59 protein-coding genes and 1 tRNA gene (1 of these 60 running past the window's edge) are annotated in these 53,228 nt (G+C 55.8%); 28 read left to right on the forward strand and 32 right to left on the reverse strand.

The features are described from left to right. The 21 genes from H8Z83_RS04135 to H8Z83_RS04235 all read left to right on the forward strand — a co-directional run. Positions 1 to 274 carry the 3' portion of a hypothetical protein gene (locus H8Z83_RS04135; RefSeq protein ID WP_187013854.1) on the forward strand. Its footprint begins 29 nt before the window's first position, so 274 of the gene's 303 nt are visible here — the last part of the coding sequence; its start codon lies beyond the left edge, outside the window; the stop codon is at positions 272 to 274. Positions 275 to 469: 195 nt separating this feature from the next. After that, positions 470 to 778 (forward strand): hypothetical protein, encoded by a 309-nt coding sequence (locus H8Z83_RS04140; protein ID WP_187013855.1) that lies wholly within the window; start codon positions 470 to 472, stop codon positions 776 to 778. A gap of 44 nt (positions 779 to 822) precedes the next feature. Beyond that, entirely contained in the window at positions 823 to 1,644 is an 822-nt protein-coding gene (locus H8Z83_RS04145; RefSeq protein ID WP_187013856.1) for a DNA-methyltransferase, read from the forward strand. Next, positions 1,556 to 2,104, forward strand: a complete 549-nt coding sequence (locus H8Z83_RS04150; protein WP_187013857.1) for a hypothetical protein — start codon at positions 1,556 to 1,558, stop codon at positions 2,102 to 2,104. Before H8Z83_RS04145 ends, H8Z83_RS04150 begins: the two co-directional genes overlap by 89 nt. A gap of 122 nt (positions 2,105 to 2,226) precedes the next feature. Further along, the gene (locus H8Z83_RS04155; protein WP_187013858.1) at positions 2,227 to 2,679 is read left to right on the forward strand and encodes a hypothetical protein; all 453 of its coding nucleotides are present in this window, start codon (positions 2,227 to 2,229) and stop codon (positions 2,677 to 2,679) included. Between the two features lie 3 nt (positions 2,680 to 2,682). Further along, positions 2,683 to 3,423, forward strand: coding sequence for a hypothetical protein (locus tag H8Z83_RS04160; RefSeq protein ID WP_187013859.1), 741 nt, complete (start codon positions 2,683 to 2,685; stop codon positions 3,421 to 3,423). 2 nt (positions 3,424 to 3,425) lie between these two features. Further along, complete coding sequence (locus H8Z83_RS04165; RefSeq protein WP_187013860.1) at positions 3,426 to 4,286, forward strand: tRNA(His) guanylyltransferase Thg1 family protein; 861 nt, start codon at positions 3,426 to 3,428, stop codon at positions 4,284 to 4,286. Positions 4,287 to 4,299: 13 nt separating this feature from the next. Beyond that, complete coding sequence (locus H8Z83_RS04170; RefSeq protein ID WP_187013861.1) at positions 4,300 to 4,614, forward strand: hypothetical protein; 315 nt, start codon at positions 4,300 to 4,302, stop codon at positions 4,612 to 4,614. 17 nt (positions 4,615 to 4,631) lie between these two features. Beyond that, positions 4,632 to 5,597, forward strand: a complete 966-nt coding sequence (locus H8Z83_RS04175) for a radical SAM protein (RefSeq protein WP_187013862.1) — start codon at positions 4,632 to 4,634, stop codon at positions 5,595 to 5,597. A 4-nt stretch (positions 5,598 to 5,601) separates the two neighbouring features. Beyond that, positions 5,602 to 6,435 carry a hypothetical protein gene (locus tag H8Z83_RS04180; RefSeq protein WP_187013863.1) on the forward strand — a complete coding sequence of 278 codons (834 nt, stop codon included), beginning with the start codon at positions 5,602 to 5,604 and terminating at the stop codon, positions 6,433 to 6,435. Positions 6,436 to 6,484: 49 nt separating this feature from the next. After that, the gene (locus tag H8Z83_RS04185; protein ID WP_187013864.1) at positions 6,485 to 6,787 is read left to right on the forward strand and encodes a hypothetical protein; all 303 of its coding nucleotides are present in this window, start codon (positions 6,485 to 6,487) and stop codon (positions 6,785 to 6,787) included. Further along, a complete protein-coding gene (locus H8Z83_RS04190; RefSeq protein ID WP_187013865.1) occupies positions 6,780 to 7,358 on the forward strand; it encodes a phiTE_072 family protein in 579 nt (192 codons plus the stop codon). Before H8Z83_RS04185 ends, H8Z83_RS04190 begins: the two co-directional genes overlap by 8 nt. A 1-nt stretch (position 7,359) precedes the next feature. Then, on the forward strand, positions 7,360 to 7,614 hold the full coding sequence (locus H8Z83_RS04195; RefSeq protein ID WP_187013866.1) for a hypothetical protein: 255 nt from the start codon (positions 7,360 to 7,362) through the stop codon (positions 7,612 to 7,614). Between the two features lies 1 nt (position 7,615). Further along, positions 7,616 to 7,792: a hypothetical protein gene (locus H8Z83_RS04200; protein WP_187013867.1), complete on the forward strand. Its 177-nt coding sequence runs from the start codon at positions 7,616 to 7,618 to the stop codon at positions 7,790 to 7,792. A gap of 14 nt (positions 7,793 to 7,806) precedes the next feature. Beyond that, a complete protein-coding gene (locus tag H8Z83_RS04205) occupies positions 7,807 to 8,148 on the forward strand; it encodes a hypothetical protein (RefSeq protein WP_187013868.1) in 342 nt (113 codons plus the stop codon). Positions 8,149 to 8,150: 2 nt separating this feature from the next. Further along, positions 8,151 to 8,354, forward strand: coding sequence for a hypothetical protein (locus tag H8Z83_RS04210; protein ID WP_187013869.1), 204 nt, complete (start codon positions 8,151 to 8,153; stop codon positions 8,352 to 8,354). Between the two features lie 11 nt (positions 8,355 to 8,365). Further along, positions 8,366 to 8,578 (forward strand): hypothetical protein, encoded by a 213-nt coding sequence (locus tag H8Z83_RS04215; RefSeq protein WP_187013870.1) that lies wholly within the window; start codon positions 8,366 to 8,368, stop codon positions 8,576 to 8,578. Next, positions 8,578 to 8,988 carry a hypothetical protein gene (locus tag H8Z83_RS04220; protein ID WP_187013871.1) on the forward strand — a complete coding sequence of 137 codons (411 nt, stop codon included), beginning with the start codon at positions 8,578 to 8,580 and terminating at the stop codon, positions 8,986 to 8,988. Before H8Z83_RS04215 ends, H8Z83_RS04220 begins: the two co-directional genes overlap by 1 nt. Then, positions 8,988 to 9,164 (forward strand): hypothetical protein, encoded by a 177-nt coding sequence (locus H8Z83_RS04225; RefSeq protein WP_187013872.1) that lies wholly within the window; start codon positions 8,988 to 8,990, stop codon positions 9,162 to 9,164. Before H8Z83_RS04220 ends, H8Z83_RS04225 begins: the two co-directional genes overlap by 1 nt. Positions 9,165 to 9,348: 184 nt before the next feature. Next, positions 9,349 to 9,771: a hypothetical protein gene (locus H8Z83_RS04230; protein WP_187013873.1), complete on the forward strand. Its 423-nt coding sequence runs from the start codon at positions 9,349 to 9,351 to the stop codon at positions 9,769 to 9,771. A gap of 292 nt (positions 9,772 to 10,063) precedes the next feature. Beyond that, positions 10,064 to 10,369, forward strand: coding sequence for a Lar family restriction alleviation protein (locus tag H8Z83_RS04235; protein ID WP_187013874.1), 306 nt, complete (start codon positions 10,064 to 10,066; stop codon positions 10,367 to 10,369). 60 nt (positions 10,370 to 10,429) lie between these two features. Here H8Z83_RS04235 and H8Z83_RS04240 read toward each other — a convergent pair whose 3' ends face one another. Then, positions 10,430 to 10,642 carry a helix-turn-helix domain-containing protein gene (locus H8Z83_RS04240; protein WP_187013875.1) on the reverse strand — a complete coding sequence of 71 codons (213 nt, stop codon included), beginning with the start codon at positions 10,640 to 10,642 and terminating at the stop codon, positions 10,430 to 10,432. A gap of 167 nt (positions 10,643 to 10,809) precedes the next feature. Between H8Z83_RS04240 and H8Z83_RS04245 the strand changes: the two genes are divergently transcribed. Further along, the gene (locus H8Z83_RS04245) at positions 10,810 to 12,084 is read left to right on the forward strand and encodes a site-specific integrase (protein WP_187013876.1); all 1,275 of its coding nucleotides are present in this window, start codon (positions 10,810 to 10,812) and stop codon (positions 12,082 to 12,084) included. A 205-nt stretch (positions 12,085 to 12,289) separates the two neighbouring features. On the opposite strand, the gene H8Z83_RS04250 is transcribed toward H8Z83_RS04245, so the two are convergent. From H8Z83_RS04250 to H8Z83_RS04300, 11 genes are all read right to left on the reverse strand, one after another. Further along, complete coding sequence (locus H8Z83_RS04250; RefSeq protein WP_187013877.1) at positions 12,290 to 12,646, reverse strand: hypothetical protein; 357 nt, start codon at positions 12,644 to 12,646, stop codon at positions 12,290 to 12,292. 229 nt (positions 12,647 to 12,875) lie between these two features. Then, positions 12,876 to 13,367 carry a type III toxin-antitoxin system ToxN/AbiQ family toxin gene (locus tag H8Z83_RS04255; RefSeq protein WP_187013878.1) on the reverse strand — a complete coding sequence of 164 codons (492 nt, stop codon included), beginning with the start codon at positions 13,365 to 13,367 and terminating at the stop codon, positions 12,876 to 12,878. Positions 13,368 to 13,951: 584 nt separating this feature from the next. Next, on the reverse strand, positions 13,952 to 15,457 hold the full coding sequence (lysS, locus tag H8Z83_RS04260) for a lysine--tRNA ligase (RefSeq protein WP_187013879.1): 1,506 nt from the start codon (positions 15,455 to 15,457) through the stop codon (positions 13,952 to 13,954). Positions 15,458 to 15,469: 12 nt separating this feature from the next. Then, on the reverse strand, positions 15,470 to 15,937 hold the full coding sequence (gene greA / locus H8Z83_RS04265; protein WP_187013880.1) for a transcription elongation factor GreA: 468 nt from the start codon (positions 15,935 to 15,937) through the stop codon (positions 15,470 to 15,472). A gap of 85 nt (positions 15,938 to 16,022) precedes the next feature. After that, positions 16,023 to 16,790: a hypothetical protein gene (locus H8Z83_RS04270; protein WP_187013881.1), complete on the reverse strand. Its 768-nt coding sequence runs from the start codon at positions 16,788 to 16,790 to the stop codon at positions 16,023 to 16,025. A gap of 63 nt (positions 16,791 to 16,853) precedes the next feature. Beyond that, positions 16,854 to 17,018: a hypothetical protein gene (locus tag H8Z83_RS04275; RefSeq protein WP_187013882.1), complete on the reverse strand. Its 165-nt coding sequence runs from the start codon at positions 17,016 to 17,018 to the stop codon at positions 16,854 to 16,856. 15 nt (positions 17,019 to 17,033) lie between these two features. Beyond that, positions 17,034 to 18,281, reverse strand: a complete 1,248-nt coding sequence (locus tag H8Z83_RS04280; RefSeq protein WP_187013883.1) for a murein hydrolase activator EnvC family protein — start codon at positions 18,279 to 18,281, stop codon at positions 17,034 to 17,036. Between the two features lie 12 nt (positions 18,282 to 18,293). Further along, positions 18,294 to 19,181 (reverse strand): permease-like cell division protein FtsX, encoded by an 888-nt coding sequence (gene ftsX, locus H8Z83_RS04285; RefSeq protein WP_187013884.1) that lies wholly within the window; start codon positions 19,179 to 19,181, stop codon positions 18,294 to 18,296. After that, entirely contained in the window at positions 19,174 to 19,866 is a 693-nt protein-coding gene (ftsE, locus tag H8Z83_RS04290; protein ID WP_187013885.1) for a cell division ATP-binding protein FtsE, read from the reverse strand. Before ftsE ends, ftsX begins: the two co-directional genes overlap by 8 nt. Positions 19,867 to 20,323: 457 nt before the next feature. Continuing rightward, the gene (locus H8Z83_RS04295) at positions 20,324 to 21,415 is read right to left on the reverse strand and encodes a PucR family transcriptional regulator (protein ID WP_187013886.1); all 1,092 of its coding nucleotides are present in this window, start codon (positions 21,413 to 21,415) and stop codon (positions 20,324 to 20,326) included. Positions 21,416 to 21,507: 92 nt separating this feature from the next. After that, positions 21,508 to 22,317, reverse strand: coding sequence for a pseudouridine synthase (locus H8Z83_RS04300; RefSeq protein ID WP_187013887.1), 810 nt, complete (start codon positions 22,315 to 22,317; stop codon positions 21,508 to 21,510). An 84-nt stretch (positions 22,318 to 22,401) separates the two neighbouring features. Here H8Z83_RS04300 and H8Z83_RS04305 point away from each other — a divergent pair, with 84 nt between their 5' ends. Next, a complete protein-coding gene (locus H8Z83_RS04305; protein ID WP_187013888.1) occupies positions 22,402 to 22,881 on the forward strand; it encodes a DUF4830 domain-containing protein in 480 nt (159 codons plus the stop codon). A gap of 228 nt (positions 22,882 to 23,109) precedes the next feature. Here H8Z83_RS04305 and tuf read toward each other — a convergent pair whose 3' ends face one another. The 8 genes from tuf to H8Z83_RS04345 form a co-directional block, all read right to left on the reverse strand. Continuing rightward, a complete protein-coding gene (tuf, locus tag H8Z83_RS04310) occupies positions 23,110 to 24,312 on the reverse strand; it encodes an elongation factor Tu (protein ID WP_187013889.1) in 1,203 nt (400 codons plus the stop codon). 108 nt (positions 24,313 to 24,420) lie between these two features. Then, positions 24,421 to 26,526, reverse strand: a complete 2,106-nt coding sequence (gene fusA, locus H8Z83_RS04315; RefSeq protein ID WP_187013890.1) for an elongation factor G — start codon at positions 26,524 to 26,526, stop codon at positions 24,421 to 24,423. An 18-nt stretch (positions 26,527 to 26,544) separates the two neighbouring features. After that, positions 26,545 to 27,015: a 30S ribosomal protein S7 gene (gene rpsG, locus H8Z83_RS04320; protein WP_187013891.1), complete on the reverse strand. Its 471-nt coding sequence runs from the start codon at positions 27,013 to 27,015 to the stop codon at positions 26,545 to 26,547. A gap of 131 nt (positions 27,016 to 27,146) precedes the next feature. Beyond that, complete coding sequence (gene rpsL, locus H8Z83_RS04325; RefSeq protein WP_187013892.1) at positions 27,147 to 27,563, reverse strand: 30S ribosomal protein S12; 417 nt, start codon at positions 27,561 to 27,563, stop codon at positions 27,147 to 27,149. A 94-nt stretch (positions 27,564 to 27,657) separates the two neighbouring features. After that, on the reverse strand, positions 27,658 to 27,894 hold the full coding sequence (locus H8Z83_RS04330; protein ID WP_187013893.1) for a L7Ae/L30e/S12e/Gadd45 family ribosomal protein: 237 nt from the start codon (positions 27,892 to 27,894) through the stop codon (positions 27,658 to 27,660). A 269-nt stretch (positions 27,895 to 28,163) separates the two neighbouring features. After that, positions 28,164 to 31,943, reverse strand: a complete 3,780-nt coding sequence (rpoC, locus tag H8Z83_RS04335) for a DNA-directed RNA polymerase subunit beta' (protein WP_187013894.1) — start codon at positions 31,941 to 31,943, stop codon at positions 28,164 to 28,166. 65 nt (positions 31,944 to 32,008) lie between these two features. Further along, positions 32,009 to 35,710, reverse strand: a complete 3,702-nt coding sequence (gene rpoB / locus H8Z83_RS04340; RefSeq protein ID WP_187013895.1) for a DNA-directed RNA polymerase subunit beta — start codon at positions 35,708 to 35,710, stop codon at positions 32,009 to 32,011. A 586-nt stretch (positions 35,711 to 36,296) separates the two neighbouring features. Next, entirely contained in the window at positions 36,297 to 36,476 is a 180-nt protein-coding gene (locus H8Z83_RS04345; RefSeq protein WP_187013896.1) for a hypothetical protein, read from the reverse strand. Positions 36,477 to 36,761: 285 nt separating this feature from the next. On the opposite strand from H8Z83_RS04345, the gene H8Z83_RS04350 reads away from it, so the two are divergent. From H8Z83_RS04350 to obgE, 4 genes are all read left to right on the forward strand, one after another. Further along, positions 36,762 to 37,778: a PfkB family carbohydrate kinase gene (locus H8Z83_RS04350; RefSeq protein ID WP_243184714.1), complete on the forward strand. Its 1,017-nt coding sequence runs from the start codon at positions 36,762 to 36,764 to the stop codon at positions 37,776 to 37,778. Positions 37,779 to 37,940: 162 nt separating this feature from the next. Next, complete coding sequence (locus tag H8Z83_RS04355) at positions 37,941 to 38,957, forward strand: XdhC family protein (protein WP_187013897.1); 1,017 nt, start codon at positions 37,941 to 37,943, stop codon at positions 38,955 to 38,957. Positions 38,958 to 38,991: 34 nt separating this feature from the next. Then, positions 38,992 to 39,783 (forward strand): selenium-dependent molybdenum cofactor biosynthesis protein YqeB, encoded by a 792-nt coding sequence (yqeB, locus tag H8Z83_RS04360; RefSeq protein WP_187013898.1) that lies wholly within the window; start codon positions 38,992 to 38,994, stop codon positions 39,781 to 39,783. Between the two features lie 92 nt (positions 39,784 to 39,875). Beyond that, positions 39,876 to 41,162: a GTPase ObgE gene (obgE, locus tag H8Z83_RS04365; RefSeq protein ID WP_187013899.1), complete on the forward strand. Its 1,287-nt coding sequence runs from the start codon at positions 39,876 to 39,878 to the stop codon at positions 41,160 to 41,162. 139 nt (positions 41,163 to 41,301) lie between these two features. Here the strand turns inward: obgE and H8Z83_RS04370 are convergent, their stop codons facing one another. The 10 genes from H8Z83_RS04370 to H8Z83_RS04415 form a co-directional block, all read right to left on the reverse strand. Then, positions 41,302 to 42,015: a V-type ATP synthase subunit D gene (locus H8Z83_RS04370; protein WP_187013900.1), complete on the reverse strand. Its 714-nt coding sequence runs from the start codon at positions 42,013 to 42,015 to the stop codon at positions 41,302 to 41,304. 13 nt (positions 42,016 to 42,028) lie between these two features. Further along, a complete protein-coding gene (locus tag H8Z83_RS04375) occupies positions 42,029 to 43,417 on the reverse strand; it encodes a V-type ATP synthase subunit B (protein WP_187013901.1) in 1,389 nt (462 codons plus the stop codon). Then, positions 43,414 to 45,186 (reverse strand): V-type ATP synthase subunit A, encoded by a 1,773-nt coding sequence (locus H8Z83_RS04380; RefSeq protein WP_187013902.1) that lies wholly within the window; start codon positions 45,184 to 45,186, stop codon positions 43,414 to 43,416. The genes H8Z83_RS04375 and H8Z83_RS04380 overlap by 4 nt, the downstream gene beginning before the upstream one ends. A gap of 242 nt (positions 45,187 to 45,428) precedes the next feature. Beyond that, positions 45,429 to 45,746: a V-type ATP synthase subunit F gene (locus H8Z83_RS04385; RefSeq protein ID WP_187013903.1), complete on the reverse strand. Its 318-nt coding sequence runs from the start codon at positions 45,744 to 45,746 to the stop codon at positions 45,429 to 45,431. 12 nt (positions 45,747 to 45,758) lie between these two features. Beyond that, entirely contained in the window at positions 45,759 to 46,763 is a 1,005-nt protein-coding gene (locus H8Z83_RS04390; RefSeq protein ID WP_187013904.1) for a V-type ATPase subunit, read from the reverse strand. 14 nt (positions 46,764 to 46,777) lie between these two features. Next, a complete protein-coding gene (locus H8Z83_RS04395; RefSeq protein ID WP_187013905.1) occupies positions 46,778 to 47,362 on the reverse strand; it encodes a V-type ATP synthase subunit E in 585 nt (194 codons plus the stop codon). Positions 47,363 to 47,387: 25 nt separating this feature from the next. Further along, positions 47,388 to 47,915, reverse strand: a complete 528-nt coding sequence (locus tag H8Z83_RS04400) for a V-type ATP synthase subunit K (RefSeq protein ID WP_243184715.1) — start codon at positions 47,913 to 47,915, stop codon at positions 47,388 to 47,390. Between the two features lie 25 nt (positions 47,916 to 47,940). Beyond that, positions 47,941 to 49,869, reverse strand: coding sequence for a V-type ATP synthase subunit I (locus H8Z83_RS04405; RefSeq protein ID WP_187013906.1), 1,929 nt, complete (start codon positions 49,867 to 49,869; stop codon positions 47,941 to 47,943). A 1-nt stretch (position 49,870) separates the two neighbouring features. After that, positions 49,871 to 50,185, reverse strand: coding sequence for a hypothetical protein (locus tag H8Z83_RS04410; protein ID WP_187013907.1), 315 nt, complete (start codon positions 50,183 to 50,185; stop codon positions 49,871 to 49,873). Positions 50,186 to 50,661: 476 nt separating this feature from the next. Next, positions 50,662 to 51,252: a hypothetical protein gene (locus tag H8Z83_RS04415; RefSeq protein WP_187013908.1), complete on the reverse strand. Its 591-nt coding sequence runs from the start codon at positions 51,250 to 51,252 to the stop codon at positions 50,662 to 50,664. Between the two features lie 166 nt (positions 51,253 to 51,418). Here H8Z83_RS04415 and H8Z83_RS04420 point away from each other — a divergent pair. Then, positions 51,419 to 51,495, forward strand: a tRNA-Arg gene (locus H8Z83_RS04420). Between the two features lie 117 nt (positions 51,496 to 51,612). Here H8Z83_RS04420 and H8Z83_RS04425 read toward each other — a convergent pair. Together H8Z83_RS04425 and H8Z83_RS19385 are read right to left on the reverse strand one after the other, a co-directional pair. Beyond that, positions 51,613 to 52,764 (reverse strand): tyrosine-type recombinase/integrase, encoded by a 1,152-nt coding sequence (locus tag H8Z83_RS04425; RefSeq protein WP_187013909.1) that lies wholly within the window; start codon positions 52,762 to 52,764, stop codon positions 51,613 to 51,615. A gap of 164 nt (positions 52,765 to 52,928) precedes the next feature. Then, the coding region (locus H8Z83_RS19385) for a hypothetical protein (protein ID WP_207731976.1) at positions 52,929 to 53,228 on the reverse strand (300 nt) is incomplete at its 5' end.

Raw genomic sequence — 53,228 nt, forward strand, 5'->3', positions numbered from 1 at the left:
TTTCCTTCTTGAGGAAAACGTTGATGATTCCAAAGTCTACTACGAGCAGCACAAGGCTAAGGTAGATGAAGTTATAGCCTGGGCTAACCAGTTACACATCTCTTATGTAGCTTTTGGCCTTTCAGCAGATCACACTTATCTGTGCGAATACGAAGTTTACGGCCAGACCACACGGATGTGTAAGGGCGTTGCCTCTGAATTGAAAGCTATGCTTAAGCCTGAGTGGAAAGGCATTCGCATGGGATACCAGGTTGAGGGGCATACGCTTCAATAAGGAGAGCTAAAACGTGAATGAAACACCAATTTCACCCACATCTAAATGGTGTGATAATCAGTCCGTAGACGAGATGGGCAAAGTAATCTGCTTGGCTCATCTCGCCGAGGCCAGAGTTCCAGACTGTCCATACAAAAGTAAGGAGGAGCGAGCGAGTGCCAAATATCCTTGCTCCGACTATGAAGAGGTGAGAACATGAAAGGTCTATTCCGAAAACGCGGAGGCGGTAAAACGACCGCCTTAGTTTACACATCAGCGATAACTGGATATCCGATTGTCGTACCAACTACCATCAGCAAGCGTTACGTAAAAGACGTGGCACGGCGGGTAGGTGTATCTATCCCTGAACCGATTGTTATGTCTGAGGATGCCAGAGGCCGTCGAATTGGTGGTGTGCTCATTGACAACGCCGAAGAAATCATCCGGGCATATGCTGCAGAGCATTTCAACGCCCCGGTCATAGCCTATACCATAACGGTAGACGGGGATGGTGATAGCGCATGAGCCTCCTCCCTAATACGGTCGTCAATGGCAACTGTTTGGAAGTCATGAAGGAAATTGATGATGCGAGCATTGACATGATCCTTTGTGATTTGCCTTATGGGGCGACTCAGAACTCATGGGACTCGGTTATCCCGCCTGCTCCGCTCTGGGAGCAGTATGAGCGGATTATCAAACCGAACTGTGCGATCCTGCTGTTCGGCCAGGATAAATTTACCGCTACCATGATGCTCTCTAACCCTAAGCTGCACCGCTACAATATCATCTGGGACAAGGTGCTAAAGAGCGGATTTCTCAACGCCAAGAAAATGCCGCTTAGAGAGCACGAGGATATTATGGTATTCTACAAATCTCCGCCGCCGTATCATCCGCAAATGACAGTTGGCGAGAAAAACCACACCAAGGGCAAGGCCGTAGGGAAACAGGCGGAAGACGTTCATTCTAACCGGAGCTATGGCAATTATACATTGGTAGAGTCGCCAGACGGTAACATGAAGTACCCAGCGTCAATTTGGCGCTTCCCTAAACCCCACCCGTCCGTAGCGCTCCACGCCACTGAAAAACCTGTTGATCTGTTGCGCTACGCAATCCGTACTTACACTGACAGGAATGCAATCGTCCTGGATAACTGTTGCGGCACCGGATCTACTCTCATTGCTGCCAAGCTGGAAGGACGCAGATACATTGGGATTGACAATGGCGTGTGCGATAAAAAGAAAAGCCCTTACTATGGAATGCCTTGGGCGCAAGTAGCTCAAATCAGATTGGAGGCGATCGACCATGAACCTGCCGATGAACCTGAACGACATCGACCTTTGGGAGAAGGAACTACTGAAGGGGTTTGCACTCCCTCTGGGGTTTCTGCCTGAAATCGGTGAAGTAGTGAACATTCTCGAACCGTTCAAAAGACTGACTATTTTTGAGCCGGTCGAAAAAGACGGAGAGACAACCGAAAAGAAAGTCACTGTAGGTATCATATACCGCTCCGATGGCTTATATGCTTGGGATAACAGCAGAGCTGTACCCAACGAGTATGACGAGGCTATCAAATGGAGTCCAGCCAGCCAGCTCCCGGAATATGCCATTCGGCGTAAGGCTATTGTCACCAAGTTCGAGTACAAGCCGCTTCGATCCTTTACCGCTGATGACATCAAACTTCTTCGGTTGGACTATGCTTCACAAGATGATCCCCAGCTTCTTATGGAGGAATATCTGCCCATCAAGAACTTTGAGTTGTTGTATGGCTGGTGGAAACAGCACTATAAAGCGACCCTGAAAGACTGCGACAATCCACAGGCCATTATCCTCCATCTTGCTTCAACAGACTGACAACAAACTTCATTAGCAACAAAGAAAATCACGGCTTCCCTCTTGACAAATTGGGAGGCCGTGATTATACTATGTATATAGCAACAAAGTAAATTATTCTATCCTTATAGGAGGACTGCCAAATGAAAGTAGCTATGGTAAAGCATAAGCCCTATGGCAAGGTGTTCTGGTTCGAGATCCCTGAGCACTTTGTAGGCAAACTTCAGCCCGGATTTCGCGTGGCCTGTAATACAGCGCGTGGTCGGCGGTATGGCACCGTAGTGGCTGCGGATCTTGACGAGCAGGATGTGAAAGAGGTTATGTTGGCCTCCGGCGCTACCTTCCCGCTCTCCACAATCGAAGCCACCACCCAGAAGGTACTGATGAGCGCCATCAAGATTCCGGGATATATGGCCCGCACAAAGCCCAGCGATGAGAAGATCGCAAAGCGTTTTCTGGAGTTCTATCATACCGGCCAGTTCAATACCAATGTTGCCCTGGACGATAACGCCGTCTTGATTGACGGCTATTCCGCCTATCTGGTAGCGCAAAAAGTTGGTCTCACGTTCCTCCCTGCAATCTACAAGGAGGTCTGAGGTATGCCCGGATTTGTAAAACCTACAAGAAAGGTCGTCAACATTGAAGACGCCTTTGGAGAGCTGATTGGGAAGAAACTCATAAAGGATCTCCATGACAATGAGGAGATTTGCCCTGTTTGTCATGGTACCGGCCTCCGTATCGAAGATAATCCTTATGGGTTGTCTGACGACCCCGATAAGAGAGCCGGCCAATTCCCCTACAAGCACCAGTCTATCCGGTTCTGCCCGAACTGTTATAACGGTGTTGTACGTTTTTGCCCCGACTGTGGAAAGCAGATTCCGAGATGCCGAACACTTTGCGACTGCGACGCCGTTGTGCAGCGCCGCCAGCAGGAAGAAAACCGCAAAGAAAAAGAACGGCTCGAAAAAGCAGAAAAGCACGAGCCGGATGCGCTCGGGTCGTTGTTTACAATGGCGCAAAGTGGCTTCTACCCTCACAACGAAGGATATTTCAGCTGCTGGGAGGATTTCTTTGATAGCTGGAATGAAGATTGTGAAGAGTTTACGGAGAAGCCGCTGTACGTATGGGGAACCGAAGAGGTAGAGATGAGTTTCGATGCTTCAAGCATTGTATCTGACGCCTGCGAGGATATGTATGAAGACGCCTATGATGACATTGGAGCAGACGCTGTTGCCGAAATGCAGCGCTACCTCGACGAGTGGAAAAAGAAATATGGGCGCACGTCCTATTTACTGACTACCAAGCACGCTATCCGTATTCCTTGGGAGGAGATGAAATAACAATGGCAAAGAAAAACGACAGTCTGGGCGACCGCATGAAAGGCTATGAGGGTGTTTCTCGCAACTTCTTAACCCGCCGTGTACCTGCGATCATCCGGCTTGACGGCAAGGCATTCCATACCTTCACGAAGGGCATGGAAAAACCTTTCGACCCCGTACTGACTCAGGCTATGCAGGAGACGATGAAGTATCTCTGTGAGAACATCCAGGGCTGTGTGCTTGGATACACTCAGTCCGATGAGATCACTCTGGTGCTGACAGACTATGCTACTATTCAGACCGACGCTTGGTTTGGCTATAACATTCAGAAAATGTGCAGTGTTTCGGCGTCGATGGCGACACTGGCCTTTAATAAGGCTTTTAATAAAGAAGTCGTGCAGTTCTTCTTGAGGAATGATATTGAAGATGCGCAACGCAATGGCGACACTTCTGATAGAGCATTAGCAAGCGCTATTCTATACGCTAATTATGATACTTCTCTTAAAAGAGGTGCCATGTTCGATTCCCGCGCTTTCTCTGTCCCCAAGGAAGAGGTTTGTAACTGTCTGATCTGGCGGCAGCAGGACGCAACCCGAAACAGCATTGAGGCCGTAGGTCAGGCCAATTTTAGCCACCACGAGCTGCACAAAAAGACCTGCAACATGATTCAGGAAATGCTTTGGTCTCAGAGAGGCATTAACTGGAACGATTTCCCCACAGAGCTGAAGCGCGGTTCCTGTTGCATTAAACGGCAGTTTGAAGAAACCATCGACGATCCTCGCACCCCCGGCCAGAAAATTACCGTATGCCGTAACAGATGGATCATCGACCACGAAATTCCCGTCTTCACTCAGGATCGGGAATATATCGAAAAGCTGATTTAAGGAGGTCATAAAAATGTCCCATATCTATGAGAATGATACGAAACCCATTCTGAGCGACCCTCCGTACCTGCTGCAATTCATTTTGGCCGCGGTACTGTCTGTGCTCTGCGGAGCGACCATCATGTTCATGTGGAACTGGTTCGTTGTTCCTCTCGGACTGCCTATGATTGGTCTGGTGCAAGCGCTGGGCCTTGATACACTCATCACATTCATTGTGACTACCAGAGTCAATACCAACCCCGGCCCGTTCTGGGATCGCTGGATTATTGCTATCACCTACGCACTTCTCACACTGTTCAGCGGGTGGCTGCTCCACTTCTTCATGTAACCCAGGAGGATATCACAATGGATACACAAATGGTATTGACCCACACGGGTAAAATCTACTTCAACCGATCGCTCGGTTTGGAGTTTCTTACCGTGGGTGACTACGGCAAAGAAAACAACATCAAAGCCGACTTCCTCGGTTTAACCAAAAAGATTGAAGGAGTTCAGCACCACGATGTTGACCTTATGGACAAGTGGGTAGCGACTATCAGCAGCCAGAAGGGATGCCCCATGAAATGTACCTTCTGCGATGTTCATAAATACGGCTTCTTCGGGAATGCCTCTCTGCCTGATCTCGAATATCAGATCCGCTACATTATTGAACATGAGGATGTCCGTTTTACCAACCGTTTTAATGTCCACTACGCTCGCATGGGTGAGCCGACTTGGAATCCTGCAGTGCTGGATTTTACCGAGTCCCGATTGGACGACCTGGTTAAAGAGTGTGGTCTTCACGCTGTTACCATTCATCCCGTAGTTTCCACCATGATGCCTCGTAGCAATAACGACCTCCACAGCTATTTGAAGCACTGGTGCGAGATCAAGAATACCCAGCGGAATGGTGAAGCTGGGCTGCAACTTAGTATCAACAGCACTTCGGACGACCAGCGGGAAGCTCAGTTCGCCGACAAATCCCTGAGCCTGAGAGAAATCGCCAATATCGCCAGCGATTTACCTATGCCGGTTGGCAGAAAGTACACGTTGAACTTCGCTGTAACCGAAGCAACGATTTTGGACGCCAAAGTGCTCGACTCCCTCTTTGACCGCGATAAGTTTATCGTCAAGATTACTCCGATCCATCAAACCAAAGCTGCCCTGGAACACAACTACGATATCACTACCAGCTACGACGATTACAGCGTCTACGACAAATTCGAGCAGCCCTTGCTTGATTTGGGCTGGGACGTAATCGTGTTTGTTCCCAGCAAGGAAGAGGATTCCGACCGCATTACCTGCGGCAACGCTCTTATTAGCGAGGTATAACACAATGACTGAACAAGAGAAACTAATCAATGTTGATTTGTATGGCGACGGTAGCCGTAACTCGCGGCTTCGCGCAGAGTACATTTATTGCGATCATGCCGATGTGTGTTCGGTATACAAGGAAGGAAAATGCTTCCGTAAAACGACACTATTTGGCGTTCGTTGTGAATTTGGCCGCATAGCCTGTGTTGATGGCGGCACAAAGAAAACCAAGATGTACGGTCGTGTTTATAGCGAGGCCAAAGACTCTGAGCGATACCATAAGCTCTCTTACCCCAACAACACCTACATCGCAAAAATCGGCGACGGTGCTTTTCTCGCGCCACCCTATGTTAGAATCGAACGTGGCCCGGATTCCAGGCTATTCTGTCATGATCCTGGGTTCGGTTGCAATCGTCTCTTTGTCCCTATTGACGAGCTGACGCCCGACAATATCAATCGAATTTGCACCTACCATCCGCGTGCTATGCTGGGTGGAGAGATTAAGAGCTATCAGACAGAAACCATCCCGATCTTTCTCCACCAGTTGTCCAAACTGTTCCCGGAGCAGTACAACGCTTTCATCGCGGCGTTCCCGGATTATGAGCTGAAGGCTCCTGATTATCGTGGGAAATATGCGAAGCTGTCAACCTGCAATCGTGAGCTGACCTATCGTGACGCGCATGGCAACTCTTTCCGTTTTGACGGCGATGAGTTGGTATGTGACAAGTATCGGATTGGCGGGTTCATGCCGTTCTCATCCTCTGGTTACGCACAAATGCGTATTCCGGTGACAGATGATATGCAGGTAAAAATCACCGACAGCAACCAAGTCACGGATCAAACCGTTCTTATGTAATCATAAACCCTCAGTTAGCAACAAAGTAAATCAATCAGAGGTTGCAAAGATGAAAACCCATACTCTCAAATTCAAAGGATATCACGGGCGATCCAAAAAGATTGCTGAGATCCGTGATCTGAACGAAGCAGGCCAGCCTAAATCCGACCAGGATATTTTGGATGAGGCGTTTTTGCTGATTCATGCGTTCTGCGCCGGACGTGGCGTCAAGATTTATTACATCCGAGCTTGGAATCGCAACGGTGTCACCATTTTTGATGTAGGAAGCCATACCGAGTTCTTTCATCTTACCCCGGCAGTCAGTCTCTACACAGACACCGCTTCATCAGAAAGGAGCGAACAGAATGGCTAAAGTTTCAACCAGAACCCCGCCGCTCATTTCCCTTTATTTCTGCCAAGAAAGAGGCGACCCTGACTATGGGTCTTGCCTCTGGGCAGTTTTTAACTTCGATCTCGAACGATATGAGCTGTCCATTACATCCGACTGTGGGAACTACGCCTACGGTTGGGTTCCTACGCACAAGAGCGAGAGCTTTATGCACCTCATGGCAAGGTTAGACTCCGGCTATTTGCTGGATAAACTCGCCAGCCCGTGCGTTATCAACGAAGAAGCCACCTTTGAGGCTGTAAAAGAACTCATGGAGGCTTTGGGCGTTGATTTCTCAGAGACAGATCGTTGGGGAGACCCCGTATTCGATATGGACGAAATCAAAGACAGTTGCTATCAGAGCAACGAGCGAGATGTCCACGATGCCTTGGAGCGAAAGTTCGAGGGCACGTCTATGGAGACCTGTGACGACTATGATCTCTGGAGCTGTATTCAAAAAGACTTCACGACCAACGCTAAGAAAATTGTGCAGGTCTTCATGGAATACATTCAACCTGTGTGCAAAAAGATTTCTGATGACGAAAAGAGAGGTTGAGATGGCAGCAATAAAAATCCCCAAGTATATCCGCCAAAAAATGCACCGCATCGCTCACCTTCACGCTACAGCAAACAAAGAAATGCAAGTAGTAGAAGCGTGGCTGGAAAATCAGGGCTTCGACACATCCATGCAGGGACTGAGATGTGGAAACGGCTATTCTCTTGAAGAGCTGGATTATGGAAATGATTGCACCGACGAACTTTGCGAGAGCATGGAAAACGGTTTCGGTTTGACAAATGAAAGGAGCGTTTGACATGAAGCCCGGTGACAAAGTTGTAATGAACAACAAGTATTACGTGAGTGCGGAAAATAAAAGTCGCATCTGGACGGTAGCATCAGAGCCGTGGATGTGCTGTGGCACTCTCGTTGTAAAACTGAAAGGGAAATCTGGCGGCTATGCTGTTGATGGACTGGACATTATTTCCGAATGAAACGAGGCTTTTATATGAATAACGAAAAAATTTGCCCTGTATACAGCGCTTCCGATAATACTGCCCGCAAGTGTATCAAAGAAGAATGTGGGTGGTGGTGCGATCAATGCAATGCTTGTGCTGTAGTATCCGCGTCCGACAGTGATATCTATGTTCTGTACTACACACCGGGAGCAGAGTCAGTCGAGGAACTGACGTTTATGTACAACGAGGCTAAAAAAGCCGTAGCACCGAGACCTATCATCGCATTACCTACCAGCCTCTCGCTCAAAGAAATATCAAAACAAGAACTCTTGAATATTATCTCCAAAACTCTGTGCAAAGATAAAGCCGATCATGATGATCGAGGAGAATAACCATGAGAGCAACAAAGCAATTCAATAACGTAGACACCCAGAGTAAAATCGCGATCAACACTGACGAGCTTCAGGCCATGTTGAGTTGTGGCCGGTATTCTGCCGTACAGATTGGCGAGGCTGCTGAGGCTCGTATCCAGATCGGGAAGCGAATCTTCTGGAATGTCGAAAAGATCAAAAGCTACATCAACTCTATTTCTGTATAGGAGACTGCCGTATGAACATTTACCTAACCATCATGGTGACAGTCTTAGTCCTTACTCAGATTGTCCGCATCGTTCAAAACACCATTCAGCTTCGCCGGCAGTATAAGCTGTTTCAGGCTCAACTCGGACAGTTGGATGACATCACCCAAGAGGATCTTGATGTGCAACGCAGAGCATATCGTTTGATCGTAGATCACTTTGAACGCAAGGGGAGTGAGGCGTAATGACCAAAAAAGAAGCCATTCATTTCCTCTATCAAATTGCCGATGAGATACGGTCATTCCTTGACAAAACCTCATCCCCCAAAGGGCAATGGACTTCTCACAAACGCCTCGAAGCATTAAGTATGGCAATTTCCGCCTTATACGATCTGTTCCAGGCCGAAGAAGACGGCAGGCTAATCATCCCGCCTTGTAAAGTAGGAGATACGGTATGGGTTATCACTGGCACAGCAATAAAGCTCTGTACCGTAGATCGCATTCATATTTTGGGGAACGGGCAAGTGCAAATAAGGGCGAAATACTTTGTCACAGATAATATCTACCTGTATCCCGATATGTTTGGGAAAACTGTGTTTCTAACTTGCGCCGAAGCGGAAGCTGCCATAGAAGCACGGAAGGGAGGCAAAGAGTAATGACCAACTATGAAAACTTAAAAGCCGCAGCGCAAAGTCTGGGCGACTTCTGTGACAACCACGAAGACTGTGACGGCTGCACATTGAGCGCACTGTGCGAGTGTATGCCGGCAGCTCTCCCGAAGTTGATAAATGCGATTGCCGAGAACAAAGAGAAAAGCGGGGGCAAGAAATGAAACGAGTATTTGCGATCCTTCTGACAGCAATGTTGCTAACCGGGTGTACTTCGGAAAATGTACGTGCGATACAGAGCAGCAGCACAAGCATCACGATTACGACATACAACAACTATTCAGTTCAAGGATATACCATCCGAGAAATAGGGGACGGCTATGTGGTAACGGTGGAGGTGAATCCAAAATGACCATGGAAGAAGCTATCCAACAGTTGGATGGGGCCGAAATGATGGTCTTAAACCGCGAGATCACCCAGTTCAATCAGGCTATCATTATGGCAATCTCAGCCCTCCGCACCCAACAGAAGCAGGCGAACGAATGTACAAAGTGCCAAAGCGATAAGATCAGACATAAACAAGAGTCTGTACACAATGATCCTCTGGTGCTTGATGAGCTGCGACAGATGCGCGGCGAACCTGTATGGTGTAAAGAGTTAGAATGCTACGGCATTGTGAAGATGGAGAAAGTCGGGAGATGGGCGAACGAGCTATTTTTGGTTGGAACATGGCATAATGGCGATGTCGCCGTAAACTTTGAGTACGACATCAAATCACGCGGTCTTACGCTTTACCGGCATAAGCCGGAGGAGGTGCAAGATGAACTTTAAGCAGTTTGTCCGGTGGAGGTTGGTTTGCTTTGTTCAAACTCATATCAGACATTGCCAGGAATGCCTTGGTAGTAATGGGCACTGCCAAGAGTGTAACGACTGGCACCACTTATTCCGCAGAGACTGGCAACGGACGTATTGGAGAAGGAAGTTCTGATCATGAGCAATAATGCGAACTGCATTACCTGTAGGCATAAAAAGGACTTCTTAGTTCCGTGCGATTGGTTGAAAAACCAAAGAGCAGTGATTATGCCGCCCTGCCCAAGATACGAGTCCGAAGAGGAGGATACCGATGCCCGAATTAAACTTAAAGCCATTACCTTGCCCATTTTGCGGCAGCACAAAGCTGAAAGTCGATCAGAAAACAAGCAGTAATACAAAGTGGAACTCCGAAACAGGTCGATGCGATAAGCTGGTCGTCGTTACAGTTCGTTGTAACAAATGCCACACGAGAGGCCCGACAGTCTCTATGTATGCAGGGTGGTACGATCGGCCTACTCAGGTCTTGAATAATGCTGCTATCGAAGCCTGGAACCAGCGTATCGAAAAGGAGGCGACTAACGATGCCGGCAATGGGGATCTTAAACGAGAAACCTAATACCGTTTGTTGTTGATAGCAAAAAAAGAGCGTAGGTGAAAGCCCTACGCTCTTATAGCTTTAGATTTCTTTGCCGTTGTCATTACTAATGAACCGGCCTTCAAAATGACAATCCATAGCGTCGGCAATTTCTATCAATTCTCTCTCGCTGAAATTGTCTCGCTTCAACTTGCCGCTGAGATTTTGAGAGGTACATCCGAGTCGAGAGGATAACTCTTTCAGGTTCATATTACGCTTGATCAGTGCAATCCGAATTTTCTCAGCCATTGGCATAATAGCACCTCCCAACTTTTAATTTCATTGTAAATCGAGCAACTACGAAAATCAATAGAAAATTTCAAGAGTAAGTAAATGATGATTTTCTTCTTGACATAGGTAATCGCTCAAGATATTATGTAACTGGAGAATTACCACCCATACAAAAGCAAGGAGGAGATAGTATGGCTGGATTAAAACGAACGGACAACAAAGGCCGTATCCTTAAAGACGGCGAGTCCCAGAGAAAAGATGGGTCGTACCGATATCGTTACACTGATGCTGACGGCATCCGCCATGACGTGTATAGTAAGCGGCTCGTTCCCACTGACCGCGTTCCTCCGGGCTGTAAAGACGACCTTAGCCTGAGAGAAAAGGAACGCAAAATCAACCGTGATCTGGAAGACGGGATCAAAGCTGCGGTCGAAAACAAAGCCACCCTCAATGATTTGTTTGAGCTGTATATGGCAAACAAACCCGAACTAAAAGATACCACCCGCAGCAACTATCTTTATATGTACAACAAGTACGTACGAAATGATATTGGCAAGAAGAAAATTGCCAGTATCAAATACTCAGATGTCAAGGCTTTTTATAATAAGCTCATCAAAGAAAAGGGCTTCAAGCCAAACTCAATGGAAATCATTCACACCATCATCCACCCCATATTTACTCTGGCCGTCCGTGATAATTACATCCGTATCAACCCGGCTACCGGAGCGATGGCAGAAATCAAAAAGAGCAACAACTGGGAGAAACCCAAGCGCCACTCATTGAGTATCGCAGAGCAGTCTGCTTTTATTGAGTATGTAAAGGGGCATAAGGTTTATAATCATTGGCTCCCCGTTTTCACAGTTTTACTTGGTACAGGATGCCGCATTGGTGAAGTTGTAGGCTTGCGCTGGGAAGATTGCGATTTCGATGATGGGATTATTAGCATTAACCACAATATGGTTTATCGAAAATATGTGGACGAAGAAAAAGCAAGGTTCCATATTGTAACCCCCAAAACAGAGGCAGGTGTCCGTATCGTTCCTATGTTGTCAGAGGTTAGGGCTGCTCTGGAAGCGGAATGGGAAACTCAAAAGATAATCGGGTTCAATGAGTCTGTCGTTGATGGATATGTCGGCTTCATCTTCCAGAACCGATACGGCGATCCTCTGTCTCCTCACAGTGTCAACCGAGCCATAGATCGTATCTGTGCTGCCTATGTCGAAGACGAAACGGTACGGGCCGATCAGGAAGGGCGCGACCCCGTATTGATCCGGCATTTTTCCGCACACAACCTACGCCATACCTTCTGCACTCGCTTTTGCGAAAACGAAAAGAACATCAAGGTCATCCAAGAGATTATGGGCCACGCCGACATTGAAACCACAATGAACATTTACGCGGAAGCTACCAAGGAGAAAAAGCAAGAGTCGTTCTCCAATCTCGAAGGGAAAATAAAGATCTCTTGATGGAGGGTTTCAAATGGGAAAGCTAATCGACCTCACCGGGCGAACATTTGATATGCTGACCGTTGTAAAAAGGGTGGACGATAGGAAACCAGGTCGTCCTATGTGGCTATGCCAGTGTGAGTGTGGCAATACCGCCGTTATTTCTTCAACCAATTTGTTGAAGAAGAACGGGACAAAATCATGTGGATGTCTTCGGCACCAGCAATCACCTACCCTCATTGATCTGAAAAGCAGAACATTCGGAAAACTGACAGTGATACAGAAAGACCCAGAAGCAGAACCAGGCAAAGCGAAGTGGATCTGCGAATGCGAGTGCGGAAATATCGTATCTGTACTCTCTGACAGCCTCCGCAGCGACAAAACTAAATCTTGCGGTTGCTCCCAGTTCCAAATCAAGCACGACCTTACAGACCAGACCTTTGGTTTTCTCAAAGTGATTGAGCCGGTAAAGAACACAAGAATCAGAAGCAATGAAACCCGCTGGAAGTGCCTCTGTCAGAATTGCGGACGCACAGTGGAAGTTAGCAGCTATTGGCTGCGGCATAGCGATCCATACGGTCATTGCAAATGCACCAGATTTAACAAACCTCGATAAAAGCCCGTAGGCGGCTCTCAGAGCGTTCAATCTCTTTACTGGTGAAACTACACTCTTAAATCCTAATCGTCGCTCCTGAGCTATCCTGGGTGGCGCAAAAGAACAAAATAGGGTACAGAAATCCGTCGAGGAAATCTGTACCCTTGTTTTATAAAAAAATAGGGAGCCAGCATTAAGCCAGCTCCCATAGAAGGTTTTACTTGTGACGATATTCTTTACACTTCGTTTCCAACAATACGAAGTCATTACACCTTTTCGCCAACGGTGTCTTGTCACCATTTATTTGCTTATGCTTATATAAAGCAGCTGCGTTCTTTCTGATTTTCTCTTGAATTGATTTAATGAACCGATACTCTGCCAAAAGAAGTGACCTATATGACGGGTCTCTTACCTGGTTAAAATTCACATATCGGCACTCCGAAATAGGAACGGGGAACATATTATTCAAATTGATTACAGCATAATCCTCAACCTTTAGGAAATCAAGCCCTTCCTTCATCTTTCTATGCTTTGGTTTGAATGAAGAAAGCGGGGCAAAATAGTCAAAGCCATTGATCTGTAAAACTACCCCTATGTACTTTCGTTCATTAGCTTGTCCCTTTTGACGATTATGAAAAAGGTGTGGCGCATATGGAACCAAGTAGTCAATATACGCTGCGTCAATTTCATAAATCTTTATGCTTTCCATATTCCCTCCATTCAAACAGAAAGGGCGGGCACGAAGCCCGCCCTCCTGTTACAATCGCATTCTGAGTAGCGAAACACTCACTTGTAACTTTCTTGATCATAGAGTCAAGAGAAACTCACTCGATAACTTTCTCACTTAGGGCTGAGATACACCCCTGTTAAGAGTATTCCTACTCCTAAGTATATTATAAGTGCTTCACCCGAATTTGTCAAGTAGTAAAGTCTGCCACATAATGAGCCATCCAGTCAGGCATCTTCGCACGGAAGGTATCTGGCAACTTTAATTGTCGAAAGGCGAAACGATTTTGTCAAACAAGAGTATGGCAACTACTCCACACTCTTCACCAAGCATCGCTTGGGTGATCTTGCCGATCTAAAATTGTTTTTGAAATAAGAGGCTCTTCCAACCCTCCATATTTCAACTTCTCAACCCGCGTAATTTTGCTGGGGTAACTCTGGGGTTTTGAAATGAAATGGGGTAAAGCTGGGGTAAAATGAAAATTGCCTCTCAATTTATGCAATTCTTTTATTCATAAACAGGAATTTTACCACTGTTTTTGCCTGTTCTTGAACTTTTTCCAGAGATTAGTTATCCAGCGGCTTCATGGTCGGGAACAGGATGACCTCCCGGATGGTGTCCGCGCCGGTGAGCAGCATGACGCAGCGGTCGATGCCCATACCCATACCGCCCGTGGGAGGCATACCGTATTCCATGGCGGTGAGGAAATCCTCGTCCAGCATTTCGGTCTCGTCATCGCCCCGCTCTCGCTGCTCCACCTGCTTTTCAAAGCGCTGGCGCTGGTCGATGGGGTCGTTCAGCTCGGAATAGGCGTTGGCCAGCTCGCTGTGGCAGATAAACAGCTCGAAGCGCTCCGTCAGCCGGGGATCGGCAGGGCTGCGCTTGGTCAGGGGGCTGACCTCCACAGGATACATGGTAATGAAGGTGGGCTGGATCAGCTTCTCCTCCACCTTCTGATCGAAGCAGGCGTACAGGGCGTTGCCCCAGGTCTTTTCGGCGGCATCCGCCAGCTCCACGCCCACGGCCTTAGCCGCGGCCACGGCCTCGGCGTCATCGGTGATGGTGCCGAAGTCCACGCCCACATACTCCTTGACGGCGTCCACCATGGTCAGCCGGCGCCAGCCAGGAGTCAGGTCGATCTGCTCGCCCATCCACTCCACCTGATAGCTGCCGTTGATCTCCTTGGCAGCGCCTGCCAGAATGCCCTCGGCAATGTCCATCATGGTGTGGAAGTCGGCGTAAGCCTGATACATCTCCACGGTGGTGAATTCGGGGTTATGCTTGGGGTCCATGCCCTCGTTGCGGAAAATGCGGCCGATCTCATACACACGGTCCATGCCGCCCACGATGAGCCGCTTCAGCGGCAGCTCCGTGGCGATGCGCATGTACATATCAATGTCCAGCGTGTTGTGATGGGTGATGAAGGGCCGGGCGGCGGCGCCGCCGGCGATGGTGTTCAGAACGGGGGTCTCCACTTCCATGTAGCCCATGTTGTCCAGATAGTTCCGCATGAACTTGATGAACTGAGAACGGATAACGAAGTTCTTCTTCACCTCGGGGTTCACCATCAGGTCCACATACCGCTGGCGGAACCGCAGCTCCTTGTCCTGAAGGCCATGGAACTTCTCCGGCAGGGGCAGGAGGGACTTGGACAGCAGGGTGATGTTATGCGCCCGGACGCTCATCTCGCCCCGCTGGGTGCGGAACGCCTCGCCCTCGACGCCCACGATGTCGCCGATGTCGAACTTCTTGAACTTCTTATAGACCTCTTCGTCCATCTCGTCCTGACGGGCGTAGAGCTGGATGCGGCCGTCCCGGTCCTGCAAATCGCAGAAAGATACCTTGCCCATGCCGCGCTTGCTCATGAGGCGGCCTGCCACCTTGACGGGCTTGCCCTCCATGGCGTCGAAGTTGTCCTTGATCTGCTGGGAGGTTGCATCCCAGTCAAAGCGGGTGATCACAAAGGGGTTCTGGCCCTCCGCCTGGAGATTCGTCAGCTTCTCCCGGCGAATACGGGTCTGCTCGGACAGGCTCAGCTCCGGCTGGGCCTGGGGATTCTTCTGTTCAGCCATGCTTCTTTCTCCTTAGCGTTCGATCTTCTTAACGGTGTAACGGATGTTGCCGAAGGGCGCTTCCACCACGACCTCCTGGCCTTCCTTGGCGCCCAGGAAGGCCTTACCGAAGGGAGACTCCTCGGAGATGATACCGTGCATGGGATCGGACTCCTGAGAGCCGACGATCTTATAGCTGGCTTCCTTGCCATCGGCGCCCTGAACAGTGACGGTGCAGCCGATGGTGATGGTGTCAGACGCGGCGGACTCATCCACGATGACCACGTGCTGCAGGATCACTTCCAGCTCGGCAATGCGGGAATAGAGCTTGCCCTGCTCGTTCTTTGCCTCATCATACTCGCTGTTTTCGCTGAGGTCGCCGAAGCCGCGGGCGATCTTGATCTGCTCCGCCACCTCGTCGGACCGGGTGGTCTTCAGATAATTCAGTTCCTGCTCCAGCTCGTCCTTGCGAGCTTGGCTCATTTTGTATTCTTTTTCCATTTCGGCTGTTCCTTTCATTATCCTGAAGTGTATAACACTCCTAATTTACCATGGTTTTATATTGTAATAGGTATCTTCCGGATTGTCAAGGGCAAAAGGCCCTGATTTCGGGAACAGCCCCTTTGTTTTCCGTTTCTTCCAGCTGCACGGACACCTGCCCCGGCCGCAGAGCGCCGGTCCGCCACAGGACCGACAGAAGCTGGCCCCGGTCAAGGCCCTCCGGCAGCCTTGCCTCCACCTCCGGCGGCAGCAGGAGCCGGGGCAGTGGCAGCGATTCGTCATACAGCGGCAAAAAGCCGCCGCCCTGCGCTTCCGTAGGGTCAAAGGCCATGTGGACAGACGCCGGCTCCCGCTCCGTCTCCGGGTTCAGCACGATGGACACGCCGTATTCCCGCCGCAGACGGCGGCACAGCTCCTCCCCGCCGAAGGGGACCTTCAATATGAGATACCGGTGACGCAGAGCCAGCTCCGTCACCGTCCGCACCACCTCGCCGGAGAGGGCGTCCGCCGTGATCAGCACCCGCGCCCCGGCGGGGTTTTCCCCCCGGAACCGCAGCAGCTCTCCGCACCAGTCCGCAGCAATGGCCCGCCGAAGCGGCAGGGTCTCTACCGGGCGCAACCCCTCCGGCAGAGCCTCCGCTGAGGCCCCGGCAGGCAGCACCACCTGCTCCACCCTCTGCCGCAGCAGCTTTTTTCCGGCGGTACGGAGCCTCCGCCGCTCCGTTAAGGGGTTCCTACGCCGGTCCTGAGCCATCCGGGCGCAGAGAAACCGGATATGCAGCACGCTGACCTCCTTTAACGTAACAGGACGGGTCCAGTGCCCGCTTGGTTCCCAAAGCATCATTCCTACCATAACGATCAACCTCCTGCCCCATGGTATGGGACAGGAGGTCGATTCAGAACGGTTCGCCGTTCCTTACTTCTTTTTCAGTTCGCTAAGGATACAAAGCCCCATGGCCAGCACAGGCAGCAGTCCCCGCAGGCACAAAAAGCCCTGCGGATCGCCTAAGCGGATATTGGCATCGGCAAACAGTCCCACAACCCACGCGGCCAGCGTGGCGTTGATCGCTTTCAGATACATTCGCACTTCCTCCTTTTATTTGCCCACCGAGGTGCCGGAGAGGGTGTAGCCCGTCAGATACCCCTTCTTCGGCGCCGCGCCGTGGCTCAGGGGATTGATCCGCACATTGTTTTCCACCACCTCAAAGTGGAGGTGGGGCCCAGTGGAGTGTCCGGTGGAGCCGGTGATGCCGATGGTCTGCCCCTGCTTGACGTAGGTTCCCACGCTGACCTTGATGCTGCTCATGTGAGCGTACAGGGTGGTGTTGCCCACGCCGTGAGAAATGACCACATAGTTGCCGTAGGAGCTGGACCGCTGGGCGATGATGACCGTGCCCGCCTTGGCGGCGTACACCGGGCTGGTGTAACCCACCCGGCCGATGTCGGTGCCCTTGTGGTTGGTGGAGCCAACGCCGCCGGGGGAATTACGCCCGCCTACGGTGGAGGTGATATACCGGCTGTCCACCGGCCAGATATAGCCGCCGGGGTTAGTGTTGTATTTCTTTCCCTCCGCCGCCATCTGTTCTTCCAGCTTCTTCTGCATTCGCTTGACCTGCTGCTCGATGCGGCGCTCCTCAGCCTCCAGCTCCTTCAGCGTGGCCTGATACTCGGCGGCGTTGTCGTCGATCTCCTTGACCAGCTTGTTGGCTTCGTCCCGCTGGGCGCTGAGCTGCTTTTTCTGGGTCTCCAGTTCTGCTTTGGCGGCTTCCAGCGCCGCCTTATTGGCTTCCAGACCGGCTTTCTTCTCCGCGATCTCCGCCTGCAGGGTCTGGAGGTCCTGAATCACCCGCCGGTCATAGTCCATGACCTCATTGATGAAGTCCAGACTGCCCAGCAGGTCGGAAAAGCTGTTGGCCTTGAACAGCACCGACCAATAGCTGATGGTGCCCCGCTCCTCCATTTCCCGGACCCGCTTGCAGAACAGCTCGTATTGAGCCTCCTCCCGCTGCTGGGCGTCCGCCAGTTCGGTTTCCGCCTGAGAAATAAGGGCGTTGTAATCGGAGATCTGAGCCTCCGTATTGCTGATCTTGGCGTTGGTGTTGGCAATCTGGTCATCCAGAAGGGTCTTTTTCTGCACCGCCGCCGCCTTGTCGTTCTTCAGACTGTTGAGCTTGCTCTGGATCTCCTTTTGCTTTTTATCCAGGCTGGCGGCGTTCCCCTTCAAGGCGTCGATATCCGCCTGGGTGACCTTGGCGGCCATAGCCGGGGCCACATTCACCGACAGGCACAGCACCGCGCAGAGCAGCGCGGCGCAGATGCGGACATAGCGCTTGTTTTTCTTCATGTCCGCCCTCCTTTACACCTGGAGGAACCGCCGGATGGCGGAAAGGCTGCCGCCTACGCCAATGAGGATGCCGGCCCCCAGAAATACGCCGCCCACCGGCTTCCAAAGCTGCTGGAAGGGCACGATGGAAAGGAGCTGTAAGGTGTCATTGTTGGCAACGCCCTGCGCAATGGCTTCATACAAGCCCCATTGCAGCAAAAAGGCAAGGATCGCACCGGTAAGGCCCAGCATGAAGCCCTCATACACAAAGGGCCAGCGGATAAAGCCGTTGGTCGCGCCCACCATTTTCATAATGGCAATCTCATCCCGCCGGTCAAAGGTGGTGAGCTTGATGGTGTTGGAAATAATGAACATGGACACAACGAACAGCACTGCGATCAGCGTCAGGCAGATGACCGTGGCGATATTCCGGACTGTGATGAAGCCGTTGGTCAGCTCCGCATAGGCGTTGATGCCGCCGATGCCGGGAATGGCCTTGATGAGTTCCACTGTCTGGCTCTGGAGCTTCAGCTCCTTGACCTTGATGGCGAATCGGTCCCGGAGGATGTTGGGGTCCAGATCCTGAAAATATTCCTCATCCGGGTGTTCGCTGATGAAGGACTGCATGGCCTCCTCACGGGAGATAAAGGTGACGGACGCCACATTGTCCACCGCTTCCAGTTTCTTTTGCAGGGCCTTGGCCTGTGCCTCCGTATAGCTGTCATCCACAAATGCTAAAATCTCATTGTCCTGCTCCGCCTGCTTCAAGTTGGCGTCCGCGTTGACGGCCACCAGCGTAAAGGTGCCCATGATCAGCAGGCACGCCACGGTAATGCCGATGGCGGCGAAGGACATGAAGCCGTGGCTGAACATATTGGATAGACCCTCGTGGAAGAAATATCCGAAATCGTGTTTACTCATGGATATGCCCTCCCACATAGCCGCCTACGCTGTCATTGATGATGCGGCCCTGGTCAATGGTAATGACCCGCTTGCCGAATTTGTTTACCAGATCCTTTTCGTGGGTCACTACCAGCACGGTGGTGCCCAGCTGGTTGATCTTCACCAGCAGCGTCATGATCTCCATGGAGCGCTCCGGGTCCAGATTGCCGGTAGGCTCGTCGGCAATGATGGTAGCAGGGTTGTTCACCAGTGCCCGGGCGATGGCCACGCGCTGCTGCTCGCCGCCGGAAAGCTCGCTGGGGAAATTCTCCGCCTTCTTTTCCAGACCCACCAGCTGCAAAACGTATGTAATGCGCTGTTTGATCTCTTTTTTCGGCATTCCCACCGCCCGCATGACAAATTCCAGGTTCTCATACACGGTTTTCTTCTCGATCAGGCGGAAATCCTGGAAAATAACCCCCAATGTCCGGCGCATCATGGGAATCTGCCGCTCCGCAATGTTGCTGACGGAGAAGCCGTTGATCATAATGCGGCCTGCGGTGGGGACCTCCTCCCCGGTGAGCATTTTGATAATGGTAGATTTTCCGGACCCGGAGGGGCCCACTAAAAACACAAACTCGCCATCCTCGATGGCAGCGCTGATGCCCCGGATGGCCCGGGTCCCGTTGGGATATTCCATTTCCACGTCTTTCAGGCGGATCATCAAGCAGTCTCCTTATTCATTGTCCAATCGGCCTGTCCACATGGGATCAGGTCGACATAATACTACACATAGTCACATTATATACGGCTTTTCGGGACATTGCAACGTTTCCTTGCAGATTCCTTTCAAAGTTTTTCCCGGGAAATTTTTCCGGTTCCCCACCGCCCCCGCTCCTTGGAAAGCTGTTTTTTGCTTTGAGAACAGTCTCCGTTCCGACAAAAAACCGGGAAGCCTGACGGCTTCCCGGTTTCAGCGTGTCGAAAAAGTCTTTTCTCCCCGCTGAGCAAGTTTTCAGAACTTCATAAAAGTTCTGAAAACTTAGGATTTTAATGGCGCGGGACACCCTTCTTGGGTTTCCCGCACACACCCTTCCTTACCGTCGCGGAAAATTTATCACTTTATCGACAGCCTCAAACCGGGAAGCCTGACGGCTTCCCGGTTTTCACATATAAAAGTATCAGGAATCAATGCCCCGGCTGGTCAGATATTTCTTGACCATCAGCGCCACCTTGAAGGTGATGGCATCGTCAAACTCCCGGAGATCCAGACCGGTGAGCTTCTTGATCTTCTCCAGACGGTACACCAGCGTATTCCGGTGGACAAACAGCTTCCGGGCAGTCTCGGAAACGTTCAGGTTGTTCTCAAAGAACTTGTGGATGGTGAACAGAGTTTCCTTATCCAGCGCGTCGATGGGATTCTTCTTGAAAACCTCCTGGAGGAACATCTCGCACAGGGTAGTAGGCAGCTGATAGATCAGGCGGCCGATCCCCAGATTTTCATAGTTGATGATGTACTTTTCGGTGTCAAAGACCTTGCCTACCTCGATGGCGATCTGAGCCTCCTTATAGCTCTTGGCCAGATCCCGCAGATGCATGGCGATGGTGCCCATGCCCACCACCACGGTGCTTTCACCGTTGACCCGGAGGGCCTCCTCGATCTGGGCGGCAGTCTTGTTCAGTTCCTTGCTGCCCGCGCCGTCCGGCAGCTGGCGGATCAGAACCACATCCCCCTCGCCAACGCTGAGGACAAAGTCGTTCTGGCGGTCCGGGAACATGGCCTGAATGGTCTCCGTGGGAACGGATTCCCCCTTCTGCAAGGCCCGGATGGCGAAAATGCCCCGGCTGACGTCGGTGGCCACCCGCAGTTCCTTGGCCCGCATATAAATATCGCCCAGCATGATGTTGTCGGAGATAATGTCCTTGACAAAGGAACCCCGGTCATGCTTTTCCTCATAATAGCTCTTGGCTGCGTTCAGCGCCACCGTTGCCATAGAACAGATAGTCTTGCTGATCTCATTATCGCCAAAGGCGAAAACGGCGTAATCAAACTGGTTTCCCCAGCCACTGAGCGCCTTGAAGGTCTTGCCGTCAAAGCAGACCATGCTGCCGGCAGCGCCGTTTACCGCCGCCACATACTCGCTCCAGCGCTGGCCGATCATAGACAGCTCGCTGCAGGCAATGACAACGCCCTCACCGTCGATCACGCCGACGGTTCGATCCGTGTTTTCCTTCAATTGCAGAACTACGTTCTGAAAGATTCTTCCGGACATGGCTGTTCCTCCTCAACACGAAAACTATGGATCACGCAGGGCCTGCCCGCGCATACCTATTGTGCAATCTGTCAGTAAGGTCATTATAGCGATTATTTTGTCGGATTGCAAGATGTTTTTTCTTTTTTCAACAAAAAATCACTTTCCTTTTTGTTGAAGTTTCGAGGTTTTCTTGTCTCCTCCGTCAGTTTTGCTAATGCCTGCCATTCCTCTTTGGTCAGCAAACGGTACGCGCCCCGCTCCAGAACCGGATCCAACAGCAAATTGCCCATGCGAACGCGCTCCAAATACAGTACCGGCTTTCCCAGATACGCCAGCATCCGTTTGATTTGGTGAAATTTCCCCTCCCGCAAAATCACACGGGCTTCACTCTCCTCGCCGGAGGTCAGGATCCGCAATTCCGCCGGTTGGCAGACCAAACCGTCATCCAGATGCAGACCCGCGGCAAAAGCGGCGCTGTCCGCCTCGGTAAGGCGTCCCGCCACCCGGACATAGTATTCCTTATCCACGTGTTTTTTCGGAGACAGCAGCTCGTGAGCCAGTCCGCCCTCATTGGTCAGCAGCAGCAAGCCTTCCGTGTCCTTATCCAGCCGTCCCACCGGGAACAGGCCCTGCCGCTGCAAATCCTGAGGCAGCAGATCCAGCACCGTTGCTCCCCGGCCGTCCTCCGTAGCGGACAGATACCCCGCCGGCTTGTTCAGCATGACCCAAGTATACCGGCGCCAGTTCAGCAGTTCTCCGTTGACGGCGATCACAGCCTGCTCCGGGTCTGCTTTTTCTTCAGCTGACCGGGCCGGGACCCCATCCACTGTCACCCGTCCCTGACGAATCAGGTCCTTTACTTCCCTGCGGGACCACCGCCCCATAGAGGCGATGATCTTATCCAGCCGCTGCGCCGCCATAACTGATCCTCCCACGCTGTTTTTTTCAATTTTATCATAATCGGATGGAAAATGGAATAGAAACAAACAGGAGGGATGATGACCATGATGATCCAAGCAATTCGACTGACACGAAAAAAGGCCGCGCTGGCGGTCATTCTCGCAGGGGCCGTTCTGGCGGCGCTGATCCTGCTGCTGGGGCAGCACGGCGGTAACGTGGGTGCGTCAGAGCAGCCCTGTCTTTCCAGCAACGGAGAGCGGGTGGCATATCTGCGGGAACTGGGCTGGGAGATCGACCCGGAGCCGCTGACCACGCTGCAATTTCTGCTGCCGCCCAAACTCAGCGGGGACTACATCACCTACAACGATCTGCAAAAATCCCAAGGCTTCGACTTAGAGACCTGCTGCGGCAAACAGGTGACCCGTTACACCTACACCGTCACCAACTATCCCCAGCGGCCCGACGGCGTTCAGCTCAACCTCTACATCTGCGAGGACCTTCCGGTGGCTGGAGATGTGGTCTGCACCGGGATCGACGGATTTCAGGACACATTGGTTTTCCCACAGCAAACGGATGCCTCCTGATAGCTGACTGCTCCACAGGACCCCCCACTTCCGACCGGGCAGCCAGCAGTTTATTGCCGCTATCATCGCCCCTATCGAGCAAACCGCCAAAATGCCTAATCCATTTTGTGTTCCAGCATCCTCTGATCCCCTTGAAAATACAGAATCCCGAGGCTGTCGGGAACACAAAATTGAATTGGGCGTAAAAAAGACCTGCCGCTAAGCGGCAGGCCTTTCTATTGGTGCGAATTATTCGTCGATCTCGATAACAACGCCGGAACCAACGGTACGGCCACCCTCACGGATAGCGAAACGCAGGCCCTTTTCAATGGCGATGGGGGTGATCAGTTCGACCTTCATGTCCACGTTATCGCCGGGCATGCACATCTCGGTGCCCTCGGGCAGAGTGATGACGCCGGTCACGTCGGTGGTACGGAAGTAGAACTGAGGACGATAGTTGTTGAAGAAAGGAGTGTGACGGCCACCCTCGTCCTTGGTCAGAACGTAAACCTGGCCAACAAACTTGGTGTGGGGATGAATGGAGCCGGGCTTGGACAGAACCTGACCACGCTCAACACCCTGACGGTCGATACCACGCAGCAGAGCGCCGATGTTGTCGCCGGCCTCGGCGTAGTCCAGCAGCTTGTGGAACATCTCGATACCGGTAACGACGGTCTTCTTCTTCTCGTCGGACAGACCAACGATTTCCACTTCCTCGGACAGCTTCAGCTGGCCACGCTCCACACGGCCGGTAGCAACGGTACCACGGCCAGAGATGGTGAAGACGTCCTCAACGGGCATCAGGAAGGGCATATCGGCCTTACGGTCGGGAGTGGGGATATAATCGTCAACAGCGTCCATCAGCTCCTTGATGCAGGCATACTCGGGAGCGTTGGGATCGGTGGACTCGGAAATCAGGGCGTTCAGAGCGGAACCCTTGATGATAGGCAGATCGTCGCCGGGGAAGTTGTAGGTGGTCAGCAGCTCGCGGACTTCCATCTCCACCAGCTCCAGCAGCTCCTCGTCATCGACCTGATCGCACTTGTTCAGGAACACAACGATGGCGGGCACGCCGACCTGACGGGCCAGCAGAATGTGCTCACGGGTCTGAGCCATGGGGCCGTCGGTAGCAGCGATGACCAGGATAGCGCCGTCCATCTGGGCAGCACCGGTGATCATGTTCTTGATATAGTCGGCGTGGCCCGGGCAGTCAACGTGAGCATAGTGACGCTTTTCAGTCTCATACTCAACGTGAGCGGTGTTGATGGTGATGCCGCGTTCCTTCTCTTCGGGAGCCTTATCGATGCTGTCATAAGCCTCGAACTCGGCCTTGCCCTGCAGGGACAGCCACTTGGTGATAGCGGCGGTCAGAGTGGTCTTACCATGGTCGACGTGACCGATGGTACCGATGTTAACATGGGGCTTGGTTCTTTCAAACTTCTGCTTAGCCATTTGAAAATCCTCCTGTCAGTTAAATGAATGATAATGGATTGATATGGACGGTGCGTTTCATAGCACCGTATATTTTACAATATCCCGCCGGGAAAAGCAAGACCTGAATTAGTCGGCTTTCTTGCCCCGCTCCTCCACGATCTTGTCGCGGATGCTCTTGGGGATCTCGGCGTAGCTGTGGGGCTCCATGGTGTACTGGCCACGGCCCTGAGTATTGGAACGCAGGTCGGTAGCGTAGCCAAACATGTTGGCCAGAGGCACCAGAGCGTCCACCTGCTGTGCACCGGGACGGGCCTCCTGTCCCTGGATCTGGCCGCGGCGGGAGGTCAGGTCGCCGATGACGGTGCCCAGATACTCGTCGGGCACGATGACGGAAACCTTCATGATGGGCTCCAGCAGGACGGGATCAGCCTTGCGGCAGGCCTCCTTGAAGGCCATAGAGCCGGCGATCTTAAATGCCATTTCGGAGGAGTCCACTTCGTGATAAGAACCGTCATACAGGGTAACCTTCACGTCCACCACGGGGAAGCCAGCCACAACGCCGGACTGCAGGGCACCCTGGATACCGGCATCGACAGCGGGAATGAACTCCTTGGGGATGGCGCCGCCAACAACAGCGTTGACGAACTCGTAACCCTTGCCGGACTCGTTGGGCTCCACGGTGATCTTGACATGGCCGTACTGGCCGGAACCGCCGCTCTGGCGCTTGTACTTGGTCTCCTGATCCACCTTCTTGCGGACAGTCTCCTTGTAAGCGACCTGGGGAGCGCCGACATTGGCTTCCACCTTGAACTCACGGAGCAGACGGTCAACAATGATCTCCAGATGCAGCTCGCCCATGCCAGCGATGATGGTCTGGCCGGTTTCTTCATCGGTGTAGGTCTTGAAGGTGGGGTCCTCTTCAGCCAGCTTCACCAGTGCCAGACCCATCTTCTCCTGACCGGCCTTGGTCTTGGGCTCGATGGCGACACGGATCACGGGCTCGGGGAAGTCCATGGACTCCAGGATCACGGGGGCCTTTTCGTCGCACAGGGTATCACCGGTGGTGGTGTTCTTCAGGCCCACGGCGGCGGCAATATCGCCGGCCCAGACCTCTTCAATATCCTCGCGGTGGTTGGCGTGCATCTGCAGAATACGGCCCATGCGCTCCTTCTGGTTCTTCACGCTGTTGAGAACGGAGGAACCGGTAGTCAGGTGACCGGAGTACACACGGAAGAAGCTCAGACGGCCCACATAGGGGTCGGTCATGATCTTGAAGGCCAGAGCGGAGAAGGGCTCATCATCGCTGGGATGACGGTCCTCTTCCTCATCGGTCTTGGGGTTGGTGCCCTTGATGGCGGGCACGTCGTCGGGAGCGGGCATATAGTCCACGATGGCATCCAGCAGCTTCTGCACGCCCTTGTTGCGGTAGGAAGTACCGCAGACAACGGGGACCATCTCGTTCTCAATGGTGGCCATACGGATAGCCTTGCGGATACGCTTCTGGTCGATCTCCTTGCCCTCCAGATAGTCCTCCATAATGGAGTCATCGAACATGGAGACGGCGTCCAGCAGCTTCTCGCGATACTCGTTGGCCAGATCCATCATATCGGCGGGGATCTCCTCCACGCGCATGTCCTTGCCCATCTCATCATAGTAGACGTCAGCGTCCATCTCCACCAGGTCGATGATGCCCTTGAAGGTATCCTCGGCGCCGATGGGAAGCTGGATGGGCACGGCGTTGCACTTGAGACGGTCGTGGATCATGTGCAGAACGTTGTAGAAGTCCGCGCCCATGATGTCCATCTTGTTGACGTAGATCATGCGGGGGACCTTGTACTCGTCTGCCTGACGCCAAACGGTCTCAGACTGAGGCTCCACGCCGCCCTTGGCGCACAGAACGGTCACAGAGCCGTCCAGCACGCGCAGGGAACGCTGGACCTCAACGGTGAAGTCCACGTGGCCCGGAGTATCGATGATGTTGATACGGGTGGAAGGGAACTGATTCTTGGAACCCTTCCAGAAGCAGGTGGTAGCAGCGGAGGTGATGGTGATACCGCGCTCCTGCTCCTGTGCCATCCAGTCCATGGTGGCGGTACCGTCATGGGTCTCACCGATCTTGTAGTTCACGCCGGTGTAGTACAGAATACGCTCGGTCGTGGTGGTCTTACCGGCATCGATGTGCGCCATGATACCGATATTACGGACGTCTTTAAGCGGTGTTTTTCTTGGCATACGATCTTACTCCTTGCCTTACCAACGGAAGTGCGCGAACGCCTTGTTGGCCTCAGCCTGCTTGTGCATCTCTTCACGCTTCTTGACAGACGCGCCGGTGTTGTTGGCGGCATCCATCAGCTCACCGGCCAGACGCTCGGCCATGGTGCGCTCGCTGCGGGCGCGGGAATAGGCCGTCAGCCAGCGCAGGGCCAGGGTCTGACGACGGGCGGGACGAACCTCCATGGGCACCTGATAGTTGGCGCCGCCGACACGGCGAGCCTTGACCTCCAGGCTGGGCATGACGTTCTCCAGCGCCTGCTGGAAAACCTCAACGGGGTCCTTCTCCGTCTTTTCCTTGATCTGGTCGAAGGCAGCGTAAACAACCTTCTGAGCTACGCCCTTCTTGCCGTCCAGCATCACACTGTTGACCAGCTTGGTCACCAGAACGCTGCCGTACATAGGATCGGGCAGAACTTCTCTCTTGGGAACATTACCTCTTCTGGGCACTTTGCTTCCCTCCTTCTTATAGAATAGAAATCATAGGTACTCAGCGGCGGAACATTAGCCGCTGTACGGCCTGCCAAAGAGGTGTCATATATATAAACCTTTTCGGCAAAGCTCAATTCAGTGGCAGAATCTTACTTCTGCTTGGGACGCTTGGCACCGTACTTGGAACGTGCCTGCATACGGCCCTGAACACCCTGAGTATCCAGAGTACCACGGATAATGTGGTAACGGACGCCGGGGAGGTCCTTGACACGGCCGCCGCGGATCATCACGACGGAGTGCTCCTGCAGGGAGTGACCGACGCCGGGGATGTAAGCGGTGACCTCGTAGCCGTTGGTCAGGCGCACACGGGCGATCTTACGAAGCGCGGAGTTGGGCTTCTTGGGGGTCGCGGTTCTCACGGCGGTGCAGACGCCTCTCTTCTGGGGAGAAGGGAGATCGGTGGTCTTGGTCTTCAGAGTGTTCAGACCATACTGCAGGGCGGGAGAAGTGGACTTGTAGGTCACCTGCTCTCTGCCTTTGCGGACCAGCTGGTTAAAAGTAGGCATGGAATAGTTCTCCTTTCTTTGAAAATGCGGCCAATCGAAAACGACAGCCTTTATTTTTTGCGGAACAGTCAGAAACTATTCCGAAAAAACCAAATTAGTTCAAAACCGTTACAACGGCGGCTCCCACCGCGATCCCGCAGGCACGGCCCAGCTGGGCCATGGTGTAGCCTTCCTCCACGGGAAGACTGCCGCAGGCGCTGCGGATAGGTTCCAGAACAAGCTCGTCCGCGTCGCAGGCCAGAAATACCCGCTGGGCCCGTCCATCCCGGATCGCTCTGGCGGACTGTTTCACGCCAATCACCTTTTCCCGGGAAGCAAGCTCTGTCAACACGGGGGCATCCTCCTGAAACGCATGGAAAATTCCGCGGAATATAGTCCGCGCAGTTTGAAATTATAGCATGGACGTTGAAAATCGTCAAGTAGTTTCCAAAAATCCACGAATTTTTTCCAGTTTTTTCAACTTTGCCTTTTGTATCCCCGATTTTTCCGTCATTTTTCCGGAACTCCGGCAATTCTGCTGATAGCAGGTATGAAAACAACGACTGCGAGGCGGCCATCCGGCCGCCTCGCAGATAACATATTATAAGGTATGCCGGGAGATCAGATCTCCTCCAGAGTGGCTTCCTTTTCCTGAACAGTCTCAGCAGGAACCAGCTCCTCGGCAAAAGTACGGTACGCCTGCAGGCCGGTGCCGGCAGGGATCAGCTTACCGATCAGGACATTCTCCTTCAGACCCACCAGGTGGTCCTTCTTGCCCATGATGGCAGCCTCCGTCAGAACCTTGGTGGTCTCCTGGAAGGATGCGGCGGACAGGAAGGAATCGGTGGCCAGAGAGGCCTTGGTGATACCCATCAGCAGCTGCGTGGCCTGTGCCTTCCGCAGAGGCTCGCCCATCTCGTTGGTCTCACCGGCCGCGTTGCGGCGGTCGATCTCCTCGTTGGCGGCCTCGAACTTCAGAACGTTGGTCATGGAGCCGTCCAGCAGCTTGGTATCGCCGGCATCCTCAATGCGCACCTTACGCATCATCTGACGGACGATAACCTCAATGTGCTTATCGTTGATGTCAACGCCCTGCTGACGGTACACGCGCAGAACTTCCTGAATGAGGTAGTTGTAAACAGCGTCGTTGCCGCGGATCCGCAGGACCTCGTGGGGGTTCAGAGCGCCGTAGGTCAGCTGAGTACCCTTTTCGATAACCTCGCCGTCCTTCACCAGCAGGCCGGTGTGAGGCACTGCGTAGGTGCAGGTCTCGCCGTCGCTAGCCGTGACGATCAGGTTCATCAGGCTGCCCTTGGCGGCTTCCTCGAAGCGAACGGTGCCGCCGATCTCAGCGATGGTGGCCATCCGCTTGGGACGGCGGGCCTCGAACAGTTCCTCAACTCGAGGAAGACCCTGGGTAATATCGCCGCCGGCCAGACCGCCGGTATGGAAGGTACGCATGGTCAGCTGGGTACCGGGCTCGCCGATGGACTGGGCCGCAATGATGCCGACCGCCTCGCCGGGGCCGACAGGCTGCTGGGTGGCCAGGTTCATGCCGTAGCACTTGGCGCACACACCGCTGTGGGCCTTGCAGGTCAGAACGGTGCGGATCATGACGGTGGGATACTCGTCCTTGGCGGGATCAAAGCTGCACTCGTCGCCCTGGCGGGGGTTCTTCTGGACCCATGCACGAGTCTCCATGAGCTTGGCGTCGTCCTCCATCATCATCTTGGTGTTGGGGATCAGCACCTCGCCGGTCTCGGCATCCACCACGTCGCCAACCAGGTAGCGGCCGCGGACGCGGTCGGAGAACTTCTCAATGACCTGGCCGTTTTCGCTGATGCGGGAGACCTTGATGCCGTGGGTCACGCCGCAGTCCTGCTCACGGATGATGACGTCCTGAGAGACGTCCACCATGCGTCGGGTCAGGTAACCGGAGTCTGCGGTACGCAGAGCGGTATCGGCCAGGCCCTTACGGGCGCCACGGGAGGAAATGAAGTATTCCAGAGCGGTCAGACCTTCGCGGTAGTTTGCCTTGATGGGGATCTCGATGGTCTTACCGGCGGTGTTCGCGATCAGGCCGCGCATACCGGCCAGCTGACGGATCTGCTTCATAGAACCACGGGCGCCGGAGTCCGCCATCATGAAGATGGGGTTGTAGCGGTCCAGGTTCTCCTGCAGAGCGGTAGAAACCTCGTCGGTGGTCTTTTCCCAAACCTGCACCACCTGCTTGTAACGCTCGTGGTCGGTCATGAAGCCCATCTTGTACTGGTTTTCGATGTCCACCACCATCTGCTCGGAAGCGGCGACCAGCTCGTACTTCTTGGGAGGAATGGTCATATCCGCGATGGAAACGGTGATGGCGGCGATAGTGGAGTTATGGTAGCCGGTGGACTTGATGGCGTCCAGCACCTCGGAAGCCACGGTGAAACCGTGCTTGTTGATGGTGCGGTCCACGATCTGGCCCAGCTGCTTCTTGCCGCAGGTGAAGGTGATCTCGTAGTCGCAGATGTGCTCGGGATCACTGCGGTCCACGAAGCCCAGATCCTGAGGAATGTTCTTGTTGAAGATGATCCGGCCGGGGGTACTGGGCACCACGCGGGTAACGCTTTCGCCGTTGACCTCCAACGTCCGGCGCACCAGAATGGGGCAATGAGGACCGATGGCCCGGTCATTGTAGGCCATGAGGGCTTCGTCCTCGCTGGCGTACATGTGAACAGGCTTGAAGGTAGCGGGCTTCTGGCCCTTCTCCAGAGCGGCGTTGGCCGCCAGGAACTCGTCCGCGTCCACAATGCTCTGTGCGGTCAGGTTCGTGTCACCGGCATCCTCACACCAGACGGTCTGGGCGCCGATCTCGTCCTTGCCCATGCGGTCCATGGTCAGGTAGTAGGAGCCCAGCACCATATCCTGGGTCGGAACGGTGACGGGGCCGCCGTCCTGAGGACGCAGCAGGTTGTTGGCAGAGAGCATCAGGATACGGGCCTCCGCCTGAGCCTCGGCGGACAGAGGCACATGAATAGCCATCTGGTCACCGTCGAAGTCGGCGTTGAACGCGGTGCAGTTCAGGGGGTGCAGCTTCAGAGCGCGGCCGTCCACCAACACCGGCTCGAAGGCCTGGATGCCCAGACGGTGCAGGGTCGGTGCACGGTTCAGCATAACGGGGTGGTCCTTGATGATGACATCCAGAGCGTCCCACACCTCGGTGGTGCCCTTATCCACCATCTTCTTGGCGGACTTGATGTTATTGGCGGTGCCGTCCTCCACCAGCTTCTTCATAATGAAGGGGCGGAACAGCTCCACAGCCATCTCCTTGGGCACACCGCACTGATAGATCTTCAGCTCGGGGCCGACCACGATAACGGAACGGCCAGAGTAGTCGACACGCTTGCCCAGCAGGTTTTGACGGAAACGGCCCTGCTTGCCCTTCAGGAAGTCGCTGAGGGACTTCAGAGCACGGTTGTTGGCGCCGGTGACGGCACGGCCGCGGCGGCCGTTGTCGATCAGGGCGTCCACCGCCTCCTGCAGCATCCGCTTTTCGTTGCGGACGATGATATCGGGGGCGTTCAGGTCCATCAGGCGCTTCAGGCGGTTGTTGCGGTTGATGACCCGACGGTACAGGTCATTCAGGTCAGAGGTGGCGAAGCGGCCGCCGTCCAGCTGCACCATGGGGCGCAGGTCGGGAGGCAGAATGGGCAGAACGTCCATGATCATCCACTCCGGCTTGTTGCCGGAGATCCGGAAGGCGTCCACCACTTCCAGCCGCTTGACGATCCGGGCCTTCTTCTGGCCGGAAGCGTCCTTCAGCTCGGCGTGGAGCTGGGCGGAGAGGGCCTCCAGGTCCACATCCGCCAGCAGCTTTTTCACGGCCTCGGCGCCCATGCCGGCCTGGAAGTCATCCTCATACTTTTCACGGTAGTCACGGTACTCCTTCTCGGAGAGGATCTGGTTCTTGGTCAGAGGGGTCTCGCCGGGGTCCGTGACGATATAGTTGGCGAAATACAGCACCTTCTCCAGAATCCGGGGGCTGATGTCCAGCAGCAGGCCCATCCGGGAGGGGATGCCCTTGAAATACCAGATGTGGGAAACGGGGGTGGCCAGCTCGATGTGGCCCATACGCTCCCGGCGCACCTTGGAACGGGTGACCTCGACGCCGCAGCGGTCGCAGATCTTACCCTTGTAGCGGATCTTCTTGTACTTGCCGCAGTGGCACTCCCAGTCCTTGGTGGGCCCGAAGATACGCTCGCAGTACAGGCCGTCCTTTTCGGGCTTCAGAGTGCGGTAGTTGATGGTCTCAGGCTTCTTTACCTCGCCGTAAGACCACTCCCGGATCTGCTCCGGGGAAGCCATGCCGATCTTAATCGCGTCAAAGGCAAACTTGTTGCCGTTATTGGTTTCGATCATGTTGCGTTATCCTCCTTCAATGATTCAAATGATCCAGTTTTGTGGTGACGAATGTGTCTTCTGGATCATTCGTCGTCGAAGTCAACATCCACATCGGCGCCGGCATCCTCCGGCGCGTCTTCAAATTCAAAGCCGGACGCTTCAAACTCGGCGTCCTCCGCAACGTTGCGGTGGCGGTCATCGTCCGCATCCATACGGGAGAGGTTGAAGGTATCGAGGGCGTCCTCGTCCTCCTTGAGATCCACCACGTTGCCGTCCTTATCCAGCACCTGGATGTTCAGGCACAGGGACTGCAGCTCCTTCAGCAGCACGCGGAAGGACTCCGGCACGCCGGGAGTGGGAACGTTGTGGCCCTTGACGATGGATTCGTAGGTCCGGACACGGCCGGTGACATCGTCGGACTTCACGGTCAGGATCTCCTGCAGGGTATAAGCAGCGCCGTAAGCCTCCAGGGCCCAAACTTCCATCTCGCCGAAGCGCTGGCCGCCGAACTGGGCCTTGCCGCCCAAGGGCTGCTGGGTAACCAGAGAATAGGGGCCGGTGGAACGGGCATGGATCTTATCGTCAACCAGATGGTGCAGCTTCAGGAAGTACACATAGCCAACGGTGACCTTGTTGTCGAAGGGCTCGCCGGTACGGCCATCGTACAGAACGCTCTTGCCCTCGGGGTCCAGACCGGCCTTCACCAGCTCTGCCTGAATATCCTCGTAGGTAGCGCCGTCGAAAATAGGCGTAGCGACCTTGCAGCCCAGCGCATGGGCGGCATAGCCCAAGTGGACCTCCAGCACCTGACCGATGTTCATACGGGAAGGCACGCCCAGGGGGTTCAGCACGATGTCCAGCGGGGTGCCGTCGGGCAGGAAGGGCATATCCTCGGTAGGCAGCACGCGGGACACAACGCCCTTGTTGCCGTGACGGCCTGCCATTTTATCGCCCACCTGGATCTTACGGCGCTGAGCGATATACACGCGGACCACCTGATTGACGCCGGGGCCAAGCTCATCGCCGTTTTCACGGGTAAAGACCTTGGTATCCAGCACGATGCCGCTCTCGCCGTGGGGCACCTTCAAAGAGGTGTCGCGGACCTCGCGGGCCTTTTCACCGAAGATAGCCCGCAGCAGGCGCTCCTCAGCGGTGAGGTCGGTCTCGCCCTTGGGCGTGACTTTGCCCACCAGAATGTCGCCGGACTTGACCTCGGCGCCCACGCGAACGATACCGCGCTCGTCCAGATCCTTCAGCGCATCCTCGCCCACGTTGGGGATATCACGGGTGATCTCCTCGGGTCCCAGCTTGGTATCCCGGGAATCGATCTCGAATTCCTCAATATGAATGGAGGTATACAGATCCTCGCGGACCAGGCGCTCGTTCAGCAGAACGGCGTCCTCGTAGTTGTAGCCTTCCCAGGTCATGAAGCCCACCAGAATGTTCTGGCCCAGAGCGATCTCGCCCTGATCGGTGGCGGGACCGTCCGCCAGGACCGTGGGATCCTCCCACTCGCCCTTTTCATTCAGGCGCTTGCCGTGGACCCGCTCGCCCACATCCACGATGGGATGCTGGTTGATGCAGGTGGTGTGGTTGGAGCGCAGGAACTTGGTCAGCTTATAATCCTTGGTCTCGCCGCTGTCATACTTGACGGTAACATGGCGGGCGTCCACAGAGGTGACCACGCCGTCGCCCTCGGCCAGGACCACGATCTCAGAGTCGATGCAGATCTTGTGCTCCATACCGGTGCCTACGATGGGTGCGTGGGGCTTCAGCAGAGGCACGGCCTGACGCTGCATGTTTGCGCCCATCAGAGCACGGTTTGCGTCGTCGTTCGGCAGGAAGGGGATCATTGCGGTAGCGATGGAGACCATCATACGGGGAGACACGTCCACGTAGTCGATGCGCTCCCGCTCCACTTCCACGATCTCGTCCCGGTACCGGGCGGTGACACGGGTATTCACCAGGCAGCCGTCCTCACCGATGGGCTCGGTAGCCTGGGCGACGATGAAGTTGTCCTCCTCGTCGGCGGTCATATAAGTGGCTTCCATAGCCACCTTGCCGGTCTCCTTGTCCACAGCGCGGTAGGGTGCCTCGATGAAGCCGTACTCGTTGATGCGGGCATAGGTAGCCAGATAGGAGATCAGGCCGATGTTGGGGCCTTCAGGGGTCTCAATGGGGCACATACGGCCATAGTGGCTGTAATGCACGTCTCGGACCTCCATGTTGGCGCGCTCGCGGCTCAGACCGCCGGGGCCCAGAGCGGACAGACGGCGCTTGTGGGTCAGTTCCGCCAGAGGGTTGGTCTGATCCATGAACTGGCTCAGGGGGCTGGAGCCGAAGAACTCCTTGATGGCGGCGGTGACAGGCCGGATATTGATGAGGCTCTGGGGGGTGACCACGTCCAGATCCTGAATGGTCATACGCTCCCGGATCACACGCTCCATACGGGAGAAGCCGATGCGGAACTGATTCTGCAGCAGCTCGCCCACGCAGCGCAGACGGCGGTTGCCCAGATGGTCGATATCGTCCTTCACGGAGATGCCGCGGGCCAGACCGTTCATGTAGTTGATGGAGCAGAGGATATCGTCGATGATGATGTGCTTGGGCACCAGATCGTCCTTATGGAGCTTGATCTGCTCCTTCAGCTCCTCGCCGGAGTACTGGCCCAGCAGCTCCTGCAGCACGTCGAAGCGGACACGCTCCTTGATGCCGCACTCAGCCAGAGGATCGAAGTCCACATAGTGGCTCAGGTCGCACATCTTGTTGGACTGCACCCGCAGAGGCTGATCGTCCACCAGGATGACCACCTCGGCAACGCCGACGGTGTCCAGCAGGCGGGCATCCTCCTTGCTCAGCAAGTGGCCCTCATCGAAGAGCAGCTCGCCGGTAGCGGGGTCTGCCACAGGCTGTGCCAGCTTGTAGCCGGTGACCCGCTGCCAGAGGGACAGCTTCTTATTGAACTTGTACCGGCCCACAACGGACAGATCGTAGCGCCGGGGATCGAAGAACAGGTTGTTCATCAGGGTCTCGGCAGCTTCCACCGTGGGGGGCTCGCCGGGACGGAGCTTGCGGTAGATCTCCAGCATGGCGTCCTCATACGTCTTGCTGGGGTCCTTCTCCAGAGTAGCCGCAATGCGGGGATCGTCGCTGAAGCGGTCCAGGATCTCCGCGTCGGTCTTGAGACCCAGCGCCCGGATCAGGCTGGTGATGGGCAGCTTGCGGTTCTTGTCGATACGGACCCAGAACACCTCGTTGGCGTCCGTCTCATATTCCAGCCAGGCACCCCGGTAGGGGATCACCGTGGAGGTGAGGATGGGCAGGTCGGTCTTAATGTCGACCTCCTTGCCGTAATACACGCCGGGAGAACGGACGATCTGAGAGACCACCACGCGCTCCGCGCCGTTGATGACGAAGGTGCCGGAGTGGGTCATCAGGGGGAAATCGCCCATGAAGATCTCCTGCTCCTTGATCTCCTCCGTCTCCTTGTTCCGCAGACGGACCGTCACCTTCAGGGGGGCGGCATACGTGGCGTCACGGGCCTTGCACTCTTCCACGTTATACTTGGGGGCTTCATCCATCCGGAAGTCGATGAAGGTCAACTCCAGGTTGCCCTGATAGTCAGAGATCGCCCCAACGTCCGCAAAAACCTCCCGCAGACCGGTGTCCAAAAATTCCCGATAGGAGGTCTTCTGGATCTCCAGCAGGTTGGGCATGGGCATGACTTCCTCGTGCCGGGCAAAATTCTTTCGGAGGGTTTTGCCGTAGTACTTGTCCTTAGCCATCTTCACTTTCACCTTTCTTTTGCTCCGCCGCCCTGTCCGGCCGCGGGGCAAGTATTGTATCCGATACGCTCGGGTGAGTTGTTAAATTTATTTCAGTTTCCTATTGCCTTTCGTTGGCGGATGTGCTATCCTGTGTTCGTAATCAGGATGGGATTCCATCCGCTTCCGTTCATATAAGCGACTTATTTTATCACGAAATCTCTTGCCTGTCAAGGGATTTTTATTTTTTATCCCCCGAAAAATCGTTTTCTTGTCTTACATCCCCCGTTCAAACTCAGAAAATGACAATTCCACCGCCGAACCGTCCAGCGTCTCCCCGGACAGCCCCGATCCCTTTACAGTCAAAAAGCGACACACGGAAATCCGTGTGCCGCTGAGGCTGTCGATAAAGGGATAATTTTCCGCGACGGTAAGGAAGGGTGTGCGCGGGAAACCCAAGAAGGGTGTCCCGCGCCATTAAAATCCTAAGTTTTCAGAACTTTTATGAAGTTCTGAAAACTTGCTCAGCGGGGAGAAAAGACTTTTTCGACACGCTGAGCGGCACACGGAAATCCGTGTGCCGCTCTTTTCATTTGCCAATTTTATTTTACTGATAAAGCTCCTCATCGGCGTAATCTCTGCTCTCCTGCTTGCTCAAACGGCAGGCCCGGCGGCGCTCGATCGCCTCATACACATCGCTCCAGCTGCCAACCACCAGACAGACAAACGCGCAGAACGCCAGGCCGGCGGCCACAGTCTTCAATACAAAACGGGCAGTTTTATTCATGGTGAACTCCTCCTTATCAGGTGCGGCATATAAACGATCCGGTGGCGGCGGAATATCCGCAGCCATGCACCGGCTCTTCCAAAACGTGCCGGACAGCGGAGATCCTCCGCCGCTTTGCGGTTATTATACACGGTTTTCCCGCTGTTTACAATCCTTTTTTCCAGTCCTCCCGCAAAGAATTTCCGGTTTCCCGCGGAATGATAGCGACTGATGTTCAAAGCCGCTAAAACCGTTGACTTTTTGTTCCTCACCTATTATACTGATGGCAGTAAGCAGCGCAAACGTTTGAGTTCTCTGATCCGACTTTATTTTCCCTTGTATCTCAGCAGGCGGTCCGTCAGCTTTTCTGCCCTGCGGACGGAACGCCCCATCAACTTCTTGTGCCGGCGCAGGGCGGCGGAATGGATGATCGTTATGGAAAAATTCGATTCTCTCATCATCGGCGAGGTTGCTCAGGACACCAACGTGGATTTTGACGGCACTGTCGTCCAGGCCGTCGGCGGTGCGGTGTATTATTCCGGCTGCGCGGCAGCCAATATGGGACATAAGATTGCCGTCCTGCCCAAGGCGGACCTCAGCCAGCTGGACGTGACGGCAGCCTTCCACGAGAAGGCTCCCTCCATCAGTGTATTCCCCCTGAACAGCCCCCACTCCTTTGTGACGAAAAACGTCTACCACACGGCGGACCGGGAGCGCCGGACCTCCACTGTGGACAGCCTCATCGCCCCCTACACCACCGACGAGGTGCCGGTGGATCAGATTGACGCCGCCATCTGGCATCTGGCCGGTCTGGCCGGCGGCGACATCCCCAATGAGATGATCCCCTTCGCCGCCAAGCATGCCATGGTGGCCATCGACGTGCAGACCATGCTGCGCTGGGTGGAAAACGGCGGCATGGTGTATCATGACTGGAAGGAAAAGAAGGAGCTGCTTCCCTACATCCGCTTCCTCAAGACCGACGCCGCCGAGGCGGAGATCCTCACCGGCCTGACAGACCGGGCGGAGGCCGCCAAGGTCCTCTACGGCTGGGGCGCCAAGGAGATTTTAATTACCCACAACACGGAGGTGCTGGTGTACGACGGCCACGAGATCTATACCTGCCCCATCAAGGCCCGGAATCTCTCCGGCCGCACCGGCCGGGGCGACACCACCTTTGCCGGGTACATCAATGAGCGGCTGACCAAGGACATTCCCACCGCTCTTCAGACCGCCACCGCTCTGGTCTCCCTGAAAATGGAGACGCCGGGTCCCTTCACCGGCACCCGTCAGGACGTGGAGGATTACATCAAGCTGATGTACTGATCCGGACCCGTGAACCAAACAGGCTGAGACTGCGGTCTCAGCCTGTTTTTCCGTTCCGTACTCCCCCGTCTCCGCTTGACATTCCAAGAAAAGCATAATAGACTACCATCAAGTTCACAATAAAATACAGAGTTTGGATCGTCTGACAGAAAGGAGCGCGCCATGCGGACTATTTTATCCAGAGCACTGGCGGAATTGAACGCCCACCGGAGTGTGGTGCTGGTGACCATCGTTGCGGAGCAGGGTTCCGCCCCCCGGGGCCCCGGCAGTCAAATGCTGGTGGGTGCGGACGGTCAGCTAACGGGCACTATCGGCGGCGGGCAGGTAGAGCGGCAGTCCGAGCTGCTGGCCCTGTCCCTGCTGAAGGAGCAGCGCTCCCGGATGCAGCACTTCGCCCTGACGCAAGCCGGGGCGGACAGCCTCGACATGGCCTGCGGCGGGGATGTGACGGTGCTGTTTCAGTTCATCTCCCCGGAGGACATCCTCTGGCAGAGTGTGTTGGAAACGGCGCTGGACCGGCTCACCGCCGCCCAGCCCGGCTGGCTGATCCTGCGGACGGACGGCTCCGCCCCGGCGCTGCTGGACGGCGAGGGCATGGCCCTTTTGGGCAGCAGCGGTACAGCCCCCCTCTCCAAGCGCTGCGTCCTGACAGGAACCGACTTTTCTCTCCCCCTCCCCGTTGGGGAGCGGGCGGTGATCTTCGGCGCGGGACACATCGCCCGGGCGCTGGTTCCTCTGCTGCGCAGTGTGGAGTTCCGCCCGGTGGTGTATGACGACCGCCCCGCTCTGGCCGACCCTGCCGCCTTCCCTGACGCAGAGCAGGTGGTGTGCGGCGATTTTCGGAACATCGCCGGCACGCTGTCCCTGTCCCCGGAGGATTATGTGGTGGTGATGACCTCCGGCCATCTTCACGACCTGGAAATTCAGGAGCAGATTTTGCGGCAGGAGCTGGCCTACGTCGGCGTCATTGGCTCCCGGGCCAAGATTGCCGCCGTCAACGCCCGGCTCCGGGAGGCCGGTATCTCCGAGGAAAAGCTCCGCACCGTCCACACCCCTGTGGGAACGCCTATCAAGGCCGTGACCCCGGCGGAGATCGCCGTGAGCATCACCGGGGAAATGATCTATGAGCGGGCCTGCCGCCGGGAGGACCCGGCTCATCATGCCTGCCCCATGGCCTGACCATACCATTTCAAATTCGGAAAAGAGGGATCTTATGCTCGTTGTCATCCGAGGAGCCGGAGATCTGGCCACCGGCATCGCTTTGCGGCTCCACCGGGCCGGGTATCAAATCGTTATGACGGATCTCCCCGCCCCCACCTCCATTCGCCGCACCGTCTGTTTCTCCGAGGCCATTCGCTTGGGAGAGATGACAGTGGAGGATATTTCCGCCCGGAAAGTCGAAACCCCGGAGGAGGCCCTGACTCTGGCTCAGTCCGGCGTTGTGGCCGTTCTCGCTGACCCGGCGGGAGCCTGTATCCCCACCCTCCGACCCGGCGCGGTGGTGGATGCTATTCTGGCGAAGAAGAATTTAGGCACCGCCCTGACGGACGCCCCGGTGGTGATCGGCGTCGGCCCCGGCTTCACCGTGGGGATTGACTGCCACGCCGCCGTGGAGACCATGCGGGGCCACACGCTGGGCCGGGCGCTGTACACCGGCAGTCCTCTGCCCAACACCGGCATCCCTGGTCTCATCGGCGGACGCAGCGGCGAGCGGGTCCTCCGGGCCCCGGCGGACGGCATTTTTGAGCCGCGCATGGAGATCGGACAGTTGGTTCAGGAGGGAGAAATTGCCGCCACGGTAAACGGCAAACCTATGCGCTGCACCCTCACCGGCTGTCTCCGGGGCTTGCTCCAGGGCGGCTTACAGGTCCACGAGGGCATGAAATGCGGCGACATCGACCCACGTGGCCAGCAGGCCAACTGCTTTACTGCCTCCGACAAGGCCACCGCCATCGGCGGCGGCGTACTGGAGGCACTCCTCCACTTCGGATGCCTGCCGGATTGACCTTTACAGTTGACATTTCCCCCTATTTTCCGGTATGATAGGAACAATTATGTAGGGAAACCTGTTTTTACACTTGAATTGAGAGGCACTTTATGGCAACAACATTTATCGACAAGGCCCGGATCACGGTCCGGGCGGGCAACGGCGGCAACGGCGCAGTGGCGTTCCACCGGGAAAAATATGTGGCGGCCGGCGGCCCGGACGGCGGCGACGGCGGCAAGGGCGGCTCCATTATCTTGCAGGTGGATGACAACATGTCCACCCTGATGGACTTCCGCTACAAGCGCAAATACGTGGCAGAAAACGGCGTGGACGGTCAGGGCGGCCGCAAGTCCGGCAAGGACGGCGCCAATCTGGTGATCCGCGTCCCCCGGGGCACGCTGGTGCGGGACGCCGAAACCAATGAGATCATTCAGGACATGAGCGGCAGCGAGCCCTATGTCCTCTGCAAGGGCGGCCGGGGCGGCTGGGGCAATATGCACTTCGCCACCCCCACCCGGCAGGTGCCCCGCTTCGCCAAGGCGGGCCTGCCCGGCGAGAGCCACGATGTATTTCTGGAGCTGAAGCTGCTGGCGGACGTGGGCCTCATCGGTTTCCCCAATGTGGGCAAGTCCACACTGCTGAGCGTGGTCTCCAAGGCCCAGCCCAAGATCGCCAATTACCACTTTACCACCCTCTATCCCAATCTGGGCGTGGTGTGGGTGGACGAGGGCGTGTCCTTCGTCATGGCTGACATTCCCGGCATCATTGAGGGTGCCAGCGAGGGCGCCGGATTGGGCCACGACTTCCTCCGGCACATCGACCGCTGCCGCCTGCTGGTCCACGTGGTGGATGTGTCCGGCAGCGAGGGGCGGGACCCTGTGGCGGATTTTGACGCCATCAACGCCGAGCTGGAGCAATACAGCCCCGATCTCGCCAAGCGGCCCCAGATCGTAGCCGCCAACAAGGTGGACATTATGACCGACCCGGAAAATCTGGAGCGGCTCCGCGCCCATGTGGAGGCCAAGGGCTTCACGCTGATGGAGATCTCCGCTGCGGCTCATCAGGGCACCCGGGAGCTGGTGGGCAAGGTAGCGGAGGCTCTGGCTTCCCTGCCGCCGGTCACGGTCTACGAGCCGGAATATGTCCCCAAGCCGCCGGTGGTGGACACCAGCGAGCCGCTGGACATCCAGCGCTTGGACGACGGCCACACCTGGCTCATTCAGGGTCCGTGGCTCCAGCGCCTCATGGCCAACGTCAACTTCGACGATTACGAGAGCCGCATGTGGTTCGACAAGGCCCTGCGGGAATCTGGACTGTATCAGCAGCTGGAGGAGCGGGGCATCGAGGACGGCGACACCGTCTCTCTGGACGGCTACGAATTCGAATATCAGTATTGACAAAATGCCCCCGGCCAATGGCCGGGGGCGTTCCGCATTCCATTCGTTTTGATCAGCAGAAAGCAGAAGGGACCTGCGCAGATGCGCAGGCCCCTTCTGTTTTGTTTTAGAATATGCGCGTCAGAACTATGACCTTGGCTTACGTCTCAGCAGCGGCCCCTCCGGACTTGCTGAACGCCTCCATGGCTCTGGCATTTTCTGCCCGCTTCGCCTCGATAGCGTCCTTCAGGAGCATATCCTTCACCTTCATCAGCCGGGTGGTGGTGGAACGGTCGTTCTCGTCCAGCTTCATGGTGATATAGCGGATGGCCTCCTGGGTGTTGGGGATCATCACATATTCCAGAGCGTTGACCCGGCGGCGGGTCTTTTCGATCTCCTCCGCCATCAGCTGGGCGGATTTTTCGATCTGCGCCAGCTTCAGCATCTTCCGGAACACAAGGCCCAGGGCCTCTACTGCATCGTCCAGCTCACCGGAGGTGGCGGCGAAGCCGTAGGGGTAAATGTCGGAATCCGACTTCGTTTTCGTCTGGAAATCGTACACCGGCACGTTGACGGACATGATGTTCTGGGTGGTGCGGGTGAGCTCCACGCTCTGCTTGGGATACAGCAGCGCCTGTTCCAGTGCCTCGGAGGACATGAGGGCAGAGGCCACCGTAAAGGACTTGTGGACCCGCATCAGGTCCTCCTCCACCTCGGCGCGGAGAGAACGCACCTCCCGGACCGTATCCAGGAACTGCTTCATCAGCTCATCCCGCTTATCCTTCAGCAGCTTATGGCCCCGCTGGGCGGTTTTCAGCTTGCCCTTGAGACGGGTGAGCTCCATGCGGGTAGGGCTGACCGTGATATTTGCCATGGTTCACCCCTCCTTACTTCTGCTCGTCCTTTTTCGGCCAGTATTTCTCGATCAGCTCCGGCTTGATCCGCTTCAGCTCGCTCTTGGGCAGGATGCTCAGCAGCTCCCATCCCAGATCCAGCGTTTCCTCGATGGAGCGGTTCTCCTCGTAGCCCTGATTGACGTAGCGTTTTTCAAATTCGTCTGCAAACTTGGCGTACAGCAGGTCCGTGGGGGTCAGCGCCGCCTCGCCCAGAATGCTCATCAGCTCCTTGTTGTCCTTACCGGTGGCATAGGCGGCAAAGAGCTGGTTCATGGTGCTGGCGTGGTCCTCACGGGTCTTGCCCTCGCCGATGCCCTTATCCTTCAGACGGGACAGGGAGGGCAGCACGTCCACAGGGGGATGGATGCCCTGGCGGTACAGAGCGCGGCTCAGGATGATCTGGCCCTCGGTGATATAGCCTGTCAGGTCGGGGATGGGGTGGGTCTTGTCGTCCTCAGGCATGGTCAGAATGGGGATCAGGGTAATGGAGCCGGGATTCCCCAGACGGCGTCCGGCCCGCTCGTACAGCGTAGCCAGGTCAGTATACAGGTAGCCGGGGAAGCCGCGGCGGCCGGGGACCTCCTTCTTGGCGGCGGAGACCTCACGGAGAGCCTCAGCGTAGTTGGTGATGTCGGTCATGATGACCAGCACCTGCATTCCCTTTTCAAAGGCCAGATACTCAGCGGCGGTCAGGGCCATACGGGGGGTGGAAATACGTTCCACGGCGGGGTCATTGGCCAGGTTGCTGAACAGCACGGTACGGTCAATGGCGCCGGTGCGCTTGAACTCGCTGACGAAGAACTCGGATTCCTCGAAGGTGATACCGATGGCGGCGAACACCACAGCGAAGTTGGAGCCTTCATCCCCCAGAACCTTGGCCTGACGGGCGATCTGCGCCGCCAGATTGGCGTGGGGCAGACCGGAGCCGGAGAAGATGGGCAGCTTCTGGCCGCGGACCAGCGTATTCAGGCCGTCAATGGTGGAAACGCCGGTCTGGATGAACTCGTTGGGATAGTCGCGGGCGGCGGGGTTCATAGGCAGGCCGTTGATGTCCCGATACTCCTCAGGGAGGATGTCGGGGCCGCCGTCAATGGGCTGGCCCATGCCGTTGAACACGCGGCCCAGCATATCGCCGGACACGCCCAGCTGCAAGGGATGGCCCAGGAAGCGGACCTTGGCGTCCGCCAGATTGATACCGGCGGCGGATTCAAAGAGCTGGACCACGGCGGCGTCGCCGTTGACCTCCAGCACCTTGCCCCGGCGGAGGGAGCCGTCATGCAGCTCGATCTCCACCAGTTCGTCATAGGTGACGTTTTCCACCATGCGGACCATCATCAGAGGGCCGCTGATCTCCTCAACGGTTTTATATTCACGGATCATTCGTCGTCCCCTCCTTTGGCTGCAATGGCAGCGATCTGCTGCTCCATATCAGACTGGATCTGATCGTAAACTGCCGCGTATTCCTCGGCAGGCACGCTCTTGGCGCGGCCGATCTGCTCACGGGCCGGGATCTGGAACAGCTCCTGGGCGGAAGCGCCCTTGGCGATAGCGTCCCGGCAGAGGACGTCGTAGCTGAGGATCATGCCCAGCAGCTTCTTCTGCCGCTCGTAGTCGGAGAAGCTATCCACATCCATAAAGGCGTTCTGCTGCAGGAAGTCCTCGCGGACCATACGGGCCACCTCCAGCGTCAGCTGGTCGCCGGCGCCCAGAGCGTCCTTACCAACCAGCTGAACGATCTCGTTCAGGCTGGCCTCGTTTTGCAGGATGCCCATAGCCTTAGTGCGGTCCCGCATGAACTCGGGGCCGAGATTTTCGTCAAACCACGGCTTCAGGGAGTCCAGATACAGGGAATAGGAACTCAGCCAGTTGATGGCCGGGAAATGACGCTTGTAGGCCAGAGAGGAGTCCAGTGCCCAGAACACCTTGACGATCCGCATGGTGGCCTGAGAAACCGGCTCGGACAGGTCGCCGCCCGGAGGGGACACGGCGCCCACAGCCGTCAGGCTGCCCCGGCGCTCGTCGGAGCCGATGCACTCCACGCTGCCGGCACGCTCGTAGAACTGGGCCAGACGGGAGGCCAGATACGCGGGGTAGCCTTCCTCGCCGGGCATCTCTTCCAGACGGCCGGACATCTCACGGAGGGCCTCGGCCCAGCGGGAGGTAGAGTCGGCGATAACGGCCACATCATAGCCCATGTCGCGGAAATACTCCGCGATGGTGATACCGGTATACACAGACGCCTCACGGGCGGCCACGGGCATATCGGAGGTGTTGGCGATCAGGACCGTCCGCTTCATCAGGCTTTCGCCGGTGCGGGGGTCCTTCAGCTCCGGGAACTCCCGCAGAACGTCGGTCATCTCGTTGCCGCGCTCGCCGCAGCCGATGTAAACCACGATGTCCACGTCGGACCACTTGGCCAGCTGGTGCTGCACCACGGTCTTGCCGGAGCCGAAGGGTCCGGGGACTGCCGCCGTGCCGCCCTTGGCGATGGGGAACATGGTGTCGATGATCCGCTGACCGGAGCACAAGGGCCGCTTGGGGGGATACTTCTTCGTATAGGGACGGCCCACACGGACGGGCCACTTCTGGAGCATAGTGAGGGGGACTTCCCTGCCGTCCTCGGTCTGGAGGGTGGCGATGGTCTCCGTTACGTTGAAGGAGCCGCTCCGGATGGAGGTGATGGTGCCGCGCATGGTGGGCGGCACCATGATCTTATGGAGCACAACGGCCGTCTCCTGGACTGTGCCCAGAATGTCACCGCCGATGACCTGATCGCCCACCTTGGCCACCGCGTTGAACTCCCACTTCTTCTCGTGGTCCACGGCGGGGACCTCCACGCCGCGGGTGATGCAGGCACCCACCTTCTCCACGATCTTCTCCAGCGGACGCTGGATGCCGTCATAAATGCCCTCGATCATGCCGGGGCCAAGCTCCACGCTCATAGGCGCGCCGGTGGTCTCCACCTCGGCGCCGGGGCCCAGACCAGAGGTCTCCTCATAGACCTGGATGTTGGCGGTGTCACCCTTCATGGTCAGGATCTCACCGATCAGGCGCTGGGGGCCGACACGGACCACGTCGGACATATTGGCGTCCGCCAAGCCCGTAGCCACCACCAGCGGCCCGGAAACTTTAACAACTTTACCGCTCAAATTCGATAACCTTCTTTCTTCAATTTTACAGAAGGAACAATAGAACTTTTCTGCTCCCCCCGCCTTGGGCGGCGACGCCCGTTTGCGAACCGGCGAGAGGGAATCTAAAGGGGAAACAGCCGCAGCGCCGCCTGCGGCGGAACAAGCAAGGCTGTTTCGAGGCAGGCTCCCGATTGCCGGGTGCAAAGCACACGGGAATCGGATGAACCAACGGTGCAAAATGGAATCCCCTCTTTAAATCCTTACAGGATATCCGCACCCACGGCCCGTTCGATGGCGCTCTGGATGTTCGACTTGCCGATGCCCAGAGACCCTTCCCGGCCGGGGATCAGGATAATGGCGGGCTGGATATTGTCCTTATAACGGTCCAGCACGTCGGCCATATCCTTGGCCAGGGTCTCTGTCAGGTAAATCACCGCGCAGTCGGTTTTGGCCAGGTCATGGACGGTTTTCCGGGCCTCCTCCACGGAGGTGACGGGATAGGTGTCCAAGCCCAAGGCCCGGAAGCCCATGACGGACTCCCAATCGCCGATGACGGCGATGGAATAGGTTGCTGCCATGTTCTCCCCTCCTTACGCGCAGGTCCGCCGCAGGCGGGACCGGATGACCTCCGGGCTCAGCCCGGCGGCGCGGCCCATCAGCAGGATGCGGATGTTGGTGTACTCCGTCTCCCGGGCCGCCAGATAAGCCAGCAGCGGAGCTTCCCCGAAGGGGATCATCTGTGCCCCGGCCAGATAGTCGCTGACAGCGTCATCGCAGCGCTTTTCAAACTCCGTCAGGGAGCCGCCCTTCAGGGCCGCCTCCCCTGCCTCCGCCGCCTGTGCGAACCGGGTGGGGCCGTAGATCTCGTTCAGACCGCCGGCGGGGTGATTCGCCGCCGCCAGAATCGCCGCCGGTTCTACGGTGCCGCTCTCAAAGAGGACACCCGCCAGAAAATCGACGTTTTTCCCCATCCGCAGCGTCCGGATCAGAGCCCGGAGGTTGGCTGCGTCGATCTGGGTCTCCACATACCCCCGAAGGAACTGGCTGCCGGTATCCTCTGCTACTTGGGCCATGTCCCGGTACATCCAACGGTCCAGCACGATGTCGCTGAGCTGGGGGTCCCGGGTGGTATCCAGTACGGACTTGGCCTCCGCCACAGCCGCCGGCAGAGCGCCGGGCAGTTTGTCCAGTTCTCCGCTTTCCACGGCGGTTTTCAGCTCCGCTGCTCCGATGCGACCCATATCCATCAGCATCCGGTCCGGGCTGGTACCCATAGCGGCTGCCTTCAGGATGGCCTTTGCATTGTGATAGTCGTATTTCAGCTTGAATATGTCGATATATCTGGGATCCGGCGCGCCGTCACCAAGGTCAGTGAGCAGCTCCTCCCGGGCCTGAGACAGCGCCGCATCCATAGCCTCCGGCCGGGCGGCGTCCAGCTCCGGATAGCCGCAGTCCTGAAGAAGCTTGGAGACTTCCTCATCGCTGCGGGCCTCCAGCAGACGCTCCATGCGCTCCGCCGTCAGCAGCGTGGTCTCCATGGCCCGGACACGGGCGGAGATCGCCAGATAATCCGTATCTTTGATTTTGTTAGCCAAGGTATGACCTCCCCTCAGCCGAACAGCCGCTGAGCCACCTGTCCCGCCGTTTCCGCCTTCTGCAAACGAACCAGCGTATCAAAGGCACAGTTGACCTCAACGTTGCCGTCCTTGAGGATGAAGCCCCCCTGAATGGGCGCGGTCTCGCCGGAGAGGGTCAGCTTGCCGCCGGACTTTCCGTTGGCAGCGTCCACTGCGGCCTGCCCAACCGTTTCCCGATCCTGGGCGGAGAAGAGAACTTCTCCCGCACCATGAGGCGCGGCCTGAAGCAGCAGCTCCGTCAGCACCTCTACGTAACGGGTCTCCGACAGATTCCGCAGCTTTTCCAGCGCCTTGGCGTAGGTCTCCTCCATGACCGCCTGCTTAGCGGCCAGGACCGTTTTCCGGGCCTCCATCTGGGCGGCGCTGATGAGACGTTCCTCCCGCTCCGCCGCCAGACGCTCGTTCCGGGCAGCCAGATCGGCCGCTTCCTTGTCCGCCTGGGCCTGATAGCGGGCGGCGACCGCCGCCGCCTCCTGCCGGGCTTTTTCCAGCAGGGCGTCCGTCTCCGCTTTCGCGTCGGTATTCAGCCGCTGGATAATGGTATCAATTCCGTTCATCATTGAATCCCCTTTCTTACAGGGATCAGGCGCTGATATTGATGATCATCAGCATGGAAGCCAGCAGGGACAGAATGGCGTAGAACTCCACGGTGATGCAGAGCACCATGCCCTTGGACCAGTCATCCGGCTTCTTGGCCAGAATGTTGATGGACGCAGCAGCCACGCGGCCCTGCGCGATGGCGGAGAACAGGCCGCCCAAAGCCATGGGCAGGCAGGCCGCCAGATACTGGAAGCCCTGGGCAATGGTCAGCTCGGGCAGGGAGCCGGACAGCAGGCCCATGCGGAAAATGGCGAAGAACCACACCACCAGGCCATACAGGCCCTGGGTGCCGGGGATGACCTGCAGAATCATGACCTTACCGAATTTGCCGGGGTCCTGGCACAGCAGGCCAGCGCCGGCCTCACCGGCCATGCCGGTGCCCTTTGCGGAGCCGATGCCGGAGAGAACAGCCGCCAGGCCAGCGCCCAGCAGGGCCAGAGCCAGACCGCCCCAGCTGCCGAAGAAAGTAGCACTCTGCTGCAATTCAAACATTTGAGCCAACTCAGTCATAATAGGGTTCCTCCTAAATAATGATTTATTTTGTAATGTCAACGTATTTGGTGTCCGCCATCAGGGGCTTGAAGGGCTTGCCGCCGTCCTCGTAGAACTTGCCGAAGTACTCCAGGCACTGGAGACGCAGGTCATGGACGTAGCAGCCCAGCAGGTTCAGCGCGAAGTTCAGGGCATTGCCTGCCAGCGAGATGATGAGGAACACGATGATGTTGCCGGGAATGGCGCCCAGGGTGTTGAACACCTGCGCGATGACGCTGCCCGCCAGCATCAGGGCCATCAGACGGGAGTAAGAGAGGATGTCTCCGAAATACCCGGTGATGTGATTGTACAGAGAACCGAAGATCCCGGTAATTTTGCCGAAGCCCTTGTTGGTCAGCACCGGTCCAAGGACCACCATGGCAAGGCCAACATAGAGGACCACGTTGGTCATGCCAGCGGCCATAAGGCCGATCCCGGCAAACACGACCCACCAGGTCAGCTCTTCCCATACAGCGTCCATCACCTGACCGTTTTTCAGCTTCCGCACGAAGCTGATGGCCATACCGGTGATGATCTGCACCATGCCAAGTGCCATGGCTCCGATGAGGATCATCAGGGTATCATCCAAGGGCGTGAACAGAGCCGGTAGAGTGAAATCGCCGCCGGTGGTGAGCTTGACCACCTGGGTCAGGAAGTCTCCGAAGAAGCCGCCGGTGAGAGCGCCCATGATAAAGGTGCTGATGCCGCAGAGGGTCATCAGTCCGAACAGGTTCCCCGCCGTGCCCTTGGGCGCGTACTTTTTGCTGATGAGAAATCCCGCCAGGAACATCAGCAGGCCATAGCCCATATCCGCCATCATGATACCGTAGAACAGGATGAAAAACGGCGCCATCAGGGGGTTGGGGTCCACATTGTCGTATCTGGGGAGGGAGTACATCTCCGTCACCATGTTCAAAGGTTTCGTGAGCCAGTTGTTTTTCAGCTGCACCGGCACGTCGGGGATCTCCTCCTCCGTGGGGTCCAGCGTTTCCCAAGCGCAGCCCTTTTCCGTCAGGAACGCGCCTACCGCCTTTTCCTGCTCCGCCGGGACCCAGCCCTGGAAATACAGCACCGTTTCATCCGTCAGGACGCTCTCGGCGCACTGTTCCTTGGCTGCCTCGGCCCGGAGCCGGTCGGCGTAGATCCGAAGGGCGTCCCGGTTTTCCGCACTGGCCGCGATGGCGGCAGCGGCGTCATCCTGAGTCTTTTTGTTTGCCTCCAGCTCCCGTTCCAGAGAACGGATATTCTCCGCCGCCGTTCCGGTCATTCCCTGGAAAGTCACCGCGCTGAAGCCGAAGGGCCGCAGCAGCTCCTGTGTTTTCTCCTCATCGCCGCGGTGGACGATCACAAGCAGATACTTCTGTAATTTGTCGGCGCTGATCTCATACAGCTCCGCCGCCAGGCCCTCCGCTTCCATCTGAACGCGGATGGCGCCCACATCCGTCTGACCGGGGCAGACCCCCAGACGGAAGATGGTGTGAGCGGTGCCGGATCGCTCCAGCGGAAGGTCCAGCGATTCCCACGGCTTCAGGGCGGCAGCGCGGCTCTCCAGCCGTCCAGCCTCGCTCTGGGCCTTGGTCAGGATCCCCAACTGCTCCCGCACCGCGTCACAGGCTGCCTGAGCCTTTTCCGCAGCGCCGGCATCCAGGAATTCCGCTTCCGTGATGGGATGGCGTTTGATGAACATGCCGTCCTTCAGTTTGGCGTACTGTTTGATGGCGTCCAGCGCTGTGTTGACGTCGGTGAGCTGTCCCTTACGCTCGGCGAGAGACGAGCCGCTCCGCTGAAACAGCGACGCCCATTGGGGGTCCGCAAGGACCTCCCCGGGTTCGCTGATCTCCACACAGCCCAGGTGCAGCAGTCCTTTCAGAAGTTCTTCCCTGCGATCTGCCATTGCAATAACATGGAGCTTTTTCATTTTGACAATGGCCATCTCAGTGTTTCACTACCCTTTCTACAATAAACTCGGCGGTCTCATCCAAATGCTGTTCCGCCTGCTCGCGCTGGCGCCGGCTCTCCGCCTCCGCCTCCCGCGCGATCTCCTGGGCCCGCAGCGCCGCCCGTTCCTCCGCCTGCCGCAGCAGGTCCTTGCCCTGTTCCGCCGCATCGGACCGCACCTGCTTTAAAAGCTCCGTGCCGTTCCGCTCGGCGTCCAGGACCAACTGGCGCGCCTCCGCCTCTGCGGCGGCTCTGCTCTGCTTGTTGGCCTGTTCCGTTTCCGTGACTTGTCTGATCGCCTCTATGGACATCTCTCGTTCACCCTCCTTCCTGCAAAGTGCTACAGCAAATACCCGAAAATACTATCTGCCGGAAACCTTCCAGAAGAATAGATTTTCTAAATTTTCGGCTTTTCCCTCAAACCGATGCTGTTTTTTTCCTCATTCATTGTTACGTTTACCAGTATAGGAGATTATTTCCAAGAAAACAAGAAAACAAAATTAAATTCTGGCACTTTCCCCTTTTTGTACAAGAACCGCCCGGCTCAACCACCATATTTCTTGGTACTTTGGATATTACTTTTTCTAACTTTTTATGCTACAATGAACCGGACAGGAGAAAGTGCTTCTGTCTTTTTCTTTTTACCTGTCTTTTTGTCAATTTCACCAGACGTCCTTTTGTCCTCCCCACGTTTGTTTGTTATATATCAATCAATTTTCGTCTGCATCGTGTTAAAAAAATCACAGGAGTGGAAGTCCACCCCTGTGATTTTTTTAACAGCATTTTGTTACTTTTTGTCACTTTTTGCATCAGTACCCTTTTCCAGAGCCGATGCCAGCCGATCCAGTTCCACGCCGGTCTGATCCATGGTCCTTGGAAGCTGTGCCAGCGTGACTTCCATTTTCCGCAGTTCCGCCGTCATGTGGCTGGAAGCCGTCTCAAATGTGCTCATCAAAATCTGGTACTGCTGCCGGAAGAGGTCCAGCGCCTTGTGCATCTGTCCCGCTGTGTGCTCCTCCAGCTCTGCTGCCCGCTGCCGGGCCTCGCACTCAATAGCTCCCACCTGACCGCGCAGCATGACATGGGCCTCCGCGTCCGGACGCAGCGCCTCCACCTGTTCCTTTAACTGAGCATTCTCTTTCTCCAGCGGCGCAAGACGCGCCATCTCTGCTGAAAGTTCTTCTCTGGCCTTGGTGAGTTCCTGAACCTGAGTCCTCAGTTCGTCTGCTTCCTTCTCCAAGCAGTCTGCTTTTTCCTGTAAAGCGTCCCGTTCTTCCCGGAGTTTTTCCGTCTCCTGTGAGAGCTGCTCGATATAGCGGGCAACATCTTCCTTGTCAAATCCTCCGAACGCCACACTCCTGATTGCGCTTCGATCCATATCAACACCGCATTTCCGCGTTTTCCGCTGTATTTTTCAGATATTATAGCAAATTTTCTGTTGATTTACAAGGCCCACAAAAAAAGTGAAAATTTTTTTAGAAAAACTCTTGCATTTTCGTTTTGGGTATGCTATTATAAATAAGCTGTTTGGAGCAAGACAGTACGCGCCGTTAGCTCAGCTGGATAGAGCGTCTGGCTACGGACCAGAAGGCCGGGGGTTCGAATCCCTCACGGCGTACCAAAAGTCCTCGAAATCGTCTGATTTCGAGGACTTTTGCTTTTCATAAGTTCCGTTTTTTGTGTGCCGCCTTTTTCTGACCCAAACGCTGACCCCAACGGGAGCGGGTAGCGGAAAGCATCAGACGGCACGGGAGAGGATGTTCCCCATGGTTTGTGCTGCCTTGAGCTGGGCGTCGGTGGTGACGTGGGCGTAGGTGTCCAACGTGAAACCCGCGGAGTAGTGACCCAGCATCGAGGACACGGTCTTCACGTCCACGCCGTTTTGCAGGGCCATGGTTGCGAAGGTGTGACGGAGATCGTGGAATCGGATGCGGGGCAGCCCTGCCCGTTTCAGCACCCGCTGGAGCATGTGCAATACGCTGTCCGGGGACATGGGGCCTCCTGTTGGTGACGGGAACACCCATTCGCTGTTACCCGTTTTTCTTCTTTGTTGCATCAGAACGTCTATCGCATCCGCCGACATGGGCAGTGTGCGGTAGGCGTTTTTCGTTTTCAGCGGTGCCTCGACTACTTTGCCGTTTTGCCGTGAAATGGCCCGTTGGATTTTCAGTACTCCGTGCTGGAAGTCCACATCCGTCCACTTTAGCCCCAGCAGTTCGCCCCGCCGCAGTCCGGTGGCGAGATCGAGGTAGTAGAGTTCGTACACGCCGCTATCCCTGGCCTCCTGGAAGAAGGCGCTGAGTTGGTCGGCGGTCAGGGTTTTCATCTCTTTGTGCTCCACCTTTGGCAAGGCGCAGCCCTGCGTTGGATTCTTGCTCACCAGTTTCTGCTCCATGGCGAGATTGTACGCCGAGCCGATCATCTGGTGGATGTTCCGCACGGTTTTCGGAGCCAGTCCCTTCGGTTTCTTTTTCGCTTCGACGCGGTCTACCCGACCGCCGTCCAGCAGGTGCTTGTAGAACCGCTGCAAGTCCAGAGAGGTCAACTCTGCCAGCGGGATGTTGCCGATCTGCGGCTTGATGTGGTTTTTCAGAAAGCCTTGTGAGGTTTTGAAGGTGGACGGTCTGAGTTTCACTCTGGCGTAGTTTTCCATCCAGACTTCCAGCCATGTTCCCACGGTGTAGGTCTTGGCTCTGCCGTAGTCGATGCCCACGTTTTCCTCAATGGCCTTTTTTAGCTTCTCCTTGACTTCCGCCTGCGTCTTGCCAAGCACGTTTTTGATGATGGACTTTCCGGTTTCGGGATCGTGACCGACTGTGTACCGGCCCTCCCACCGTCCATCCTTGCGTTTTCGGATGTTCCCCTCGCCGTTTGCTCGTCTTTTTGGCATGGTATCAGCCCCTTTCGACAACGAACAATACCGTAACCAAGAGGGAAAAGCTACCCAAAAGTCGAACTGTTATCAGAAAGTTATCATTTGTCCCTCAGAACCTCGCCGCCTTATCTTTGTCTATGGCGGCGCAAATTTTGCGCTGCCGGGGGCGTTCTCTTTAGTTACAGCGGTGTGATTTTTGAACGGTCAAGAAGCCCTTTCATTGACTGGTACAAAATAAGCATAGCACCCGAAGCGCAAATGAAGGCTCGGATGCTATGCTTATTTTTGTTATAATGGGAGGGCAATGGATGGACGGTTTCTTTGATGAGCCAAGCGTTCGAGCTGTAAACAGTCCTCCGCCCTCTTGTTATAAAGATTCGATTGAGCAGGTTGCTCCGGCTATGCCGCGTGCGCGTCACGAACCAATTTGAATCGTAATAAGCCGGTGCGGAAGCATTGCAATATTTTATCAGGAAAGA

This window comes from Dysosmobacter segnis (assembly GCF_014297285.1).
GTDB lineage: Bacteria > Bacillota > Clostridia > Oscillospirales > Oscillospiraceae > Oscillibacter > Oscillibacter segnis.

Bases quoted from the DNA above. Each gene is read 5' to 3' on its own strand.
- H8Z83_RS04220 (WP_187013871.1), top strand. From the start codon at position 8,578: ATGACCAAAAAAGAAGCCATTCATTTCCTCTATCAAATTGCCGATGAG.
- H8Z83_RS04195 (WP_187013866.1), top strand. From the start codon at position 7,360: ATGGCAGCAATAAAAATCCCCAAGTATATCCGCCAAAAAATGCACCGC.
- H8Z83_RS04240 (WP_187013875.1), bottom strand. From the start codon at position 10,642: ATGCCAATGGCTGAGAAAATTCGGATTGCACTGATCAAGCGTAATATG.
- H8Z83_RS04230 (WP_187013873.1), top strand. From the start codon at position 9,349: ATGACCATGGAAGAAGCTATCCAACAGTTGGATGGGGCCGAAATGATG.
- H8Z83_RS04145 (WP_187013856.1), top strand. From the start codon at position 823: ATGAAGGAAATTGATGATGCGAGCATTGACATGATCCTTTGTGATTTG.
- H8Z83_RS04170 (WP_187013861.1), top strand. From the start codon at position 4,300: ATGTCCCATATCTATGAGAATGATACGAAACCCATTCTGAGCGACCCT.
- H8Z83_RS04405 (WP_187013906.1), bottom strand. From the start codon at position 49,869: ATGGCCATTGTCAAAATGAAAAAGCTCCATGTTATTGCAATGGCAGAT.
- H8Z83_RS04185 (WP_187013864.1), top strand. From the start codon at position 6,485: ATGAAAACCCATACTCTCAAATTCAAAGGATATCACGGGCGATCCAAA.
- yqeB (WP_187013898.1), top strand. From the start codon at position 38,992: ATGCTCGTTGTCATCCGAGGAGCCGGAGATCTGGCCACCGGCATCGCT.
- tuf (WP_187013889.1), bottom strand. From the start codon at position 24,312: ATGGCTAAGCAGAAGTTTGAAAGAACCAAGCCCCATGTTAACATCGGT.
- H8Z83_RS04210 (WP_187013869.1), top strand. From the start codon at position 8,151: ATGAGAGCAACAAAGCAATTCAATAACGTAGACACCCAGAGTAAAATC.
- H8Z83_RS04160 (WP_187013859.1), top strand. From the start codon at position 2,683: ATGCCCGGATTTGTAAAACCTACAAGAAAGGTCGTCAACATTGAAGAC.
- H8Z83_RS04355 (WP_187013897.1), top strand. From the start codon at position 37,941: ATGCGGACTATTTTATCCAGAGCACTGGCGGAATTGAACGCCCACCGG.
- H8Z83_RS04275 (WP_187013882.1), bottom strand. From the start codon at position 17,018: ATGTATCTGAAAGCGATCAACGCCACGCTGGCCGCGTGGGTTGTGGGA.
- H8Z83_RS04215 (WP_187013870.1), top strand. From the start codon at position 8,366: ATGAACATTTACCTAACCATCATGGTGACAGTCTTAGTCCTTACTCAG.
- greA (WP_187013880.1), bottom strand. From the start codon at position 15,937: ATGGAAAAAGAATACAAAATGAGCCAAGCTCGCAAGGACGAGCTGGAG.
- rpoB (WP_187013895.1), bottom strand. From the start codon at position 35,710: ATGGCTAAGGACAAGTACTACGGCAAAACCCTCCGAAAGAATTTTGCC.
- fusA (WP_187013890.1), bottom strand. From the start codon at position 26,526: ATGCCAAGAAAAACACCGCTTAAAGACGTCCGTAATATCGGTATCATG.
- H8Z83_RS04375 (WP_187013901.1), bottom strand. From the start codon at position 43,417: ATGATCCGTGAATATAAAACCGTTGAGGAGATCAGCGGCCCTCTGATG.
- H8Z83_RS04190 (WP_187013865.1), top strand. From the start codon at position 6,780: ATGGCTAAAGTTTCAACCAGAACCCCGCCGCTCATTTCCCTTTATTTC.
- H8Z83_RS04305 (WP_187013888.1), top strand. From the start codon at position 22,402: ATGATGATCCAAGCAATTCGACTGACACGAAAAAAGGCCGCGCTGGCG.
- rpoC (WP_187013894.1), bottom strand. From the start codon at position 31,943: ATGATCGAAACCAATAACGGCAACAAGTTTGCCTTTGACGCGATTAAG.
- H8Z83_RS04270 (WP_187013881.1), bottom strand. From the start codon at position 16,790: ATGGTAGGAATGATGCTTTGGGAACCAAGCGGGCACTGGACCCGTCCT.
- H8Z83_RS04345 (WP_187013896.1), bottom strand. From the start codon at position 36,476: ATGAATAAAACTGCCCGTTTTGTATTGAAGACTGTGGCCGCCGGCCTG.
- lysS (WP_187013879.1), bottom strand. From the start codon at position 15,457: ATGGCTGAACAGAAGAATCCCCAGGCCCAGCCGGAGCTGAGCCTGTCC.
- H8Z83_RS04200 (WP_187013867.1), top strand. From the start codon at position 7,616: ATGAAGCCCGGTGACAAAGTTGTAATGAACAACAAGTATTACGTGAGT.
- H8Z83_RS04225 (WP_187013872.1), top strand. From the start codon at position 8,988: ATGACCAACTATGAAAACTTAAAAGCCGCAGCGCAAAGTCTGGGCGAC.
- H8Z83_RS04385 (WP_187013903.1), bottom strand. From the start codon at position 45,746: ATGGCAGCAACCTATTCCATCGCCGTCATCGGCGATTGGGAGTCCGTC.
- H8Z83_RS04155 (WP_187013858.1), top strand. From the start codon at position 2,227: ATGAAAGTAGCTATGGTAAAGCATAAGCCCTATGGCAAGGTGTTCTGG.
- H8Z83_RS04245 (WP_187013876.1), top strand. From the start codon at position 10,810: ATGGCTGGATTAAAACGAACGGACAACAAAGGCCGTATCCTTAAAGAC.
- ftsE (WP_187013885.1), bottom strand. From the start codon at position 19,866: ATGATCCGCCTGAAAGACGTGGAAATGGAATATCCCAACGGGACCCGG.
- H8Z83_RS04295 (WP_187013886.1), bottom strand. From the start codon at position 21,415: ATGTCCGGAAGAATCTTTCAGAACGTAGTTCTGCAATTGAAGGAAAAC.
- ftsX (WP_187013884.1), bottom strand. From the start codon at position 19,181: ATGAGTAAACACGATTTCGGATATTTCTTCCACGAGGGTCTATCCAAT.
- obgE (WP_187013899.1), top strand. From the start codon at position 39,876: ATGGCAACAACATTTATCGACAAGGCCCGGATCACGGTCCGGGCGGGC.
- H8Z83_RS04235 (WP_187013874.1), top strand. From the start codon at position 10,064: ATGCCCGAATTAAACTTAAAGCCATTACCTTGCCCATTTTGCGGCAGC.
- H8Z83_RS04410 (WP_187013907.1), bottom strand. From the start codon at position 50,185: ATGTCCATAGAGGCGATCAGACAAGTCACGGAAACGGAACAGGCCAAC.
- H8Z83_RS04175 (WP_187013862.1), top strand. From the start codon at position 4,632: ATGGATACACAAATGGTATTGACCCACACGGGTAAAATCTACTTCAAC.
- H8Z83_RS04400 (WP_243184715.1), bottom strand. From the start codon at position 47,915: ATGACTGAGTTGGCTCAAATGTTTGAATTGCAGCAGAGTGCTACTTTC.
- H8Z83_RS04280 (WP_187013883.1), bottom strand. From the start codon at position 18,281: ATGAAGAAAAACAAGCGCTATGTCCGCATCTGCGCCGCGCTGCTCTGC.
- H8Z83_RS04370 (WP_187013900.1), bottom strand. From the start codon at position 42,015: ATGGCAAATATCACGGTCAGCCCTACCCGCATGGAGCTCACCCGTCTC.
- H8Z83_RS04255 (WP_187013878.1), bottom strand. From the start codon at position 13,367: ATGGAAAGCATAAAGATTTATGAAATTGACGCAGCGTATATTGACTAC.
- H8Z83_RS04205 (WP_187013868.1), top strand. From the start codon at position 7,807: ATGAATAACGAAAAAATTTGCCCTGTATACAGCGCTTCCGATAATACT.
- H8Z83_RS04165 (WP_187013860.1), top strand. From the start codon at position 3,426: ATGGCAAAGAAAAACGACAGTCTGGGCGACCGCATGAAAGGCTATGAG.
- H8Z83_RS04425 (WP_187013909.1), bottom strand. From the start codon at position 52,764: ATGCCAAAAAGACGAGCAAACGGCGAGGGGAACATCCGAAAACGCAAG.
- H8Z83_RS04150 (WP_187013857.1), top strand. From the start codon at position 1,556: ATGAACCTGCCGATGAACCTGAACGACATCGACCTTTGGGAGAAGGAA.
- H8Z83_RS04395 (WP_187013905.1), bottom strand. From the start codon at position 47,362: ATGAACGGAATTGATACCATTATCCAGCGGCTGAATACCGACGCGAAA.
- H8Z83_RS04140 (WP_187013855.1), top strand. From the start codon at position 470: ATGAAAGGTCTATTCCGAAAACGCGGAGGCGGTAAAACGACCGCCTTA.
- H8Z83_RS04250 (WP_187013877.1), bottom strand. From the start codon at position 12,646: ATGACCGTATGGATCGCTATGCCGCAGCCAATAGCTGCTAACTTCCAC.
- H8Z83_RS04180 (WP_187013863.1), top strand. From the start codon at position 5,602: ATGACTGAACAAGAGAAACTAATCAATGTTGATTTGTATGGCGACGGT.
- H8Z83_RS04415 (WP_187013908.1), bottom strand. From the start codon at position 51,252: ATGGATCGAAGCGCAATCAGGAGTGTGGCGTTCGGAGGATTTGACAAG.
- rpsL (WP_187013892.1), bottom strand. From the start codon at position 27,563: ATGCCTACTTTTAACCAGCTGGTCCGCAAAGGCAGAGAGCAGGTGACC.
- H8Z83_RS04300 (WP_187013887.1), bottom strand. From the start codon at position 22,317: ATGGCGGCGCAGCGGCTGGATAAGATCATCGCCTCTATGGGGCGGTGG.